The 55,922-nt window shown below is 70.1% G+C and carries 54 protein-coding genes, 2 tRNA genes and 1 pseudogene (2 of these 57 cut by a window edge); 20 read left to right on the forward strand and 37 right to left on the reverse strand.

Annotated features, from left to right (window positions below; translation table 11 throughout):
• Positions 1 to 685 carry the final stretch of an FHA domain-containing protein gene (locus tag ACIPRD_RS26605; RefSeq protein ID WP_401566556.1) on the forward strand. The gene continues 887 nt to the left of window position 1, outside the view, so only the last 685 of its 1,572 coding nucleotides appear in the window; the start codon falls outside the window, past its left edge; the stop codon is at positions 683 to 685.
• Between the two features lie 42 nt (positions 686 to 727).
• On the opposite strand, the gene ACIPRD_RS26610 is transcribed toward ACIPRD_RS26605, so the two are convergent.
• Entirely contained in the window at positions 728 to 1,705 is a 978-nt protein-coding gene (locus ACIPRD_RS26610) for a methyltransferase domain-containing protein (RefSeq protein ID WP_356397236.1), read from the reverse strand.
• A 176-nt stretch (positions 1,706 to 1,881) separates the two neighbouring features.
• Between ACIPRD_RS26610 and ACIPRD_RS26615 the strand changes: the two genes are divergently transcribed.
• The 4 genes from ACIPRD_RS26615 (at position 1,882) to ACIPRD_RS26630 (ending at position 9,601) form a co-directional block, all read left to right on the forward strand.
• Positions 1,882 to 2,286 carry a globin gene (locus ACIPRD_RS26615; RefSeq protein WP_356397233.1) on the forward strand — a complete coding sequence of 135 codons (405 nt, stop codon included), beginning with the start codon at positions 1,882 to 1,884 and terminating at the stop codon, positions 2,284 to 2,286.
• 209 nt (positions 2,287 to 2,495) lie between these two features.
• Complete coding sequence (locus tag ACIPRD_RS26620; RefSeq protein WP_401566560.1) at positions 2,496 to 5,831, forward strand: FtsX-like permease family protein; 3,336 nt, start codon at positions 2,496 to 2,498, stop codon at positions 5,829 to 5,831.
• Between the two features lies 1 nt (position 5,832).
• The gene (locus ACIPRD_RS26625; protein WP_401566563.1) at positions 5,833 to 8,568 is read left to right on the forward strand and encodes an FtsX-like permease family protein; all 2,736 of its coding nucleotides are present in this window, start codon (positions 5,833 to 5,835) and stop codon (positions 8,566 to 8,568) included.
• A 70-nt stretch (positions 8,569 to 8,638) separates the two neighbouring features.
• On the forward strand, positions 8,639 to 9,601 hold the full coding sequence (locus tag ACIPRD_RS26630) for an ABC transporter ATP-binding protein (protein WP_401566566.1): 963 nt from the start codon (positions 8,639 to 8,641) through the stop codon (positions 9,599 to 9,601).
• Between the two features lie 162 nt (positions 9,602 to 9,763).
• Here the strand turns inward: ACIPRD_RS26630 and ACIPRD_RS26635 are convergent, their stop codons facing one another.
• The 8 genes and pseudogenes from ACIPRD_RS26635 to ACIPRD_RS26670 all read right to left on the reverse strand — a co-directional run bounded on the left by ACIPRD_RS26635 (position 9,764) and on the right by ACIPRD_RS26670 (position 19,935).
• Positions 9,764 to 10,450, reverse strand: a complete 687-nt coding sequence (locus ACIPRD_RS26635) for a hypothetical protein (protein ID WP_401566569.1) — start codon at positions 10,448 to 10,450, stop codon at positions 9,764 to 9,766.
• Positions 10,447 to 10,863, reverse strand: coding sequence for an acyl-CoA thioesterase (locus ACIPRD_RS26640; RefSeq protein ID WP_401566572.1), 417 nt, complete (start codon positions 10,861 to 10,863; stop codon positions 10,447 to 10,449). Before ACIPRD_RS26640 ends, ACIPRD_RS26635 begins: the two co-directional genes overlap by 4 nt.
• 7 nt (positions 10,864 to 10,870) lie before the next feature.
• Positions 10,871 to 12,535 carry an energy-dependent translational throttle protein EttA gene (gene ettA, locus ACIPRD_RS26645; protein WP_356397215.1) on the reverse strand — a complete coding sequence of 555 codons (1,665 nt, stop codon included), beginning with the start codon at positions 12,533 to 12,535 and terminating at the stop codon, positions 10,871 to 10,873.
• Positions 12,536 to 12,730: 195 nt separating this feature from the next.
• Entirely contained in the window at positions 12,731 to 13,003 is a 273-nt protein-coding gene (locus ACIPRD_RS26650) for a hypothetical protein (RefSeq protein ID WP_356397212.1), read from the reverse strand.
• Positions 13,004 to 13,264: 261 nt separating this feature from the next.
• A complete protein-coding gene (locus ACIPRD_RS26655) occupies positions 13,265 to 14,674 on the reverse strand; it encodes a TQXA domain-containing protein (RefSeq protein WP_401566575.1) in 1,410 nt (469 codons plus the stop codon).
• A gap of 492 nt (positions 14,675 to 15,166) precedes the next feature.
• Positions 15,167 to 15,646, reverse strand: a pseudogene (locus ACIPRD_RS26660) (single-stranded DNA-binding protein); the annotation flags it as partial.
• A gap of 332 nt (positions 15,647 to 15,978) precedes the next feature.
• Positions 15,979 to 18,126, reverse strand: coding sequence for a YfjP family GTPase (locus tag ACIPRD_RS26665; RefSeq protein ID WP_401567029.1), 2,148 nt, complete (start codon positions 18,124 to 18,126; stop codon positions 15,979 to 15,981).
• A 201-nt stretch (positions 18,127 to 18,327) separates the two neighbouring features.
• On the reverse strand, positions 18,328 to 19,935 hold the full coding sequence (locus ACIPRD_RS26670) for a dynamin family protein (protein ID WP_401566578.1): 1,608 nt from the start codon (positions 19,933 to 19,935) through the stop codon (positions 18,328 to 18,330).
• 271 nt (positions 19,936 to 20,206) lie between these two features.
• Between ACIPRD_RS26670 and ACIPRD_RS26675 the strand changes: the two genes are divergently transcribed.
• Positions 20,207 to 20,282, forward strand: a tRNA-Arg gene (locus ACIPRD_RS26675).
• Between the two features lie 176 nt (positions 20,283 to 20,458).
• Here the strand turns inward: ACIPRD_RS26675 and ACIPRD_RS26680 are convergent.
• The 11 genes from ACIPRD_RS26680 to ACIPRD_RS26730 form a co-directional block, all read right to left on the reverse strand.
• A complete protein-coding gene (locus ACIPRD_RS26680; RefSeq protein WP_401566581.1) occupies positions 20,459 to 21,853 on the reverse strand; it encodes a tyrosine-type recombinase/integrase in 1,395 nt (464 codons plus the stop codon).
• A complete protein-coding gene (locus ACIPRD_RS26685; RefSeq protein WP_235460008.1) occupies positions 21,853 to 22,053 on the reverse strand; it encodes an AlpA family transcriptional regulator in 201 nt (66 codons plus the stop codon). Before ACIPRD_RS26685 ends, ACIPRD_RS26680 begins: the two co-directional genes overlap by 1 nt.
• Entirely contained in the window at positions 22,050 to 23,456 is a 1,407-nt protein-coding gene (gene repSA, locus ACIPRD_RS26690; RefSeq protein WP_401566584.1) for a replication initiator protein RepSA, read from the reverse strand. Before repSA ends, ACIPRD_RS26685 begins: the two co-directional genes overlap by 4 nt.
• Before the next feature lie 88 nt (positions 23,457 to 23,544).
• On the reverse strand, positions 23,545 to 23,862 hold the full coding sequence (locus ACIPRD_RS26695; protein WP_401566587.1) for a SpdD-like protein: 318 nt from the start codon (positions 23,860 to 23,862) through the stop codon (positions 23,545 to 23,547).
• A gap of 24 nt (positions 23,863 to 23,886) precedes the next feature.
• Positions 23,887 to 24,042, reverse strand: a complete 156-nt coding sequence (locus ACIPRD_RS26700) for a hypothetical protein (protein WP_401566589.1) — start codon at positions 24,040 to 24,042, stop codon at positions 23,887 to 23,889.
• A 13-nt stretch (positions 24,043 to 24,055) separates the two neighbouring features.
• A complete protein-coding gene (locus tag ACIPRD_RS26705; protein WP_401566591.1) occupies positions 24,056 to 24,247 on the reverse strand; it encodes a mobile element transfer protein in 192 nt (63 codons plus the stop codon).
• Between the two features lie 18 nt (positions 24,248 to 24,265).
• Positions 24,266 to 24,922, reverse strand: a complete 657-nt coding sequence (locus ACIPRD_RS26710; RefSeq protein WP_401566594.1) for a DUF2637 domain-containing protein — start codon at positions 24,920 to 24,922, stop codon at positions 24,266 to 24,268.
• The gene (locus ACIPRD_RS26715; RefSeq protein ID WP_401566597.1) at positions 24,922 to 25,128 is read right to left on the reverse strand and encodes a hypothetical protein; all 207 of its coding nucleotides are present in this window, start codon (positions 25,126 to 25,128) and stop codon (positions 24,922 to 24,924) included. The genes ACIPRD_RS26710 and ACIPRD_RS26715 overlap by 1 nt, the downstream gene beginning before the upstream one ends.
• Before the next feature lie 90 nt (positions 25,129 to 25,218).
• The gene (locus ACIPRD_RS26720; protein WP_401566600.1) at positions 25,219 to 26,571 is read right to left on the reverse strand and encodes an FtsK/SpoIIIE domain-containing protein; all 1,353 of its coding nucleotides are present in this window, start codon (positions 26,569 to 26,571) and stop codon (positions 25,219 to 25,221) included.
• Positions 26,572 to 26,573: 2 nt separating this feature from the next.
• Entirely contained in the window at positions 26,574 to 26,933 is a 360-nt protein-coding gene (locus tag ACIPRD_RS26725) for a hypothetical protein (RefSeq protein ID WP_401566603.1), read from the reverse strand.
• 138 nt (positions 26,934 to 27,071) lie between these two features.
• Entirely contained in the window at positions 27,072 to 27,851 is a 780-nt protein-coding gene (locus ACIPRD_RS26730) for a GntR family transcriptional regulator (protein ID WP_401566605.1), read from the reverse strand.
• Between the two features lie 30 nt (positions 27,852 to 27,881).
• On the opposite strand from ACIPRD_RS26730, the gene ACIPRD_RS26735 reads away from it, so the two are divergent.
• The 5 genes from ACIPRD_RS26735 to ACIPRD_RS26755 all read left to right on the forward strand — a co-directional run bounded on the left by ACIPRD_RS26735 (position 27,882) and on the right by ACIPRD_RS26755 (position 33,194).
• Positions 27,882 to 28,337 carry an NUDIX hydrolase gene (locus ACIPRD_RS26735; RefSeq protein ID WP_401566607.1) on the forward strand — a complete coding sequence of 152 codons (456 nt, stop codon included), beginning with the start codon at positions 27,882 to 27,884 and terminating at the stop codon, positions 28,335 to 28,337.
• A complete protein-coding gene (locus ACIPRD_RS26740) occupies positions 28,334 to 28,621 on the forward strand; it encodes a hypothetical protein (protein ID WP_401566609.1) in 288 nt (95 codons plus the stop codon). The genes ACIPRD_RS26735 and ACIPRD_RS26740 overlap by 4 nt, the downstream gene beginning before the upstream one ends.
• 939 nt (positions 28,622 to 29,560) lie before the next feature.
• Positions 29,561 to 30,739 (forward strand): DUF262 domain-containing protein, encoded by a 1,179-nt coding sequence (locus ACIPRD_RS26745; RefSeq protein ID WP_401566611.1) that lies wholly within the window; start codon positions 29,561 to 29,563, stop codon positions 30,737 to 30,739.
• On the forward strand, positions 30,736 to 31,284 hold the full coding sequence (locus ACIPRD_RS26750; protein WP_401566613.1) for a HEPN domain-containing protein: 549 nt from the start codon (positions 30,736 to 30,738) through the stop codon (positions 31,282 to 31,284). Before ACIPRD_RS26745 ends, ACIPRD_RS26750 begins: the two co-directional genes overlap by 4 nt.
• A 383-nt stretch (positions 31,285 to 31,667) precedes the next feature.
• Positions 31,668 to 33,194 (forward strand): hypothetical protein, encoded by a 1,527-nt coding sequence (locus ACIPRD_RS26755; protein WP_401566616.1) that lies wholly within the window; start codon positions 31,668 to 31,670, stop codon positions 33,192 to 33,194.
• 314 nt (positions 33,195 to 33,508) lie between these two features.
• On the opposite strand, the gene ACIPRD_RS26760 is transcribed toward ACIPRD_RS26755, so the two are convergent.
• The 3 genes from ACIPRD_RS26760 to ACIPRD_RS26770 all read right to left on the reverse strand — a co-directional run bounded on the left by ACIPRD_RS26760 (position 33,509) and on the right by ACIPRD_RS26770 (position 37,090).
• Positions 33,509 to 34,459, reverse strand: coding sequence for a NaeI family type II restriction endonuclease (locus ACIPRD_RS26760; RefSeq protein WP_401566619.1), 951 nt, complete (start codon positions 34,457 to 34,459; stop codon positions 33,509 to 33,511).
• 274 nt (positions 34,460 to 34,733) lie between these two features.
• Entirely contained in the window at positions 34,734 to 35,099 is a 366-nt protein-coding gene (locus ACIPRD_RS26765; protein ID WP_401566621.1) for a hypothetical protein, read from the reverse strand.
• Complete coding sequence (locus ACIPRD_RS26770) at positions 35,099 to 37,090, reverse strand: hypothetical protein (protein WP_401566623.1); 1,992 nt, start codon at positions 37,088 to 37,090, stop codon at positions 35,099 to 35,101. The genes ACIPRD_RS26765 and ACIPRD_RS26770 overlap by 1 nt, the downstream gene beginning before the upstream one ends.
• Before the next feature lie 481 nt (positions 37,091 to 37,571).
• On the opposite strand from ACIPRD_RS26770, the gene ACIPRD_RS26775 reads away from it, so the two are divergent.
• Both ACIPRD_RS26775 and ACIPRD_RS26780 read left to right on the forward strand, forming a co-directional pair.
• On the forward strand, positions 37,572 to 37,973 hold the full coding sequence (locus ACIPRD_RS26775) for a hypothetical protein (protein WP_401566625.1): 402 nt from the start codon (positions 37,572 to 37,574) through the stop codon (positions 37,971 to 37,973).
• A gap of 139 nt (positions 37,974 to 38,112) precedes the next feature.
• Positions 38,113 to 39,321: a restriction endonuclease gene (locus ACIPRD_RS26780; RefSeq protein WP_401566628.1), complete on the forward strand. Its 1,209-nt coding sequence runs from the start codon at positions 38,113 to 38,115 to the stop codon at positions 39,319 to 39,321.
• A gap of 242 nt (positions 39,322 to 39,563) precedes the next feature.
• Here the strand turns inward: ACIPRD_RS26780 and ACIPRD_RS26785 are convergent, their stop codons facing one another.
• From ACIPRD_RS26785 to ACIPRD_RS26805, 5 genes are all read right to left on the reverse strand, one after another.
• Entirely contained in the window at positions 39,564 to 39,857 is a 294-nt protein-coding gene (locus tag ACIPRD_RS26785) for a hypothetical protein (protein WP_401566631.1), read from the reverse strand.
• On the reverse strand, positions 39,854 to 40,585 hold the full coding sequence (locus ACIPRD_RS26790; protein ID WP_401567032.1) for a GntR family transcriptional regulator: 732 nt from the start codon (positions 40,583 to 40,585) through the stop codon (positions 39,854 to 39,856). The genes ACIPRD_RS26785 and ACIPRD_RS26790 overlap by 4 nt, the downstream gene beginning before the upstream one ends.
• Positions 40,586 to 40,593: 8 nt before the next feature.
• Positions 40,594 to 40,818, reverse strand: a complete 225-nt coding sequence (locus ACIPRD_RS26795; protein ID WP_401566634.1) for a hypothetical protein — start codon at positions 40,816 to 40,818, stop codon at positions 40,594 to 40,596.
• The gene (locus ACIPRD_RS26800) at positions 40,815 to 40,982 is read right to left on the reverse strand and encodes a hypothetical protein (protein ID WP_401566637.1); all 168 of its coding nucleotides are present in this window, start codon (positions 40,980 to 40,982) and stop codon (positions 40,815 to 40,817) included. The genes ACIPRD_RS26795 and ACIPRD_RS26800 overlap by 4 nt, the downstream gene beginning before the upstream one ends.
• A 347-nt stretch (positions 40,983 to 41,329) precedes the next feature.
• Complete coding sequence (locus ACIPRD_RS26805) at positions 41,330 to 41,608, reverse strand: hypothetical protein (RefSeq protein ID WP_401566639.1); 279 nt, start codon at positions 41,606 to 41,608, stop codon at positions 41,330 to 41,332.
• Between the two features lie 77 nt (positions 41,609 to 41,685).
• Between ACIPRD_RS26805 and ACIPRD_RS26810 the strand changes: the two genes are divergently transcribed.
• Entirely contained in the window at positions 41,686 to 42,441 is a 756-nt protein-coding gene (locus ACIPRD_RS26810; protein WP_401566642.1) for a GntR family transcriptional regulator, read from the forward strand.
• 124 nt (positions 42,442 to 42,565) lie between these two features.
• Positions 42,566 to 42,670, forward strand: a tRNA-Ser gene (locus ACIPRD_RS26815).
• Positions 42,671 to 43,160: 490 nt separating this feature from the next.
• Here ACIPRD_RS26815 and ACIPRD_RS26820 read toward each other — a convergent pair.
• Positions 43,161 to 43,481 (reverse strand): hypothetical protein, encoded by a 321-nt coding sequence (locus ACIPRD_RS26820; RefSeq protein ID WP_356397200.1) that lies wholly within the window; start codon positions 43,479 to 43,481, stop codon positions 43,161 to 43,163.
• Positions 43,482 to 43,888: 407 nt separating this feature from the next.
• Here ACIPRD_RS26820 and ACIPRD_RS26825 point away from each other — a divergent pair, with 407 nt between their 5' ends.
• Positions 43,889 to 44,395: a hypothetical protein gene (locus ACIPRD_RS26825; protein WP_401566644.1), complete on the forward strand. Its 507-nt coding sequence runs from the start codon at positions 43,889 to 43,891 to the stop codon at positions 44,393 to 44,395.
• 285 nt (positions 44,396 to 44,680) lie between these two features.
• Here the strand turns inward: ACIPRD_RS26825 and ACIPRD_RS26830 are convergent, their stop codons facing one another.
• The 3 genes from ACIPRD_RS26830 to ACIPRD_RS26840 all read right to left on the reverse strand — a co-directional run bounded on the left by ACIPRD_RS26830 (position 44,681) and on the right by ACIPRD_RS26840 (position 46,835).
• Entirely contained in the window at positions 44,681 to 45,532 is an 852-nt protein-coding gene (locus ACIPRD_RS26830) for a putative RNA methyltransferase (protein WP_401566647.1), read from the reverse strand.
• Positions 45,533 to 45,736: 204 nt separating this feature from the next.
• Positions 45,737 to 46,252, reverse strand: coding sequence for a DUF4240 domain-containing protein (locus ACIPRD_RS26835; RefSeq protein ID WP_356397191.1), 516 nt, complete (start codon positions 46,250 to 46,252; stop codon positions 45,737 to 45,739).
• Positions 46,253 to 46,352: 100 nt separating this feature from the next.
• The gene (locus ACIPRD_RS26840; protein WP_401566650.1) at positions 46,353 to 46,835 is read right to left on the reverse strand and encodes a hypothetical protein; all 483 of its coding nucleotides are present in this window, start codon (positions 46,833 to 46,835) and stop codon (positions 46,353 to 46,355) included.
• Between the two features lie 110 nt (positions 46,836 to 46,945).
• Between ACIPRD_RS26840 and ACIPRD_RS26845 the strand changes: the two genes are divergently transcribed.
• Together ACIPRD_RS26845 and ACIPRD_RS26850 are read left to right on the forward strand one after the other, a co-directional pair.
• Positions 46,946 to 47,170: a cold-shock protein gene (locus tag ACIPRD_RS26845; RefSeq protein ID WP_401567034.1), complete on the forward strand. Its 225-nt coding sequence runs from the start codon at positions 46,946 to 46,948 to the stop codon at positions 47,168 to 47,170.
• Between the two features lie 126 nt (positions 47,171 to 47,296).
• Complete coding sequence (locus tag ACIPRD_RS26850) at positions 47,297 to 48,034, forward strand: serine/arginine repetitive matrix protein 2 (RefSeq protein ID WP_401566653.1); 738 nt, start codon at positions 47,297 to 47,299, stop codon at positions 48,032 to 48,034.
• Positions 48,035 to 48,216: 182 nt separating this feature from the next.
• Here ACIPRD_RS26850 and ACIPRD_RS26855 read toward each other — a convergent pair whose 3' ends face one another.
• Positions 48,217 to 49,785 carry an adenosine deaminase gene (locus ACIPRD_RS26855; protein WP_401567036.1) on the reverse strand — a complete coding sequence of 523 codons (1,569 nt, stop codon included), beginning with the start codon at positions 49,783 to 49,785 and terminating at the stop codon, positions 48,217 to 48,219.
• Positions 49,786 to 50,098: 313 nt separating this feature from the next.
• A complete protein-coding gene (locus ACIPRD_RS26860) occupies positions 50,099 to 52,108 on the reverse strand; it encodes a hypothetical protein (protein ID WP_401566656.1) in 2,010 nt (669 codons plus the stop codon).
• 196 nt (positions 52,109 to 52,304) lie between these two features.
• On the opposite strand from ACIPRD_RS26860, the gene ACIPRD_RS26865 reads away from it, so the two are divergent.
• A complete protein-coding gene (locus ACIPRD_RS26865; RefSeq protein WP_356397177.1) occupies positions 52,305 to 53,264 on the forward strand; it encodes a D-2-hydroxyacid dehydrogenase family protein in 960 nt (319 codons plus the stop codon).
• Positions 53,265 to 53,557: 293 nt separating this feature from the next.
• Positions 53,558 to 53,872, forward strand: a complete 315-nt coding sequence (locus tag ACIPRD_RS26870) for a chaplin (protein ID WP_401566659.1) — start codon at positions 53,558 to 53,560, stop codon at positions 53,870 to 53,872.
• Positions 53,873 to 54,027: 155 nt separating this feature from the next.
• Here the strand turns inward: ACIPRD_RS26870 and ACIPRD_RS26875 are convergent, their stop codons facing one another.
• The 3 genes from ACIPRD_RS26875 to ACIPRD_RS26885 all read right to left on the reverse strand — a co-directional run.
• The gene (locus tag ACIPRD_RS26875) at positions 54,028 to 54,894 is read right to left on the reverse strand and encodes a tyrosinase family protein (protein WP_356397174.1); all 867 of its coding nucleotides are present in this window, start codon (positions 54,892 to 54,894) and stop codon (positions 54,028 to 54,030) included.
• Complete coding sequence (locus ACIPRD_RS26880) at positions 54,878 to 55,399, reverse strand: tyrosinase family oxidase copper chaperone (protein WP_356397171.1); 522 nt, start codon at positions 55,397 to 55,399, stop codon at positions 54,878 to 54,880. The genes ACIPRD_RS26875 and ACIPRD_RS26880 overlap by 17 nt, the downstream gene beginning before the upstream one ends.
• Before the next feature lie 181 nt (positions 55,400 to 55,580).
• Positions 55,581 to 55,922, reverse strand: the 3' portion of a protein-coding gene (locus ACIPRD_RS26885; protein ID WP_356397168.1) for a hypothetical protein. The gene runs 174 nt beyond the window's last position; 342 of the gene's 516 nt are visible here — the last part of the coding sequence; its start codon lies beyond the right edge, outside the window; the stop codon is at positions 55,581 to 55,583.

Consider the following 55,922-nt stretch of genomic DNA (forward strand, 5'->3'; position numbering starts at 1 on the left):
CCCCGGCGGTCCCGGCGGCCAGGGCGGTCCCGGCGGTGCCCCGCAGGCGTTCCAGCCCGGTCCGCCCGCGCCGCCCGCGTTCCCGCAGGAGACCGGCCGGCCGTCCGCCGGCGGTCCGGGTCCCGGCGGCGCCGAGGACGACTGGGTGATCTCCCCGCCGTCCGGCGGCCCCGGCGGCGCGCCCGGCGGTTACGGCTACCCGCAGCCCGGCGGTCCGGGCGGCGGCCAGGCTCCGTCCGGTCCCGGTTTCCCGCAGGCTCCGCGGACGCCGCAGGGTCCCACCACCTGGATCGCGACCATCGGCCCCGACCGCGAGTACTTCATGGCGATGATGCAGCGCTCGGGCCCCGAGGCGGCGGGGCTGAACCTGCCCGCCTACTCGCCCGAGCAGCAGCGCACGCTGTCCGGGAACCAGGTCACCATCGGCCGCCGCCGGCACTCCACCGGCGACACCCCCGACATCGACCTGGCGGTGCCCCCGGAGGACCCGGGCGTCTCGCACCAGCACGCGGTCCTGGTCCAGCAGCCGGACGGCGGCTGGGCGGTCGTCGACCAGAACTCGACGAACGGCACCACGGTCAACGGCTCGGACGAGCCGATCCAGCCGTTCGTGCCGGTGCCGCTCGAGGACGGCGACCAGGTGCACGTCGGCGCCTGGACGACCATCACCGTCCGCCGGGGCTGAGCCCGCGGGCACCCGGCGCGGGCACCGTCCGCGCCGGGACGCTCAGGGCAGCGGCCACACGGCCGGGCCCCGCGGATCGTCCAGCCACACCCGGGCACCGTCGCGGCCGACCGTGACGCCGTACCGTTCCCGGCCGGGCATGCCCGCGCGTTCCCACAGCGCGTAAGCCTCCGGCGGGTCGAGGCCGTCCCGGACCAGATCCAGCAGGAAGCGGAACGACTCCTGCTCATAGGCGCCCGGCGGCAGCCCGCCCGGGAACGCCGGCTCCGGACGCGGCCGGATCTCCCCGCGCAGCGGTACGAAGCGGACGGCCGTGGGCAGGAACCGCCCCTCGGCGTGTCCGGCGTCCCTGACGGTCAGCGCCAGCAGGCCGGTGGCCAGCGGGGTCAGCACCCGGGCACCCGGACGGCACTGGGCGAGCCAGGCGCGCGGCACCGTGGGCAGCGAGCAGGTGGCGATGATCCGGTCGTACGGCGCGCGTTCGGGCACCCCGCGCGCGCCGTCCCCGGTGACGACCGCCGGGCGGTATCCGGCCGCGGCCAGGTGCCCGCGGGCCGACTCGGCGATCTCCGGCTCCAGGTCGACCGTGGTGACCAGGTCGTCGTCGCCGAGGCGGTGGGCGAGCAGGGCCGCGTTGTAGCCGGTGCCGGCGCCCACCTCGAGGACCCGGTCCCCGTCGTCCACCTCCAGCGCGACCAGCATCCGCGCCATCAGCGAGGGCTGGCTGCTGGAGGAGAGCAGCTCGCCGTCGCGCAGCCGGGTGGCCAGCGGGCCGTCGTCGTAGGCGCCGCGCGCCCAGCGCTCCCGGACCACCGGGTCCGGGCTCTCGCCCCACAGGCGTTCCCAGCCGTCCTCGCCGTTCACGTAGTAGTACGGCACGAACAGGTGCCGGGGCACCTCGGCGAACGCCTCCCGCCACACGGGGTCCGCCGCCCAGGCCCCGTCGGCGTCGATCAGCCGCACCAGCGCGGCCCGCGCCGCCGCCGCGGCCCCGGTGATCCCCGAGTCGTAGGCGCCCATGCGCCCACAGTAGGCGGAATACGGCCTCCCGGCCCCGGAGGAGGACCGCCGCGCGGCACCGCGGGCGATCCGCGGAGGGCCGGAAAGAACAGGAGACGGCAGAAGAGGACAAGGGGATGACAGGGGGAGGACCTAAGCCCTCCGTCCTCGGTCACCCGGTCTGAGACGATGGACGCGTGAATGAGATTCGGCGCGGCACGCTTCAGGAGCAGACCTTCTACGAGCAGGTCGGCGGTGAGGACACCTTCCGCCGGCTCGTCCACCGTTTCTACGAGGGCGTCGCCGGGGACCCGATCCTCAAGCCGATGTACCCGGAGGAGGACCTCGGCCCGGCGGAGGAGCGGCTGGCGCTGTTCCTCATGCAGTACTGGGGCGGCCCCACGACCTACAGCGACAACCGCGGCCACCCCCGTCTGCGCATGCGGCACGCTCCCTTCACCGTCGACCAGGCCGCGCACGACGCGTGGCTGAAGCACATGCGGGCGGCGGTCGACGAGCTGGGGCTGTCCGAGGAGCACGAGCGGACGCTGTGGAACTACCTGACGTACGCGGCCCGCTCGATGGTGAACACCGAGGGCTGACCGGGCCCGGCCCGGATTCCGGCCGGAACACCCGTTTCCGCAGGCCGCGCGGGGCACCGGCATCCGGTCGCGTGTCGTCCGCATCCGGTCACGATCCGGTATAGACCTGTCGCCGACCGCTTACCGGCCCCCGCCCCCGTCTGCCAGCATCGCCCGGAGATCGAAAAGGTACGGGCAGGTCCGGCCGGTACGGACGACACGGGGGCAGGATGACGGGGTTCGTCGTCTCACGCGCGCGGGCACATCGCCTGCTGCTCGGCGCGGCGTTGCTGACGGTGGTGCTGACCACCGCGGTGCTGGCGACGTTCACCGCGTACTCGGGGGCGCTCGGGGACGCGGCGCTGCGCCATGTGCTGGGCGAGCCGCGCTACGCGGCCGACACCGCGCTGATCGTCAAGGCCGACACCCAGCCCGCGGGCGAACGGGCCGCGGCCGACGCCGCCGTACGCGAAGGCGCCCGCAAGACCTTCGACGGGCTGCCGGTGACCGTGCGGACGCTGCGCCGCTCGGGCCCGTACGCCCTGCCCCGCTCGCTCCGGCCGGCCGGCCACCGCTCGAACGACCCGGAGCTGACGCACTTCGCCGCGCTGGACCTCGGCCAGGTGCGGCTGACCGCCGGCCGGTTCCCGGCGACGGCCCCGGGCGACGTCGAGGCGGCCCTCCCGGAGACGGCCGCGCGGGCGCTCCGTCTGAAGCCCGGCGCCCGCCTCACCCTGGCCGACCGGCTGGGCGGACGGCCGGTCCGGGTACGCATCACGGGCCTGTACCGTCCGGTCACCGTGACCGCGCCGTACTGGAAGCTGGACGACCTGCTCGGACGCGGGGTGAAGGAGGTCGGCTTCACCACCTACGGGCCGCTGCTCGCCGCCCCCGCGACCGTCACCGGCGGCCGGGTGAGCGGCGGTCCGCAGGCCTGGCTGGCGTCGGCCGACTTCTCCACGGTGACGACCGGGCGCATCGGGGCGCTGCACGAGGCGGCGGCCAAGGGCAGCGTGGCGCTGCGCACCTCCGGCCCGCCCGGCACCACGATGTCGGTGACCTCGCTGCCGGACGTCCTGGACCGGATCGAACGCTCGCTGCTGGTCTCCCGCTCCACGCTGACGGTCGTCGCACTCCAGCTCGTCCTGCTCGCCGGGTACGCGCTGCTGCTGGTGGCACGGCTGCTGGCGGCCGAACGCGCCGCCGAGACCGCGCTGCTGCGGGCCCGCGGCGCCTCCCGCGCCCGGATCGTGGGCCTCGCCGCCACCGAGGCGCTGCTGCTCGCCGTACCCGCCGCGCTCGTCGCCCCGCTGCTCGCCGGCCCGCTCACCACACTGCTCGCCGGGCACGGCCCGCTGGCCCGGATCGGCCTGCGTCTGGCCGTCCCCGCCGCCGGCGGCCCCGCCGTGTGGCTGACGGCGGCCGGGGTCGCCCTGGGCTGCGCGCTGACGGCGACCCTGCCGGCCCCGGGCGGCGCCAAGGGCACCCGGACGCGGGCCGCGGGGGCGCGGCGCACCGCGCGCTCCCTCCTCCGGCCGGGCCGCGCCGCCTCCGCCGGCCCCGCACGCACCCGTACCCGGCGCGACCTGCTCCCGTCCGCCGGGCGCGCCGGTGCCGACCTCGGGCTGCTGGTCGTGGCCGGGGTGGCCTACTGGCAGCTGGACCGGCAGAGCACCGGGGCCGTGTCCGCCGACCGGTCGGGGGCGCTCGGCATCGATCCGCTGCTGGTCGCCGCGCCCGCGCTGGCCCTGCTCGCCGGAACCGTGCTGACGCTGCGGCTGCTGCCGCCGGTGGCGCGGCTCGCGGAGCGCTGGGCGGCGGCGGGGCGGGGGCTGCCCGCGGCGCTGGCCGGCTGGCAGTTCAGCCGCCGTACGGCGCGCGGCGCCGGGCCGGTGCTGCTCCTCGTGCTCGCGGTGGCGCTCGGCATGCTGGCCGTCGGACAGGCCGCGTCCTGGAAGGGCTCGCAGAACGACCAGGCCGACTTCCGCGCAGGGGTGCCGGTCCGGGTGACCGACGGGGGAACGGGCGGCCCCGGCCGCAGCGACCTGTACGCGACGGTCCCCGGGGTGCGCGAGGCCGCGCCCGCCGTCCGCACCGGGCAGTCGCTGTCCGGCGACCGTACGGCGACCGCGCTGGCGCTGGACACCGGGCACGTGGCGGACGCGCTGCTGATACGCCGGGACCTGACGGACGTTCCGGCGCCGAAACTGCTCGCCGGGCTCGCGTCCGGCGGCGCGGCGGCCGGGACCGCGGTGCCGTCGGGCACCGCCGAGCTGCGGCTGTCGGCGGTCCTGCGCGACTCCGTGCCGTCCGGGACCGCCCCCGACGTGACCGTCTCGTTCGAGGACCGGTTCGGGGTGCCGTTCCAGCTGCCGGCGGACCGGCTGGTCCCCGACGGCCGCCCGCACACCCTGACCGTCGCCCTCCCCTCGCCGCTGGGCCGGGTCACCCTCACCGGGTTCAAGCTGTACCTGTCCCAGCCGCACGGATCCGGCGAGGAACACCGCCTGACCCTGCGCGAACTGACCGCCGTCACGGCGGGCGGCCAGGCGCGCCGGCTGGCGCTGCCGGTCCGCTGGACGACGGCCGTGGACACCGACGGCAACGGCTTCCCCGGCCCGCGGACCAGCCCCACCCGGCCGAAGGCGGCCACCGGCACCACGCCCTCCTTCACCTACCGCACCGGGTACATCCCCGGTGACGACCGGTGGAGCGCCGCGAGCCTCACCTACCGCTTCCAGGTGCCGCAGCCCGTGCCGCACGAGGTGGCGGCCGTGGCGACCGACCGCTACCTGGACTCCGTCGGCGCACACACCGGACAGCGCGTGGAAGTGGTGTTCGGCGGCCAGAACCTGCCGGTGCGTCTGGTCCGGTCGGTGCGGGCGCTGCCCACCACCGTCGACCCGGCGCTGTCCGGCGACCACGACGGAGGAGCCGTGCTGTTCGATCTGCGCGCCGCGAACCAGGTGCTCCAGGCCCGGTACGGGGAGGGCGCGGCCCCCACCGAGTGGTGGCTGGACACCGCGCCGGGCCGGGCGGCCGCGGTGGCCGCCTCCCTGCGGGCCCTGCCGGACGTGGATCCGGGGCAGGTGGTGGTGCGGGACGAGATCGCGGCCGAGCTGCGCGACGACCCCTTCGGCGCCGGTCCCACGGCCGCCTTCACCGCGGCGGCCGTGGTGGCCGCCGTGCTCGCCGCGGTCGGTTTCGCGGTGGGAGCGGCCGGTTCGCTGCGGGCGCGGGAGGCGGAGTTCGCGGTGCTGCGCGCGCTCGGCGCCCCGCGCCGCCGGCTGGCCCGGTCGATCGCCGCCGAACAGGCCGTCCTGGTGGGCCTGGCGCTGGCGGTGGGGGTCGCGCTGGGCGCCGTACTGGCCCGCAGCGTCCTGCCGTTGATCGTGCTGACCGGCGAGGCCACCCGGCCCGTGCCGGAACTGGTCGTCCGGCTTCCGTACGGACAGGTGGCGGTGCTGCTCGTGGCGGTCGCCGTGCCGCCGCTCGCCGTCACCGCAGTGCTGTCGGCGCGCCGCGCGAACCCCGCGCGGTCGCTGCGTGAACAGGGAGGTGAATGAGGTGGGTCAGGCACCTCGCGCGGTCGCACCCTGGGTGCGCACCCGGCTGCGGACCGCACCCGGCGCCGCGCCGGCCCTCGCGCTGCTGGTCGCGCTGACCGCCGCCCTGGCGGCCGCGCTGCCGCTCGCGGTCGACCGGTACGAGGACGCGGGGCTGGTGCACGCCGTCCGCGCGGCCCGCCCCGACCGCACCACCGTACGGGTGACCGCCCCGCTGGTCGGCCCGGACGCCGAGTCCACCGACCCGGACAAGCCCGTCGACACCGCCCGGCTGCGGCAGCAGTACGGCAAGGTGCTGGGCGTCGCCGGGGGGCTGCTGCCGGTGGACCGGGACCAGTCGTCGTACGGCGTCATGACCGACGTCGATCTGCCGGTGCCCGACGCCTGGCTCCCGGCCCCGTCCGGGGCGCCCGCCCACGTGTCGCTGATGGCGCCCGACGGCCTGGGCGCGCACGCGCGGGTGCGCTCCGGCCGGCTGCCGCGCACCACCGCGCCGGTGGACCCCGAGTCCCCCCGGATCGAGGCCGCCGTCACCGCGGAGACCGCGAAGCGCATGCACATCGAGGTGGGTTCGGTCGTGCACCTCCCCGCCGTCGGCCGGCCCCCGGTCGCGGCCGAGGTCACCGGCATCCTCACCCCGCGCGACCCGGACGGCGCCTACTGGTCGACCGTTCCGCTGATGCAGACCCCCTCGCTGGTCCCGATACCGGACTCCGTGCCGGTGGCGAAGTACTGGCTGGGCACCCTGCTGATCCCGCAGAAGGCCACGCCCGCCCTGCTGAGCACCCGGTTCCACCCGTCCCGCTACTGGTTCGTCGCACCCCGGCTCACCGGGCTGCGCGCCCGCGGACTGGACGGCCTGCGCCACGGCGTCGCCTCGCTGGAGAACGGTCCCGGCCTCAGCCGCACCCGCGCCGCCACCGGCTCGGAGGCCGATGTGGACAGCGACCTGGACAACTTCCTCAACTCGTTCGCCGGTCTGCGTTCCACCGTCTCCCCGCTGGTCTCGGTGGCCGCCGCCGGCGCCGCGACGGTCGCCGCGGTCGTCCTGTGCATGGCGGGCGGGCTGGCCGCCGACCGGCGGCGCGCCGAACTCGCCCTGCTCCGGGCGCGCGGCGCGTCCCTGCCGGGGCTCGCCGGCCGGCTGCTGGCCGAGACCGCCGTGGCCGCCGTACCGGCGGGCGCGCTCGGCCTGGCCGCCGCGCTCCTGCTGCTGCCCGCGCACCACACCCTGTACGCCTTCGCCGCCGCGGCCGCCGTCACCCTGACCGCCTGCGCCGCGCTCCCGCTGGCCGCCGTCCTCGCCCACCGCAGGGTGCGGGCGACGGTCCCGCGCGCGGACGCGGCGAGCGTACGGCCCTCCCGGCGGCGGCTGGTCCTGGAGCTGACCCTGCTGGTGCCGGCCGCCGGCGCGGTCGAGGCGCTCCGGCGCCGCGGCACCACCGGCGACCAGCTGATCTCGCTGGCCCCGGTGCTGATCGCCGTGATCGCCACCTTGCTGCTGCTCCGCCTCCAGCCGCCGCTGCTGCGCCTCGCGGGGCGTCCCGCCGGGCGGCTGCGCGGCGCGGTCGCCCTGCTGTCCCTGGCCCGCGCGGGCCGCACGTCCGGCTCCGGCGCGCTGCCCCTGCTGGCGCTGCTGACGGCACTGACCACGGCGGCGTTCGGCGGCTCGGTGCTGTCGGGCGTGGCCGCGGCCCGCGACCGTGCCGCGCTGCTCACCGTCGGCGCCGACGCCCGCGTGGAGTACGGCTCCCCGCTGCCGTCCGGCCTGGCCGCACGGGTGCGCTCCCTGCCCGGGGTCCACGAGGTCGCGGCCGCGAGCATCACCTACGAGGCGACCCTGGGCACGACGGCCTACAAGGTGCCGGTGGCGGGCGTGGACCCGGGCACCTACAGCGCGCTGGCGGCCCGCACCGGCCTCGGCGCCTTCCCCGAGCGGGTGCTGAACGGGAAGGGCCCGCACGCGGGAAGCGGCACCGCGCCGCTCCCCGCCCTGGCCTCCCCCGGCGTCGCCAGGGACTACGGCACCGATCCGCTCAAGCTGTGGCTGCCGGACGGCAGCACCGTCACCGTGCGGATCACCACCGTGCGGGACCGCACCCCGGCCGTGCCCGGCTCCGAGTTCCTCGTCGTGGACCGTGCGGGGCTGCCCGGCAACGCCGCCCGGCCGACCTCGCTGCTGCTGACCGGGACCCCGCGCGACGCGGGCGCGCTGCGCCGGACGGCCGGCTCCTCGGCGGGCGTCCACACCCTCACCGAGGAGCGCGCCCGGTACGCCGACTCACCCCTGCAGACCGGCGCCGTGCACGTGTACACGGCGGCCGTCGCCGCGGGTGCCGGCCTCGCCGTCCTCGCCCTGCTGCTCGCGCTGCTGCGCGCGGCCCCCGAACGCGCCGCCCTTCTCGCCCGGCTGCGGACCATGGGGCTGACCCGCGCCCAGGGCCGGCGCCTGCTGATCCTGGAGTCGCTCCCCCAGGCCCTGCTCGCCGCCGCCGGGGGCGCCCTCACCGGGTGGACGGCCGTCCAGGTGCTGTCCCCCGGTGTCGATCTCCTCGTCCTGGCCATGCCCTCGGCCGGAGCCGCCACGGACCGGGCGGTCCTGGTCCCGGACCTCTGGTCGCTGGCCGTCCCGACGCTGACGGTCGTGGTGGTCGCGGTGGGCGTCGCGGCCCTGCAGGCGTGGTGGACGGGCAGACGCGGATCGGTGACGGAGCTGCGGGCGGGGGACGCCCGGTGAGGCCGTGCCGGGCGGTGCCCGGAGGCAGCGGGACACGGGGATGCCCGACGAAGCGGTTCAGGAGGACCTCATGACGACCGACCCGACCCTCACCGAGCTGGCCGACCGGGTGACCGAGGCCCGCGACCGTCCCGCCTACGGCCACGACGCGCTGATCACCTGCGACCGGCTGGTCCGGGTCTTCTCCGCCGACGGGGTGGAGGTGCAGGCGCTCCAGGGCCTCGATCTCCTGGTCCGCGAGGGCGAGCTGATGGCTCTCGTCGGCGCCTCGGGCAGCGGCAAGTCCACGCTGATGAACATCCTCGCCGGCCTCGACACCCCGACCGCGGGTGCGGCCCGGGTCGCCGGCCGGGACCTGCTCACCATGACCGCGAAGGACCGCCTGTCCTACCGCCGCGAGACCGTCGGCTTCGTCTGGCAGCAGACCTCCCGCAACCTGCTGCCGTACCTCACCGCGGCCCAGAACGTCGTCCTCCCGCTCCAGCTCGCCGGCACCCCGGGCCGCCGCTCCCGGGCCGCCCGCACCGCGCGCGCCCTGGAGCTCCTGGACCTGCTCCAGGTGGCCGACTGCCGGGACCGCCGCCCGCACGAGATGTCGGGCGGCCAGCAGCAGCGCGTCGCCATCGCGGTGGCCCTCTCGGGCGCCCCCGCGGTGCTGCTCGCCGACGAACCCACCGGTGAACTCGACTCGGGCACCGCCGCGCAGATCTTCGAGGCGTTCCGCACGGCGAACGAGACCCTCGGCACGACCGTCGTCATCGTCACCCACGACCAGGCGGTGGCCGACGAGGTCCGCCGCACGGTCGCGATCCGCGACGGCCGCACCTCCACCGAGGTGCTGCGGCGCAGCGAGGTCGACGTCACCACGGGCCACGAGACGGTGGTCGCCCGCGAGTACGCCATGCTCGACCGCGCCGGACGCCTCCAGCTGCCCGCGGAGTACACCCGGGCCCTGAACATGCGCGACCGCGTGGCCCTGGAACTGGAACCGGACCACATCGGGGTGTGGCCGGACGACAGCCGGGAGGACTGACCGACGGAAAGCGCCGGTCACCACGGCCTGGAGGACCGGACGGCGGGAAGCGCCGGTGTTCCGGCGGGGAGGGCCGACCGGCGGGAGCGCCGCCGGACGCCGGCGTGCGGGGCCGGCGTGCGGGGCCGACGTGCGGGGCCGACGTGCGGGATGCGCCGGGACTCAGCGCACGCTGACGCCGAGGGTGCCGAGGGCCCCGAGGCCGGCGCGGCGGACCGCGACGGAGCCGTACGGGGTGCGCAGCCTGAGCCACGCGCCCGAGGAGAACAGCGCGGTGTGCTCCGCGGGCGTCCCGGGCCGCAGGAAGCCGAGGGACTGGGCCGCGTGCACGACCCGTACCGGAAGCGGGGTCTGCCCGACCTCGCGGGACCAGATCTCCCGCCCTATCCGGTCCAGTTCACCGCGCGTACGCCGCTCGGGCGTCAACTCCTCCGTGCGGGAACGGAATTCGGCGACCGACCGGGCCACGGTCGAACGCAGCGCCTCCGGGGCCGGCAGTCCCGGCTCGGGACGCCAGTCACCGCGCGGCGGCAGCACCCCGGCCCACGGGGGGCCGGTGACCGCGGCCGGCACGGCGGCCGTGGCCGCCCGCTCGTCCACGGACTCCAGCAGCTCCCCCGCGGAGACGGTCGTGTCGAGGGTGACGTCGAGCCCGTTCTCGTACGGCTTGGCGAGCCGTACCGCGCGGACCGCGAGGACCTCGAAGGACGGCGGCCGGCCGAACACGGCGAGCGCGGTACCGGCCGCCTGGAGGCGCACCGCGGCCCCGCGGTCGTAGCGGAGCAGCCGGGAGAGGAAGGCGGCGAGGTCCGTCGCCTCCGTCTCGTCGGCGAGGTGGAGGACCGTCATGCGGCGACGGCCTCCTCCCCGGCGGCGTCGTCCCGGTACTCGCCGAGGAACTCCCGCTCCTCGGCGGTGATCCGGCGCGGCCGCTGGGCCTCGAAGTCGAACGGCACGATGACCGTCGAGGCCCGTACGTAGACCACGTCGTCGTCCTTCACCTCGTAGGCGAGGGTGAAGGACGCGGCGCGGACCTCGGTGACCCACAGCTCGATGTCCACCGGGTGGTGCCGGTGGACGAGCTGCCGCTTGTAGTCGATCTCGTGACGCGCCACGACCGACCCCTGCTGGAAGTCCTTGTCCGGGCGGAAGAGGAAGTCGATACGGGCCTCCTCCAGGTAGCGCAGGAACACCACGTTGTTCACGTGGCCGTACGCGTCCATGTCCGCCCAGCGCAGCGGGCAGCGGTAGATGTGGCGCACGAGTCGATCAGCCCCGGGTCAGCTTCTTGTAGGTGGCACGGTGCGGACGGGCGGCGTCGGCACCGAGCCGCTCGATCTTGTTCTTCTCGTACGACTCGAAGTTGCCCTCGAACCAGAACCACTTCGACTCACCCTCGTAGGCGAGGATGTGCGTGGCGACCCGGTCCAGGAACCAGCGGTCGTGGGAGACGACCACGGCCGCGCCCGGGAACTCGAGCAGCGCGTTCTCCAGGGAGGACAGCGTCTCGACGTCGAGGTCGTTGGTGGGCTCGTCGAGGAGCAGCAGGTTGCCGCCCTGCTTGAGGGTCAGCGCCAGGTTGAGGCGGTTGCGCTCACCACCGGAGAGGACGCCGGCCGGCTTCTGCTGGTCCGGGCCCTTGAAGCCGAACGCGGAGACGTAGGCGCGGGACGGCATCTCGACCTGGCCGACGTTGATGTAGTCCAGCTCGTCGGAGACGACGGCCCACAGCGTCTTCTTGGGGTCGATGTTCGCGCGGCTCTGGTCGACGTACGAGATCTTGACGGTCTCGCCGACCTTGATGGAGCCGGAGTCCGGCGTCTCCAGGCCCTGGATCATCTTGAACAGGGTGGTCTTGCCGGCGCCGTTGGGGCCGATGACACCCACGATGCCGTTGCGCGGCAGCGTGAAGGACAGGTCGTCGATGAGGACCTTCTCGCCGAACGCCTTGGAGAGGTTGTTCACCTCGACGACGATGCTGCCCAGACGCGGGCCCGGCGGGATCTGGATCTCCTCGAAGTCCAGCTTCCGCATCTTGTCGGCCTCGGCCGCCATCTCCTCGTAACGCGCGAGGCGGGCCTTGGACTTGGCCTGGCGCCCCTTGGCGTTCGACCGCACCCACTCCAGCTCTTCCTTGAGCCGCTTGGCGCGCTTGGCGTCCTTCTGGCCCTCGACCTTCAGACGGGTCTGCTTGGTCTCCAGGTAGGTGGAGTAGTTGCCCTCGTACGGGTAGGCGCGGCCGCGGTCGAGCTCCAGGATCCACTCGGCGACGTTGTCCAGGAAGTACCGGTCGTGGGTGATCGCCACGACGGTGCCCGGGTACTTGGCCAGGTGCTGCTCCAGCCAGTTCACCGACTCGGCGTCGAGGTGGTTGGTGGGCTCGTCGAGGAGCAGCAGGTCGGGCTGCTCCAGCAGCAGCTTGCAGAGCGCGACGCGGCGCTTCTCGCCACCGGAGAGGTTGACGACCGCCCAGTCGCCGGGCGGGCAGCCGAGCGCGTCCATGGCCTGCTCGAGCTGGGCGTCGAGGTCCCACGCGTTGGCGTGGTCCAGCTCCTCCTGGAGCTTGCCCATCTCGTCGAGCAGCGCGTCGGAGTAGTCGGTCGCCATCAGTTCGGCGATCTCGTTGAACCGGTCGAGCTTGCCCTTGATCCCGGCGACACCGTCCTGGACGTTCTCCAGGACGGTCTTCGCCTCGTCCAGCTTGGGCTCCTGCATCAGGATGCCCACGCTGTAGCCCGGGGAGAGGAACGCGTCACCGTTCGACGGCTGCTGGAGGCCCGCCATGATCTGCAGGACGGTCGACTTACCGGCACCGTTGGGGCCGACGACGCCGATCTTCGCGCCGGGCAGGAAGCTCAGGGTGACGTCATCGAGGATCACCTTGTCGCCGTGCGCCTTGCGCGCCTTGCGCATGGTGTAAATGTACTCAGCCAAGAGAAACCGTCCGGACGCTTGAAATCGGCAGTGGGCAGATACACCCCATCTTGCCTGACCGCCACCCCTGGATGGAAACTCGTCCGCCCGCCGGACGCCGACCTGGGCTTTCGGCGGGACGCCTGTGACCGGACGGTCACTCGCCGCTGCCTGCCGTCACCGTGGACGCCGCGGGGCGCCCGGGACGGCGGGGTGTCAGGGCGGGTTGGCCGCCATGCGGCAGGCGCCGTTCGCGGCGCCGCCCGGCACGCCTGCCTGGGTCAGGCCTTGCACACAGCCCTGGAGGTCCCGGTGCACTCCCTGGGTGCACGCCGTGGTGACGGCGTCCGTGACCTCCACACCGGTCTGCCGGACCATGCCGGCGCAGGCCGGGATGTCGGCGTGGGCGGCCGGGGCGACGAGGACCACGCCGCCGAGCACGAGGACCGAGCCGGTCAGGACGCGGGCGATACGGGCCGGCATACGCATGGGGAACACCTGCTCTCCGTCGGTCGGAGGCCTCTGCGCCGACGGGCGGACCGATCTCCGCCGCCGGCCGGGAGTCGCGGACACGGTGCGCCGAGCGGCCGCACGACACGGCACTACACGGCGCGGACCCGGGCCGGCGGAGGTCCGTGGACGCGAGGGCCCCGCACCCGTCGGCCCGGCGGGGCCGCCCCCGCATCCGACGCTAGAACAGCCCGCCACCGCACGCACCCCGGCCACGCGGCACCGGCCGGCGGGTCGGAGTCACTCCCCGAGCTGCATCTCCCGCTTGCGCAGGTAGACCAGGACGGCGCCGCCGATCACCACGAAGCCGATGGCCACGCCGGCGATCATCGGGGTGACCGCGGAGGAACCGGTCGCGGCGAGGTCGGTGCCGGTCTCGGCGGGGACGGAGACCGCGGGGCCGGGCTCGCTGAGCGTCCGGGTGGTCTGCATGGTGACGACACCCTGGGTCTTGCAGTCGAGGACCCCGGTGAAGTGCCGGCTGAAGCCGTCGGCCGAGGTGAGCGTGACGTCGTACGGCTGGTCCTCCTGCAGCGGGACCGTGACCGTGCCGGCGGCTCCGGGCGCGAGCGTGTGCTCGGTGCCCATCAGCGTGAACGTGAAGGGGAGGTCGCCCTTGTCCGCCGCCGTGATGTCCACGCCGCCCTTGGCGCAGTTCTTCCGCTCCGACACCGCCGGTACGGCGCCCTTGGCCGCCCAGGTGGCGTCCGCCTCGGCGGAGACGGTGGACTCGCTGGAGCCGGCCAGGATCTGGGTGGGGCTGCGGGACTCGGAGGCGAAGGCGCGGCCCACCGGCACGGTGGTGGAGGCCATCACGCTCAGCTGGTCCGCACCGTCCGCCGCGTCCTCGGGTATGTCGAAGTACAGCCGGCTGCCGTCCGTCGCCGAGGTGATGACGTCACCGTTCTTGTCGATGATCCGCACGCCGTCACCGGCCGCGTCCGCCGCCGGGGACACCGTCACGCTGCGGGCGTTGGTGTGCACGGTCACCGGTCCGAGCACGTCACCGGGGTGGCCGGAGACCGCGGGCGGGTCCAGGGTCAGCGATGCCTGCGGCTCGGCGGTGTCGCGGGCGCTCCGGTACAGATAGGCGGCGAGCTTCTCCGCCCGCGGGTCGACGGCGTCGACCTTCGCGCCGTCCGAGTAGCGCCAGATGGCCACCTGGGTGCCGGCCGCCGCGTCCTCCTCGGTCAGACCGCTCGCGCCGGCCCTGCGGGCGAGGGCGGCGAGGTCGTTGACCTGGGGGTAGGAGTTCTGCAGGATCCAGCGGATCCGGCCGGCGTTCTTGTTGGTGCCCAGCGACGTGCCGCTCCAGGGCGTCTCCTGGTACTGGGCGTCTCCCTGGACGGGGTTGTGCAGGTCGACGCCGTACGTCTGGAGGGTGCCGCCGTCGTTCACGGACATCTCGAAGAGGCCCGCGGCCATCGGCTGGTCGGTGCCGTTCTCGTGGACCACCGCCTCGCCGTAGATCTTGAGGCCGTTGATCGTGGCTCTCGCCCCGCCCTGAGTGGACGAAGTGCCGTCGTCGGCGGCGAGAGCCGCACCGGCGCCGGACAGCACGCCCGTCAGCGCCAGGCCGGAGACCAGCGTGACGGCGCCGGCCCGGACGACGCCGGCGGACCGGGTGAGGCCATGGAAGGCAGCAAGCACAGAATTCCCCTTCGAGCAGGACCCGTTGGACGTGGGGGAAGGTCCCACCAGCAGAATCGGCAGCCCCGAGGGGCACGTCCGGCATCCTATGAATCAACCTGGACCGCGCTCGCCGGTCAGATGGCCGGACGGGTGATCCGATCCGTAATCGTTATCGCGGACACCGCCCGCGAGCTGCGGACCCGGCGGCAAATGCGCTGCTGCGCGGGGGTGTTCGGAGCGTATTCGCCGACAATCCGGGGTTCTGTCGGGGTGGCGACGACTGGGTCACGGGGTGCAGGGCGTCGCTCCAGGGGCCCCCGCGACGGCATCCGTCTGACGTCACGTCACCAGTGCTGGTTCGCGCCGGGGTCGGGAACTCCTCGCCTTCGCGGGGGCCTTCGCGTCTGTCTTCGAGGGAGCCTTCCCTTCCGCCTTCACCTCCGTCATCGCGTTCGTCATCACGTTCACCTTCACGTCCGCTTTCGCAGCGGCCCTCGCGGGCGCCTCGGCGACTGCGGGGGTCTCCGCCTCCGGGGCCGCCTGCGGCGGCGGTGTCTCCCATGCCGGTTCCGGACCCGTGTCCGCCTGCCGTGTCTCCGCCCGGGGCGTCACCGACGGCGGCGCCTCGGGCCGAGGTGTGCGCCGGAACGCTGCCGTACCCCGTGCCAGATCGTGGCCGATCGTCACCGCGTCGATGTCCGCAGACGCCCACTGCTGCTGCCCCGCGCCCGTCTCCATGCGCACCTTCAGCCGCCCCTGCACGACGACGGGCTGGCCCACCTCCACCGACGCCATCACGTTCCCCGCGAGCTGGCGATTGGCCCACACCGTGAAGAAGTTGGTGTGGCCGTCCGTCCAGACGTTCCGCTCCCGGTCCCAGAAGCGCGCGGTCACCGCCAGCCGGAACCTCGCCGACGTCCCCGACGGCAGCTCCCGGTACACCGGCGCCGTCGCCACGTTGCCGACCACGCAGACCACGGTCTCGTTCATCCTGAACCCCTCCCTGCACCGGCCTCCACGGCCGGGCGGACTCCCGTACGAGCCCCTCCCGTACGGTCACGGCCGCGTCCTCGCCCGCCGTACCCCGCGGGCACTCCCGTGCCGCGGCGTCTGCCGGCCGTGGCACGCGATCGCCGTGGAACCAGGCTGCCCCCGCCGGGCCGTATCCGCTGAGCGCTGTGGAGGGCGGCGCTCCTGTGGACAACCCCGGCACCCGCACGGGTGACAGACCCTCAAAAACGCAGGCGCCACCGGCTTCTCGGAAACCGGTGGCGCCTGTACGCCCTCGCCCGGCCGGACCTCTTCGGTCACGGCGGGCGCGTTCACCCCACTCCGGCCCGCACCACCCGCCCGTACTGCTCCCGGACCTCGCGGTACCGCAGCAGCTCCGCCGCCAGCGGGTCCAGCACCCGGGCCCGTCCACAGCCCGCGGCGGCCTCCCGCAGCCGTCTCTCCGCGTCCAGGCCGTACCGCCGCGCGGGCCCCCGGGCCGCCATCCGGCAGCCCCACTCCACCAGCGGGCCTCCGACGATCCCGCACAGCATCATCAGGACGGGAACCCCCAGGTCAGGGGCCATGACACCGGCGATCTGGCCGACCAGCCACAGGCCGCCGGCGATCTGGAGCAGCGTCATCGCCGCCTGGACCATGACGGCCACGGGCCACCACCCGGGGCGGGGCGGCCGGCCCGACGGCGTTCCGGCGCGGGCCGCCAGCTCGTCCAGCGCCTCGGACAGCCCCTGGGAGCCGCGCACGGCCGACTCGCGCACCGCCTGCGCCCAGGGGGCCGGCAGGCCCGCGGAGGCGTGGTCGGACACCGTACGGACCGCCTGTTCCACGCGCTGGCGTGCCGTGGCCTCCTCGTCGGCCTGCCCGCGCACCGGCAGGATGCCCGTGGCGGGGCCGCCACGGGCCTGGTACCAGCGCCACAGCCGCAGCCAGGGTGTGCCGCAGGCGCGGTTGGCGTTGCGCAGCCAGGCACGCTCGGCGGCCTCACCGGCCGCGTGGGCACCGACGGCGTCCGCGAGCTGGGCGGAGAACTCCTCCCGCGCCTCCTCGCCGAGACCGCTGTGCCGCCCGGTGGCGTACACGGGCCGCAGTCCGGCCGCGGCGGCGTCCACGTCCGCGGACACCCGGCGGGCCGCCGCGTCACGCGCCGAGACGAACTGGCCGAGCGAGTCGCGCAGTTCGCCCAGGCCCTTGCCGGTGAGCGCGGACAGGGCGAGCACGGTGGCGCCCGGTTCGCCGTGTTCGCCGAGGGCGACGCCGTCCTCGTCGAGCAGCCGGCGCAGGTCGTCCAGGACCTGGTCGGCGGCTTCGCCGGGCAGCCGGTCGACCTGGTTGAGCACGACGAACATGATCTCGGCGTGGCCCGCCATGGGCCGCAGATAGCGCTCGTGCAGGACGGCGTCGGCGTACTTCTCGGGGTCGACGACCCAGATGACCGCGTCCACGAGCTTCAGGATCCGGTCGACGTGTTCACGGTGCTGCAGGGCCGCGGAGTCGTGGTCGGGCAGGTCGATCAGGACCAGCCCGCGCAACTGCGCCTCGGCCTCAGGGCTCTGCAGGGGGCGGCGGCGCAGCCGGCCGGGGATGCCGAGCCGGTCGATGAGGGTCGCGGCGCCGTCGCTCCAGCTGCACGCGATGGGGGACGCGGTGGTCGGGCGGCGTACCCCGGTGTCCGAGATCGCCACGCCGGCGAGGGCGTTGAACAGCTGGGACTTGCCGCTGCCGGTGGCGCCCGCGATGGCGACGACGGTGTGCTGCCCGGAGAGCCTGCGCCGGGCGGTCGCCTCGTCGAGCACCCGGCCCGCCTCGGCGAGGGTGTCGCTGTCCAGGCGGGCCCGGGACAGTCCGACCAGCTCGCGCAGGGCGTCCAGACGGGAGCGCAGCGGGCCGTCGTACGCCAGCGGTTCCGGGCTGACGGCGCCGCCGCTGCCGCCTCCGCGGGCCGCCTTTTCGAGGGCGCCGGCGTGCTCGGCGGCGATCGCGGCGGCCGTGCTCTCGGTGGCGCGGCGGGCGATGAGGCCGTCGTCCCAGACCTCGGCGGTGTCGGCGGCGGGGCCGCTGTCCTTCACGCGCGCGTGCGTCGCGGCGGCGGCGCGGTCGTCCTCGGTGTCGCCGTGGGGTTCCGCGTCCGGGTACGCGTCCGCGTCGGTGCCGGCTTCCGCGTCCATGTCGGCGTCGGCGTCGATGTCGATGTCGGCGTCGATGTCGGCATCGGCTTCCGCGGACGCGGTGTCGTGCTCGCCGTCGTGTCCGCCTGCGGCCCGGTCGGCGTGTGCGTTCGCGGCGGCCTGCCTGAAGTCACCCGTACGGCTCAGGTCGTCCGAGCGCGTCGGGGAGCCGTCGAGGTGGTCGGGCCGGTCCGGACGGCCGGTCCGGCCCGCGGGCCCGGCATGATCCGTGCGATCGGTGCGATCCGTGCGATCGGCACGGTCGGAGCGGTCCGCCTGGACCACGCCGTCCATGCGGTCCACGCGGTCGGTCCGGGCCCGGTGATCCGTGTGATCCAGGTGACCTGCGTGATCCAAGTGGCCTGCGTGATCCAAGTGCTCCAGGTGGTGCAGGTGATCCGTGTGATCTCTGTGTCCGGTGCGATCCCCGTGGTCCATGCGATCCCTCTGGTCCGTGTGGTCCGTGTGGTCCTGGTCAGTGACGGCGGCCACCGGTCACCTCTCCTTCTGCAGTACGGACAGCGCGGCGATGAGTTCGGCCTGGGGCTCGGCGTGGACGTCCAGGGCGTCGAGCGGGGCGAGGCGGCGCTCGCGTTCGACGTGTACGACACGGTCGACGTGCTCGGTCAGCAGGTGCCCGGCGCGGTCCCGCAGCCGCAGCGCGCCGTGGGCGCCGAGGCGCTCGGCGAGCCGCTCGCCCGAGGCGCGTGCCCGGCGCCCGCCGAGGAGCGCGGTGGCGACGAGGGCGGCGACGGCCTCGGGATCGGGCGCGTTGCCGCGTTCGAGCTGGCGTACCTCCTCCTCGGCGTACTCCTCCAGCTCGCGCCGCCAGCGCCGTACGGCGAGCCCGATGCGGTGCTCGGCGCTCTCCAGGGCGGGGTCGCGGTCGCCCAGCTCGGGGGCGCGGGAGGCGGGCTCGCGCCGCCAGGCGTCGTCGATCCGTTCGTCGGCGGCGGTGACGGCGCACAGCAGGAGCGAGCCGAGGCTCTCCACGAGGGCGTCGAGCAGTTCGCCGGCGGTGCAGTCCAGGGGGAAGGCGCGCCAGCGCTTGAGGGCGTCCCCGGCGAGCACGGCCCCGGACTGGAGCCGGCCCCTGACGCGCGCGAGCTCGTTGTCGTAGGCGCCTTCGACGGCGGAGGTGAGGCGGAGGGCGGCCGCGTACTGGGCGGCGGCGGCGCCGGCCAGCTCGGGCATGCGGGACTTCAGCGAGTCGAGGAGCCCGTACGCCGTACGGGCCATGATGTCCTGCCGGGCCGCGGGGTCCTGGGCGTGGTCCACGAGCCAGGTCCGCAGGGGTGCCACGGCGGAGGCCGGCAGCAGGCCGCCACCCCAGGCGGACTCGGGCAGCTCGGGCACGGTGAACCGGGGCACGTCACCGAGTCCGGCCTTGGTGAGCAGGGCGCCGTACTGGCGGGAGACCTCCGAGACGACCTGGTGGGGAACCCGGTCGAGGACGGTCACCAGGGTGGCCTTGTACTCCTTGGCGGTGCGCAGCAGGTGCCAGGGGACGGCGTCGGCGTAGCGGGCGGCGGTGGTGACCATGACCCAGATGTCGGCGGCGCAGAGCAGCTCCGCGGCGAGCACGCGGTTGCCGGCGATCAGGGAGTCGATGTCGGGGGCGTCGAGCAGGGAGAGCCCGCGCGGGAGGGTGTCGGCGGTCTCGATGCGCAGGACGCGGGCGGGGTTCTCGCCGGGGAGGAGGAGGTCGTCGGCGGGGTCCTTGTGGGGCACCCAGACGCGGGTGAGGTCGGGGAGCACCCGCATGCCGCTGAACCAGTGATGATCCTCCGGATGGCAGACGAGCACCGGGGTGCGGGTCGTGGGTCTGAGCACCCCCGCCTCGCTCACGCGCCGGCCCACGAGGGAGTTGACCAGGGTCGACTTCCCGGCACCGGTGGAGCCGCCGATGACGGCCAGCAGCGGGGCCTCGGGGGACCGCAGTCTGGGCACCAGGTAGTCGTCTAGCTGCGCGAGGAGTTCGTCGCGGTTGGCACGCGCGCGTGGGGCCCCCTTGAGGGGAAGCGGAAAGCGTGCGGCGGCGACACGGTCGCGCAGCGCGGAGAGTGTGTCGAGCAGCTGAGGCCGTACGTCCAAGGTCACCACATGCGAAGAATGCCCAATTTTAGGGGAATTCTGAAGCATATGGACATGCCTGCGTGCCGACGGGACAGATCGGGCGGAAGGGGTGACTGGGACATCGGCATAGTCCAGGCATAACGAGTGCACAACACCCGGCGCGCCGGGCGTCAAAAGCGGTGCATGATTCGTACCTGCCTGCGATTATCAGGACCGCTTCACCGAACCTCCACATCGAGCCGCGGAGGCGAAGCGACAGGGTCGGGGAACGAGGAGCTTTATCCTTGTCCCGCACCGAGCCCCCGTAGCTCAGTGGATAGAGCAGGCGCCTTCTAAGCGCTTGGCCGCAGGTTCGAGTCCTGCCGGGGGCGCCAGTCTCCGCCCTCCCGCCCGGGAGGGCTTTTTGCTGGTCAGAGCATCTTTCACTCGACACGGCGAAGCCCCGGGCACTCCCCCGACGATCAAGGGAAGGCTCCGGGGCTGTCCGGCTGTCACCGGGTTTTCGCGGGTGGCCGTGTCGAATACGTGTCGAAGTTCTCGGCCGGATGAGTCAACGGGCGTCCGGCAGCTCCGGGAGATCCCCCGCGGCTTCGAGCCGCCTCTTGAGATCAGGAAGCTGCCCCTCGACACACCGGGCGTAGGTGGCCAGCAGCACGGGCACGCTGTTGCCGGCCCAGTCGGCCACCTGAGCGGGTGGGATCCCGTCGTTGAGCCACTTCGTCAGGCGCGTGTGCCGGTTGTCGTACACGCGCTTACCGGTGGGCGACTCGAAGATGTGAGGAGGCAGCACCGCCTCGCGCGCACCACGCCAGGCCCTGCGGATCACGGAGCCCGCGAGGATGCCGCCCGTCTCCCCCTGGAACAGCAGGTCGCCCGGCTCAAGCGCTTCGTCCTCGATGTGCTGCCGCAGGATGCGCGTGAGAGCGGGATGCCCCGGCACGGTGCGCGTCTCCCCCTCGGCACGCCCCTTCAGATCACGTTCTTCGTGAATCCTGCCCGTGTCGGTCCACTGCTTGCCGACCTCCGGCGTCGCCGTGTGGATCAACAGTTCACACCATTGGTCGTCGGTGTCCGGGGCAGGCAACGTCACGTCTCCCACCCGCATAGCCACGGCTTCCTCAGGGCGCGGACCGCAGTAGTACAACGTGGCGAAGAAGGCATGCAGACGCTTGCCTCCGCGTGGCCGGCGCCGGATCCAGTCCAGGAGAGCCGCGGCCTGGTCCGGGTTCATCAGGGACCGCTTGTCCACGGCGTTCGTGGTCTTGGTCGCGGTCGTCGTCTCCTTCCCCTTGGGGAGCGGGTTGGTCCGCAGGATGCGCCGCCGTATCGCGTACTTCATGGCGACGTTGAGGATCCGACGGTGCCGCTTGCGGGACCACGCGGCGGCCTGCCTGCCGTCGAGAAGCGTGTCGATGGCTCGAAGGATCTCGTCGGCCTTGTCCGGGTCCTCCCAGACCGAGACGGGAAGCGAGTTCCGCTCTACCCACTTGAGGATGGCCTCCACGTCACGGGGAGCCGCACCTCGTCGGTTCTTGTTGAACGCCCATTCGCGCAGGGCAGTACGAACCGCTGCCGGTTCGAATTGGGTGGGCTTGGCTCGAAGGAGTGCGACGGTGGTCGCGGTCAGGGTCTTGGCAAGGTTCTTCCGGCTGTTGCCGCCGAGTTGGGCCCAGCGCGCGTCCACGTACTCGACGGCGAACTTGTACCAGCTCATGGCGGCCGACTTGGAGCGGTGCGACACCGGCAAGCCGGTCGCGATGACGAACGCCTCCCCCTTGCCGGTCGCCGAGATGAGTTCGGAGCGGAAGCCCTCCGCGAGCGCGACGGTGCCGAACGGCTCACGCCAGCGCTTGCCCGCCACCACCCAGCGCACCGTGTGGGTGGTCTTTCGGGCGCCCTTGTAGGTGAGGATCTTGTAGATCTTGACGTCGTAGGTCGTCTCCATCAGGCGGCGTCCTCACGGTCGTCGAGCCAGTGATCGAGGTCGCTTCGCCGGATACGGAGGTCACCGTTGGGGAGCTTGATGCACCGCGGGGCGCGGCGTTTGGCACGCCAGTCGTAGAAGGTCGAGCGGGAGACCGCCAGCTCCTCACAGACCTCCGCGAGGGTGAGCATGGTCCGTCGTGACCGGATGGCCGTGGTCATGTCGTGCTCCCTTCGTTCAGGAGGGCTTCGCGGGCGGTCTCGCGGTTTGTCTGGAGGTCCCGGGCGATGGTCGCTGCGAGCGCGGCTTCACCCGGTGTGTGGCCGTGGCCGGCGTACTGCCAGTCCGTTAGGACGAGGACGGTGTCCGGCTCGCGGTCGTCGAGGCCCTGGGCGGAGGCATCCTGAGCGGCTCGGTAGTCGGCGCGTTCCTGGCGAAGGGCCCCAAGGGTGGTCGAGTACGTGCGCGACTTGGACGAAAAATGCCCGCGAAAGCCGAGCATGTGGGCCCAGGCCCAGAGGCGCCGATCCGGATACAGGCCGTCCAGGTCGCGGCATGCGGTGATCAGCCGCCGGGTGTGGTCGGGGACCTGGTGGCGGTCGAGTTCGGCGAGTTCACCGATTCGGCGGTCGAGGGTCCCGGTGTTCTCGGCGGCCTTCGTGGCGTACTTCGCCACGTACGAGGCGACGGCCTGTTCGGTGATGTCGGAGCCGTCGCCGAAGGCTTTCACCGGGCGGACGTCGAACTGTCGTCCCCAGCGGAAGGTACGGGCGGGGTGGTCCTCGACCGCCGGTACCGACACCGAGGTGTAGGAGTGCGCTGCGGCGGCCCGTAGCGCGTCCATGAGGAGGTCGACCGTGGCCCAGGCGGGCGGGGGCGTCCCGGGCCCCTCCGGGCCGTCGAGGCGTACGACGGCATGGAAGTGCAGGGCACCGCGCTTCTGGAACTCGGCGACCTTGCCGTACGAGACACGGAGGTGGTCGGAGAGCTCCCGGCGGGACAGGCCGACACGGCCGGCGATCTCGCGGCGGAGCCGTGTGGTGAACCGCTGCCACAGCTGTCCGGCGTGGTTGTTGAACAGCACGGCGCCCGCGTAGTCGTAGGTGTCCGGGTCGAGGGCGGTGCCCAACTCCGGCGCGTCGGCCGTGTGCTGTGTGCCGCAGCGGCAGGCGCCGTGGTCGGGACGGTTGTGGACCGGGCCGAACGAGGGCGCCGTGAGGGTGGCGAAGACGCGCGGGTGTTCGCGGACCGTGGCGGGGATGTCCCGTCGGTCGTCCCCGGCCAGGCCCGCGCGGATGAGGTGGTAGGTGTCGCCCGCGTAGGTCCAGGCGCAGGACGGGCAGCGGGAGGCGCGACGGTTGCCGCAGGCGAGGCGAAGGCGCCCACCAGGCTCGTCCGCAGTGGAGTAGTGGTGCAGCGGTTCGCCGGTGGTCTTGTCCTTGTGGAGGACCCAGCCGGTGAGGTGGATCGGGTCGGAGCAGCCTCCGGTGCGACGGATCTGGTCTTCCCATCGGGCGTAGTCGGAGGCGGACGCCACCCGGAGCAGGTCGCCGAGCGTGATGGGGTCGAGGAATGTGGCGGGCGCGGGCGCACTCGGTGTCGAAGCTGAGGCGCGGTGGGCCATGCTGGTGGTTCCTTCCGGTTGCGAGATCGGACAGGGACGGCGCCCGGGCGGCGGATGCTTGGCGGTATCGAGGCCGCCCGGGGGCCGGTCAGCGCCGACGGGTCTCAGAGGTGATCAGCGAGCGGACGACGAGGGCGCAGACGGCGACCGAGGCTCCGGTGACGGCGACCGCCAGGAGCATGGAGACCAGGACGGCGCCGACGACCAGGACCACGGCCGTGCCGTCACCGACCAGGGCGAGCGCGGTGCCCGGGGTGAGCTGGACGACCGGCCGGGTCGACGCGGGAGCAGCGGGGGCGGACGGCGCGGTCTGCGCCGGTGGGATGACCGCGGTCGACTCGACGAGGGCGGCCGGCGTCACACGCCCGGTCGGGACGGGCATGGTCGGGATCTTCGGACGGAACATCGGTGGACTCCCTTCAGAGCCGGACTACTTGACCAGGCTGTTGATGGCGGGCGCGAGCACGCTGTCGGCGAGGAGGAAGCCGCCGAGAAGCAGGACGCCGACGAGCCAGACGGGCGGACGGATGAGCCTGACGCCGAGGTAGCCGACGACGAGCAAGGCGAACCAGAGCGGTACCTGCATGGCGAGCGGTCTCCTAGCGGACGCGGCAGCGGTGGGTGCGGGCGGCGAGCTGTGCGGCGGACTGGCTGGAGTAGTCGGCGGACCAGCCGCAGCGGTCGGCGGTACAGACGGCGGCGTACACGGTCCGGCCGTTGCGGTCGCGGTGGGTGCCGATCTGCACGGGACCGATCCGCATCAGGGAGTGGAAGTTGTCGCGGGCAGGCATCGGGACGTGTCCTTCCTGTCAGGCGAGGTGAGCGGCGATGGCGTCGGCGAGATGGGGCGGGACGCCGAGGCGGGAACGCAGGGTGTCTGTGTCGATCGGGGCCCCAGTGCGGGCGCGGTACTCGTCGGCGACCTTGCGGGCGTGGTCGACGAGGACAGCGGGGACGGCCGGCGGAGGCACCGGGGCAGGTCTCTCGGCCTCGACTGGAGCCGGGTCCGCGTGCGGCTCAGGCACCAGTGCTTCCGCGAGTCGAGGTTCGGTGTTCGGCGTGTCCGGCACAGGCACCGGCACAGCAGACTCCGGCTCCGCACCGGCCGAGTGGGCGAGGAGCGTTCCACCGAGGAAGGCGAGCGCGGGCCATCCGGCGACGCCGAGGCGGAGCAGGGCGGGCGGGTCGGTCAGGTCGAGGAACCCGGCGGTGGCGATGTTGGCGCCGAGCGAGGCGAACAGGGCGATCACGAACCAGCACCAGGCCAGCCGGGAGGGCCCCTCACTGTGCAGCCGCCGCCAGGCCGCGACCAGGAGCAGGTCGACGCTGACCGGGTAGGCCCACGCCTTCCAACCGTCCTGTCCGGCCGCGGAGGCCAGGTCGTGCAGGTGGGCGAAGGACAGGGCACCGGCGATGACGGCCTGGACCAGCACGGCGTCGACACGGAGGCCGCGACGGGCGCCCATCAGGATCGCTCATCCGGGGAGGCGGGGCCGTCCTCGGGGTCGTAGCCGGACGAGAGCATGCCGGGCGGCGGCTCGGGCAGCGAGACGGCGAGGGACGAGCTGACCGCCTCCACGAAGTCGAGGTCGGCGCCGGTCATGTCGCCGTACAGGGCGAGTTGGCCGAGGAGGAGCACGGTCCGGGCGAAGTCCTCGCAGTTCGGGCACATGCCGAGTTCTCCCTTCATCAGGCATGGCAGGGGTAGGGACTCGGCGCGAAGGCGGTCGCGCCGGCCGTTGGGGTGCTGTGGTGCGAGCGATCAGGCGGTGACCGGCGCGGGCTTGACCGAGGGCGCGGAAGCGGCGAGGCCGGTGAGAGCGGGCCGGAACGGCTCCAGCTCGAGCAGGTCCGGGGTGCGGTCGGCGTACCGGTTGCAGAGGTTCACGGCCTGGCGGAGCGAGGTGTGCGGGGCACGGATGCGGTGCCAGCCGCCGGTGGAGTCGCCCGCAATGGCGATCCCCCGCATCTCGGCAGGGATCTGGATGGCGGCGAGGACGGCGTCCGGAGAGATGTCACCGAAGGCCATGTTCGCGGAGGTCTCGTCGTTGACGCGGTGGGCGGTACGGCCGGTGAGCTGGGCGCGGAGCATCGTGATGCCCTTGCCGAGTTCGGAGCCGAAGCGCTGTCCGCAGATTTCGAGGTAGATGCCGGCAGCGCGCCCGAGTTGGGCGAGGCGAACCAGCGCGGTGATGATGCGGTCCCGGCGCTTCTCCTCCTCCTTGCTAGCGAAGAGGGCGAGTTCGGCGACCTCATCGACCAGGAGGACGACCGGGGTCGGACGTAGCCCGTCGGGCAGGTCCCAGATGTCGGCGGCGATCTCGGCGTCCGGCACGTCAGCGGTGATGCGCTGCTGAGCGCGGATGAGTTGATAGACGTCCGTCATCCGGGCCACAAGCGCGTCGAGCAGTTCAGCGGCGGCATCAGGAGTGTCGGCGAGGGCGGAGAACCTGCGGGCCAGAGGGAACAGCTCCACCCCTTGCTTGCAGTCGATGCCGACGAGGGCGACGTTCATCGGGGCGAGGCCGACGACCAGGTTCCGTTGGTAGACGGACTTGCCGGACTCAGTGGCGCCGAGGGTGAGGGCGTGAGGTATGGCTCGGTAGTCGCGGTAGTGGACCGTGCCGTCCTCGCGCAAGGCGACGGGAACCCGCATGGGCCGCGTCTCGGTCGCGGCGGGCATCTGTACCCGCTTGAGTACGTCGTAGCCGGTCATCCGCACCTCGACGACACCGGAGCGCACCTCACGGGAGTTGACGCCGTACATCGAGAACGAGTGCCGGAGCCGGTCCGAGGCGGCCGTGACGTCGAACGCGTCCTGACCGGGCCGGAGTTTGAGCCGCAGGACCAGACCCGTGCGAGTCGGCCGCAGCCGCAGAATGCGCGGCGGACGAGACTCCGGAATGGGCCGGTTGGTGGCCCGTGCCAGGGCGAGTCGCCACCGCGAGGGCGGGACGGTCAGGCCGCACGCGTCCATGACCGTGCCGTACCGCACCAGGACCCGTAACGCGGCCAGCGTGACTCCGAAGGCCAACCAGTACCAGGCGGGGCGCCGCCACCGCAGGAGACCCGCGACGGCGACGACCATCACCAGAGCGACCGTGAAGCCGGTCATGATCAGGCGGCCTTCGACCCTGCGGCGGCGCCCTCGGCGAGCGAAGTGACCGCGACCGCGCGGAAGGCGATCCCGTGCCGCTTCTGGCCGTTGAAGTCGTTCTCCCAGGGCCGGGCGACGAGGCCGGTGAGCGCGACCGGCGTCCCCATGGCCAGCTCGCCGGTGATCCCGGGCTCCGGGACAGTGATGGACAGGATCTCCACTTCCTCGTTCGCCGCGAACATCACGTCGACCGTCATGAGCTTCGCTCCGGTCTCGGTGTCGGTGGCGATCTCTCCGGTACGCCGGTCACGCACCTTGATCTGCGGGGTCTTGGCGACCATGACGATGGCGGTGGAGGTGTCGACTGGAATCTGACGCACGGCGGGCACTCCTCTATAGATGCTGAACTCCGTCACTCATGTACATGAGTCACATGAAGAAGAGTGTCCCACTCCTATACATGAGTCAACCCGCCGCGAGGAGAAACTCGCGGCGGGCTGCGGGAAGTTGAGGAGCCGTCAGTCGTCGGCAGGGATGCGGTACTCGAAAACGAACTGGTCAGCGGCCATGAGGGTGTCGCACACCTCGACCACGAGGCCCGCGGTCGTACGGGCTTCCCGGACGAGGTGAACCACGGCCGCACCCGGGCTCAGCGCCAACTCCGAAGCCTCCGCCTTCGAGGCCGGCCGCGCCTGGAGCGTCTCGACGAACTCCGCGAACTCATGCCCGTGGTCTTCGAGTCGGGCGTAGATGCCACCGCCGCCGGGGTTTTCGGCGAACAGCTCGGGGATGTCCTTCACGATGTCCCAGGGGAGGTACGAGGTAGCGACCTCGACCGGGGTGCCGTTGCGGAAGTAGAGGCGCCGCCGGGCCAGCACCTGTGCGCCGGCCGGGATGCCCAAGCGTTGGGCGGTCTCCTCGGGTGCGTCCATCGGCCCGATGTAGAGAACGCTGACCTTGGCGGTGGCGCCGGACTGGGCGGACTCCGCGAGGTAGGCCGCGTGGCCACCCTGCCGAAGCGAGCGCCGGAAGCGGTCGGAGGAACGGTGCCGCACCGGGGGTCGGTCCTTCACGATCGAGCCCTTGCCGTGCCGGGTCTCGACCAGCCCGCTCGCCCGCACCTCGACCATGGCCTTACGGATCGTGCCACCGGAGACGCCGTAGCGGTCCACCAGCTCGGATTCGCTCGGCACCATGTCACCGGGCTTCATGATCCCCGCCCGGATCTGCTGCACGATCTCTTCCGCGATCTGCACGTACCGAGGCCCGGAAGCGCCCCCTCCAGCAGCAGTTCCCATAGTCCTTCTCTGCCTCCTAAGCTCCTCTACATGAGTCAACCACAGGAAGCGACAGCGCCTCCCCTGCACTCCGTTTCCGTCGCCGGAGTAGTGGTGCGCGAGGACGGCCGCCTCCTGGCCATCCGCCGAGCCGACAACGGCAACTGGGAGCTCCCCGGCGGCATCCTCGAACTCGACGAGACCCCAGAGGCCGGCGTCGCCCGCGAGGTTCTGGAAGAGACGGGCATCCACGTCGAGGTGGACGAACTCACTGGCGTCTACAAGAATATGACCCGCGGAGTCGTCGCCCTGGTCTTCCGCTGCAAGCCGTCGGGTGGGACTGAGCGCACGTCGGGCGAGTCGACGGCGGTCTCATGGCTAACGCCGGATGAGGTGAGCGAGCGCATGTCGGAGGCGTTCGCGGTAAGACTCTTGGACGCGTTGGACGGCAATGGGCCCCATGTGCGGAGCCACGACGGGCAGCGACTGCTCGACAGGCACGCATGAAGACCTCGCTGCCCGTGGAGAACGCAGGCGACACGGACATCTGCCTGTTCATCGAGCCGTACGGCGAAGACTTCTGGATGAAGCCCGGCGACGCCTTCGAGGTCGTGCCGCTGAGCGACGCCAACGTGCACTTCTCAGTGGTCGTCGCCAACGACGTGTTCACGGTCTGGCTCTACCAAGACGGCGACCCCTACAACATTTTGCTCGACTACAAGGTGACAGGCGTCCACGGCGAGGAGCTCACGTGCGGTCACCAGCGACCGGCTGACTCTGCTGACAAGTGAGCCTCAAGACCCCCAGCCGGCCGGACGCGCTCATCGCACCCTCGCCTCAGCGGGATAAGACTTTCCCTACTTCATCAAGGCTCGCTGCGCTCGCTGGTTCGGCGGCTAAGGGCGCTCATCGATCACCACGCCGCATGCACCAGCCAGACGCATCAACGCCCCCTGGCCCGCTTGCCACCGCCACCACGATCCGGCCTCAGGGACGGAAAAGATCAACAACCACTAGACCCCAACGCCCTCGTCCCAGGGCCACCACCCACCCCCTTCCACCCGGTTGCCTACAGAAGTAGGTCGGATCCAACAGAGGGCCACGCCAAGCGCGGCGGCGACGGGCGGTCGCCGCCGCGCTTGCCTCCATGTCTTCGCCACCGGCCGCACGTCGCCGCCCGCCCGTCGCCGCACGCAGCGGCCAAAGTCCAACACGGCACGGGTCGGATGTGATCCCCAACGATGCAGGTCAAAGAGGCTTTGCACTACCGAAAGAGGCCGGATCGTGGTGGCGGTGGCATGCGGGCCGACGCCGTCAGATCCGCGGGCATTCATACGGCGCGATGATCCCGCACCGCGCCACCACGCAGACGGCAAGTGCGGCCATGAGAAGGGGGGAAACCCGCTGTGGCTGAGGCGGTCGGCTTCACGACTTTAGCCAGCCACTTTGGCGCGAGCCTCGAAGATCATGGCCCCTAGTCGTGCTTTAACGGGCAGGTCCACGGACTGCCCGACGCGCCGGAAGCTTACGGGGCCATGATCACTCGCGCCAAAGCAGCTCCCGGCCAAAGTCGCTACACCGACCTCCACGTGACGCCTCGATGTAGTTGAATCAACCCCAGACGCACTGGGTATCAACCATGTCACGCTCCGCGGGCCCTAGTTAGGGAAGGAGCCCTGCCGTACCACTACGGACCGGGGCGCGACAAGAAGACAAGGGGACCGAAAATCATGCCAGCCAAGCCCGAAGTCAAGATCGACGACGCAGACTTCGAAGAGGAAGTGGAAACCCAGGTAACCGAGTACGATATCGTATCTGCCCCAAATGACTTCAATACGCTGACAATCAACAGCTTCATTGAGCAGGGGGCTATTCAGACGCCCGGCTTCCAGCGCAACTACGTATGGGATATCAAGAGAGCATCCAAGCTGATTGAGTCACTTATCTTGGGTCTCCCAGTTCCTCAGGTCTTCCTTTACGAGGAGAATCGGAACCGTTTTCTGATCATTGACGGCCAGCAGAGGCTGCTTACAGTCTTCTTCTTCATGAAGGGCCGATTCCCCCGGAAGGAAAAGCGCGGCGAATTGCGGCAAATCATGAACTCTTCAGGCGGGCTATCGCCTGAGGTGCTCGCGAACGATAGTTACTTTACTCCGTTTAGGCTCCAACTGGCCAAGCTGCCCAACGGGGACGCAAATAGGTTTTCACGCCTCACCTACGCCACCCTTGGCGACCACCAAACGCAGTTTAACCTGCGCCCTATTCGCAATGTCATCGTAAAGCAAGTCAGCCCCCAGAACGACGACTCATCAGTTTTCGAAATGTTCAACCGGCTTAACACCGGCGGCGTGAATCTCAACACTCAGGAAATTCGCGCGTGCCTATATCACTCTGACTTTTTCGAGAACCTGTTCGCCCTGAATGAGAACCCCAAGTGGCGTGACCTGCTTGACACTCCCGATCCTGACTTTCGCATGCGCGACATTGAGATGATTCTCCGGACACTCTCTCTCCGCGAGGGAACTAGTAATTACGGGGGATCGATGACAAGTTTCATTAATTCCTTCTGCAAGACCTCCCAAAGCAAGAGCGATGCAGAAATTCAGAACGTGACTAATGAGTGGAACTGGTTCCTCGAGCTAGCAGAATCATGGGACGAATGGACGTTCTGGCCATCAGGGTCTAAGTTCAGCATTCTCCTGTTCGAGGCCGTCTACAGCGCCGCACAGAGGCTCCGAGCGGAGGGATACGATCTAAGTGCCATTGAAGACGCGAAAATTACCGAATACGGAAAGAGTGATGAATTTGCGGCTTGGTCTCAAGAAGGATCCACCAAGACAACGAAAGTGAATGGTCGGTTGGACGAGACCTACAACCTGCTCAAGAACCTCGCGGTAATCGCGTCATGAGCACCGCGAACCGGCCTGTGGAGTTGCTGTACCGAGACCAGAAACAAATGCTCGACGAGCTACAGCTTCGCGAGCCATCGTTTCATGCCACGCTCCAATCAATGCTGCCCAAGGTCTTGATGCTGGCCGCTGCGAGCGAATTCGAGCACTTCGTTTGCTCACACATACGGGATTATGTTGCCGAGTCGTCATCCGGAGATCGGATCTCCTTCCTCGTCGAACGCAAGGCTATTAACCGTCAGTACCACACCTACTTTGACTGGCCGAAACAAAAGGCTGGAACGTTTTGGGCCCTATTCGGTCCAGACTTCAAGAAGGCGGCAGAGGCAAGGGTCTCCGGGCAGGAAGAACTTTCCGCTGGCCTCAAAGCTTTCCTGGAGGTCGGATCCGTTCGAAATAACCTAGTGCACAACAATTATGCGGACGTAACCATAAGTTACACGCTTGACGAGGTGCACCAGCTGTACACGGTGGGATGCAAATTCGTGGACTCCTTGCCATCTCTCCTTAGGATCGAGGTAGAGACAGCCCAGTCAGATTCATGAGGACCGATGGCGTCTTGGCGTTCACTGCAGTTAGCCCCGCCGACTTCCTCAACATGCACATTTGAAATCTCGGCATATGAGGCATTCCAGGCACGCTTCCCAAGCGTGATCTGGTCCCTTACCGGTCCCGGCAGCCAGGCATGACCGCCGAAGCCGGCACCAGCTCCCTGATCGCCCAGAGACTCACAGACCTTGTTGCCCGTCGTTCACATCGGGGCAGCTAGATGAAGGGCTACACAGGAGCCGCCGTTACCAGCCCATGGACGGCGGCTCGCCTGCTTACCTGGCCATTGAGACTCCGCCGACCCTCGGGTTGACGAAGCACCCTACCCAACCAACACCAGCAGTGGCACACTGATCACTCTAGGCAATGGGAGGGAACTGTGCGCTTCAGCGAAGTCTTCGGTGTGCCCATCACTAGCGATGATGACTGGTTCGACGCCTTTCTACCAGCCGACACTAACCTGTTCATCGACCCGTTCTTGATCTGGGAAGAGAAGGCTGGCGACTGGGCCGGCGCACACGACCATCTCATTGAATTCTTTGAGATGGTATTCGACCTGGTAAAAGAATCAGGCGGGAACGGGGACAGCCTCTCATGGAAGCAGGCTCAAAAACTTCTCCTCTTTCCTGAGCCATATGAATTTTGCCTCGGCGTCGCCGAAGGAACCCCCCTAGGGTCCGGCTCCGGCCGAGGCCTGCAAACAGAAATGCTCGAAGGCGTAAGGGTAGCCACCGGTCTCGGCATGAACCGCATTGCGCACATGGAAATGTTGACCCTATTCCAGGGCGGTATGGGAGTAGACCGGCTCAGCGACATGACGTGCAATATCCTCAAAAGCTACTTCATCTCGTATACGCAAGAGATCGCACGTCGACACAACATCCCAATGCAGCGAGTAAAAGTCACCAATGCTACCTGGGACAAGGAGTTCTGCCGCTGGAAGGAGGGGATCGTAGAACTTCCAATCAATCCATACATTGGTAAACCTGTAATCCTGACTCCAGAGAGATTCCTCAAGGATATTCCTGTAGTCACACCGGATGGACTGTGGAGCTACGCCTGGTCAACGGCCTCAGATCAGCTTCGGGGCGACTTGACATTCGACATCGCCCGCAACGTCGGCAGGCGCGAGAAAGCTAAGCTGGCACGGCAGAACCCTGACGTCGTAGCTCTCTATCTCAAGCACCTTGAGGAAGAGGAAAAGAAGCCGTATCCCGTTGCTGAAGACCCTCGCATGCGAGTCAGGTGGTACGAGCTGGGCTCGGAGTTCGCCGAACGATCCAACTTGAGCTTCATCCCTCAGGCTCCAGAAGAATTCGAGAGATTCATTGAGACGGTAATCGAGAGTTACCGGCACAACATTGAAGAGCAGGATGGCTGGCAGCTCCTATGGCATAAAGGCCTTTCGCGCGAGGAGCGTACGGCGCAAAACCTGTTTCGCAGCACAGTGATCCACTACTGTCGAGCAAACGACATCGATCTCACTGGAGAGTCCAACGCTGGACGAGGTCCGGTCGACTTCAAATTCTCCCAGGGCTGGTCTCGCCGGGCTCTCGTTGAGATGAAGCTCGTTCGAAACTCTAAATTTTGGGATGGTGTCCTAGCCCAGCAGCCTCAATATCAAGTGTCCGAAGAGGTCAGCGTTGGATTTTTCGTAGCCATTGGATATAAGGATGCTGAGTGCCATCCTGAAGTCAAGCGGAAGATTGAGAAAGCGGCTGCTCTCATTTCCCAGCACACCGGAAGGAAGATCAAGGGAATCTTGATTGATGCTCGTCCAAAGGAGTCCGCCTCAAAGCTGCACGACTCCGACCTGTCGGACGCACTGAACCATGAGGGTTCTGCGCCGTCCGCCGAGCACCAGCCTGTGGAGTCTCCTGATGAAGGCAGCTCGGAGCAACCGTAGGCCGGTTGCGAGGCGGCCGACGCAATGACTTCGGCTCGTAGTTCACGTCTAGAGTCTCGTGGATTATCCGTGGACAAGCGGCGGTCAATCTCCCAGCAGTAGTAGAGGTGACCTGCGCACACCCTTCGGACGGAAGCGCCCTCCGGTACCGGGAATCACCTGGTTTGCTTTTCCGCTTCTCCTGTCAGTTTAGTAATCAGGGCTCGGCGCAACTCCCTCAGCGACAAGCACTAGTAGGATCACAGTTGGGCAGGGCCGGAAGCAAGCGTTTCAGCGCCTGCTTCCGGCCGACCGCTCTTCGGGGATTCAGACCGTTACCGCTCCGGCAGCATGGGCGCTACAACCCTTGGGTCGCCGTCCCGTGCTATGACCCACTTGCGGCCCTCGAGCTCCACCCACGGCTCGTCCGCACGCGCCGGAGCCCATGCCGTCAGGCGTACGCTGACGGACTCACCCGGGCCGGGCACCGGCAACCCCAGAGCCTCGGCCACGGTCTGGTGATTTCCGTACTGCCCGAGAATTACTATCCCTTCCGGCCGAAGGGCTGATCGGGAGCCGCCGTTGTAGCGCACGCGCTTCATGTAGTCGTCCTGCTGCGCCACAGTAGCTACAACGCTGCGGGAAACAACACGGCCCTGCGTTCGACGGAACAACTCGTGCACCCGCTGGGTCCCGTACGTGGGAGCGAATATCGCATCGATGTCATCTTGCGAGAGGCGTAGCAGGATGTTGTCCTGGAGCGGTTCATTCCTAAAGAGCCATCGAACTGCGGTTTCGCGGGCAGCCGCAGTCAGAGACCGCTTGCCGTCACGGTTGCTTTTCGCAGTCAGCACTGCCTCAGTGACCCTGAAGAGTCCCGCCGACCAGATTCCGGCCTTGTCGTTTGCCCAGACACCCAGGCAGAGGTGCCCCATGGCCTCCGGTGGAATCATCCACTTCCCAATGTCCTGTGAGTACTTGCAGTCAACATCGATTCCCTCGATCGAGTAGTCCATCTTGTCGCCGTCGCCGAAATTGAAGGCGCGCTGGATGTTGATCTCGACAAGGGTGCCGGCGTGAGTCTTCTCTGTCTTGTGTAGCTGTTCCCAGCGAAAGCGGCCTGTGTGTTGGCCGTCAAGGAGCATGTCAAAGGTGCGACGCAGGGCGGCACCGAGCTTCTCGCCACGCGGGTCATCAGCCAGGATGGCTGCTCTGACCTCCTCCAGCTGAGGGTCGAGCGAATCGTCGGGAGCGCTGGGAAACAGAGGTGGCTGGGATGCCGGCATGACAGAAAATACCTTTCTAGAAAAAGAACAAGGGCGTGTGCAGGTGGTGCACCTTTCGGTGCTGAGATTAGGCCTTCAGCAACAGTCCGAATTGGCGTTCATACTGCCGAACCTCGGTCGGCGCCCCTCCGGAAGGGCAGGGCATGCCCTGGGCAGCTCACAGGTCATCACCGCCACTCGGTCGACCCTCTGAATCGGTCTGCGCTATGTAAGGATTCGAGCGACCCGTGAGTGGCCGCGGGATTCTCCCGCGGCCACCCGGCATTCCGCTTCTCTAGCCAGCTTGCGGCCAGCGTTCACGGTCATACGGCAGGAGCCATCCGGCGATGTCCCCTCCGATGCGCCGTACTTCGGGCTCGGGTGTGTCAGGCCTGAGTGGGAGGACGTACACCCCATCCCACTTTTCCGTCTTCGGCAGATCAGCCAGGTACTCAGCGACGTGGCTGCCGAGCCCTTGTACGTCGCGGGGCCTGCACACGGAGCCGACGTAGCACACGGCGCCGCGCTCGTCGACCGCTACGTACACGGCGCACTCGGCCGACGGCATAGCCTCCGGGTCAGGCACCAGCCGTTCCGGCATCGGGCTCAGCAGGTGGGGCCCGCACAGATCTGCGAGCGCCGCGTAAGTGCCCTTCTTCATCAGGCGGCCTCCTTCTCGCCTTCCTCGCTGTCCTCGTCCTCAGCGGTGGTGGACGACGATGTAGTGCTCTGGGCCTCCACGGCCTTCTCCCACCAGTCCTGGGCTTCTGCAGCGAGGTTTTGCAGCTTGTCCATGAGGAGCCGGGCGTGGGACTTGCCTTCTCGCTCGATCAGGGGCACGCCGTCGTCGTCCACCAGGCCGGAAAGGTTGCGCATCTCTGCCTCCAGGCTGCGGAGGGCATCCTTGGTGGCGAGCACGCCGCGCTTGTAGTGCTCGTGCACGGCCTTGTCAGGACTGAGGGGCGGAGGAGTCTGTCCGCCCTTGGGCGCGAGTTTGGTGCGAAGGAAGTCGTTGTCGATGGGGAGGTCGTTGCCCTCGCCATCCTTGCGCGGCTGGCCCTGGTCATCGACCTGGCGGGGCGCGAGCCCGGCCCTGTCGTCTTCGATCACCTGGCGCAGGTGACGAAGTCCTTGCTCTGTGTCGGCCAGGGCCTCCATGACGGCGCCGGCCCGACGACGGTCACCACCAGCCCCCACGTCGTGGCGCGGCCCACTGATGGCGTTGTTCTTAGCGAGGACGTAGGCGGCGCGCACCCACAGTTCGATGCCGGCAGGCCGCTCGTCCTTAACTTCGTCGATCTCCTTGAGAGCGGCCTGATAGAGCTGCTCAGGGGAGCGCTTGGTCGGACGCCACGGCGTCTTCTGCAGGTCGGCGGGAAGAGCCTCAGTGAGCACCTTGCGGAAGCGGTCAAGCTCGCCGTCAGACGAGGCGCCCCTCTTTTCTCTGACGATGAGCTCAACGGCGAGGGGCAGCTTGGTCTTGGTGGTGACGCGGGTGCGCTTCCGGCCAGTCGGTTCATTGGTGAGGACCAGGGCGATCGGCTGGCGGACGGCGTTGTGGATCTGCTTGTCATCGGTGGTGAACAGGTGAACCGCACGGGCCGCGCGGTCGTCTCCAAACGCGACGATCTTGCGTGCCTCAGCCTCCTTGGGAGTGAGGCGACCACCCAGCCAGTCTGCCTCCGCATCGCTGGAAATGACTCCTGCGGCGCGGGCAGAGAGCAGACACTCTTCGGCAAGGGCGGTGTGCTTGGCGGCGTCAGTCCAGGGCTCCTTCGTGTTGAGGTGGTCCTGGGCCACGCGGGCCTTAATGGCCTGAGACAAGTCGACCGCTCCGGCCACGTCCGGCACCACGCCGATGATGAGCTCGAAGTCCGTGACGGCGCAGCGGATCGCGCCCTTCTCCGTTGCGGAGATGTCCTCAACAGGCTTGCTGACGTAGCTGTTGATCTTGTCGATGTGGGCCTGCATTGAGCTGGCGTTACGAGGAAGGGAGAAGAGGACCTCGTCAGCGGTCACGCCCACGTTGTACAGGCCATGGCTGGTCCGGCTGGAGCCCTCGCGGACGAAGATATGCGTCGTCGCTGTCTCGTCCGTGTCGTCGTAGAACACGGTCGTAGCCACGCCGATCGGCGGGTCCATAATGCCCTGCTCAGCAATGTCCGGCTGCGGACTGTTGCGGTTGCGGGTCGTCTCAATCGCCCAGTCAACCTGGTCCACAAGCGCGTCGCGGCTCTCGACACGGATAGCCAGCTCGCCCTCTCCCTCCTGCACGGCCGGCACCAGGGTGGCCGGTGGCGCGCCCTTGGCCTGGGCGAGCGCGAACTGCACATGGTCCAGGTTGCGCGGGTTAAGGGGATCGGGCACAAGCCGCGACGTGTACACCGAACCCGAAATCACGAGCAGGTACGCACCCGGGATCCGGCGGCGCTGGGGGTTATCCACCTGGGGCAGCACTGCAGCCGGATCGGTCCAGATCGTCGAGATGGCGCCGGCCACGCGATCCGCCAGCCCCCGCTTCTTCAGCGCGGCACGCAGGTCCTTGTGCAGAGCGGAGTCAGGAATGGGAGGAACGCGACGGAGAGGCTTGGACAGCTCGGTTCGTTCGCCGTTGACGGTCGGCTCACCGCTGGTTGAGGGGTTGGGCGCCATGAGAGGCCTCCTTGCGGGCTCCCTGCACCGCGAGAGCCGTTCTCCCGCGGTGTCACTGCACACGGGAGCCGGGAACGCCGAACACCAGCCCTCGCACCCACGTCCGCGGATCCGGCCCGCCTCGGTGGGAGCGTCACGAAACACATCCAGACTGCGCTAGTCCGGCCTCGGCGCTCGCGGGCGAGCGGTGGGGGTGGGCCTCGCATGCACTCCACAGAAGTCGGCGCTTCGCAGGAGGGCGCAGTCACGCGTGTCCCGCGTCACTTCGCAGCAGTCTCGCCCGATGTGAAGATGGTATGCAAGTCAAATCGCAATTTTCACAAGGCACTTGACATAACATCAGGTGTGGCGTTACGAGTCCGCACCCCATCCCTGGGTGTTCGTACGGCTTACGGCGAGCTGAGTCCGATCGAAGCCGCTCCGTCGTGTCAGCACGATCGGCATACTCGAGCGCCTGGACCACAAGTGCAGGGGGGTAGCGATGTACGGCCGAAGCGACGATGCGTGGGAGCAGTTGACCGACGTCGGCTTGAAGTTCCTCATCGAGCGGGCGCGGCTCCGCAAGGTCACGACCTACACGGAGGTGAACTCTGTGCTGGTCCGACGGACCGGGCTTCCAGGCTTCGATTTCGAGCATGCGGACGAGCGTGCAGCTATGGGCTACCTCCTGGGACTGATAGTGGATCAGGACTATCCAAAGAGCGGGCTCATGATCTCTGCGTTGGTTCACTACCTTGGGGCGAACGACGCCGGGCCCGGCTTCTACACCCTCGCGCAGCGGCGCGACCTGCTCCCCAAGGGCGCTTCCGCAACGGCAAGACTCAAGTTCTGGGTTGACCAGGTCAATTCACTCCACGAGCTTCACTCTGCTCCTGGCCGATAGACCTGCGTGCGCCGTCTATCGACAAGGTGTCGAGGATGTCGAGATCTCACACGGGAGCGCGTCTCGCCCGTTCTAGGTGGTGGGTCCATGGCCCCTAGGCGGCTCCGGGTTGTCAGTATCGGCTGGTAGATCTTGGAGTATGACTCTTCCTGCCGCTACCGAACCGCATGTGGCGTTCTCAGACCTGGAAACCGCAGACCTCATCGTCGATGCGCTCTACGCGGGCGGCACGAGCGGCAACAAGGGAGACGATCCGATCTCCAAGCTCATAAAGGGGGTTGGAAACCAGGGAGGCTTTCGGTACGCCGGCTGGCCGCCCAAGGGCAACGTGAAGCTCGCCGTGCTCTACACCAGCGGAGGTGAGGTGGACTGGCCTGACCACCTGGATGTCGAGACCGGCACGTTCACGTACTACGGCGACAACAAGAAACCGGGTCAGAGCCTTCATGGCACCCCCCGTGCAGGAAACGTCCTGCTGCGAGACGTCTTCGCTGCCTCCCATGGGACCTCGGCCGAGCGGTCCAAGGTTCCTCCGTTCTTCCTGTTCGAGAAGGCCGGGGCATCGGGCCATTCCGTCCTGTTCCGCGGTTTGTTGGCCCCAGGTGGCCCGACCCTCACGCAGGACGATGAACTTGCCGCCATCTGGCGGGCCACCGCGGGCCTACGGTTCCAGAACTACCGGTCACACTTCACCGTGCTCGACCACGACCTGATCCCTCGCAGCTGGATTCAGCACCTGCTCGCTGGCGGTGATCCTCTCGGTGGCGGTTGCCCGGACGTCTGGCAGACCTGGGTGCAGGGCCGCGTATACCGCCCCTTGCTGGCGCCAGTGACGACTGCCATCCGTTCCAAGGCCGATCAGCTCCCAGATGACGCCGCGGGAACAGACGTACTCGAAGTGATCCGGGAGTACTTCCGAGGACGCGAGCACGACTTCGAGGCCTGCGCGGTGGCTATCTGGCGGTTGATCGCACGTAACACGGGACCGGTAGACATCACGCGACGCAGCCGAGACGGGGGACGTGACGCCATCGGCACGTACGGTCTCGGGCCGACCTCCAGCCGCATCGCAATCGACTTCGCCCTCGAAGCAAAGTGCTACGGGGCAGGCAACTCCGTCGGGGTGCGCGAGGTCTCACGGCTGATCTCCAGGATCAGGCACCGGAACTTTGGTGTCCTGGTCACCACGTCGTACTTCCACAAGCAAGTCCAGGAGGAAGTCTTCGAGGACGGCCATCCGATCGTGCTGCTCTCTGGCCGCGACATCGTCGACGCATTGCGCCAGGATGGCCGCACGAGCGTTGGCACCGTCCGGCAGTGGTTGGAGCAGAGCTTTCCGAAGCCGTAACCGCCCTACACAGCCCGCGGCCTATTCGTGGACTGGCGTGGCCATAGAAGGAGCGCATGGGCCCCTGACCTGCTGATACGAGCGCGGCGCACGGGCCCTCCGGAGCCGTGTGCTATTCCGCCTGGCCGTGCGAGGCGTTCAGCATCAGCGCCGATACAGGCGATGGGGTGGGGAACTCGGGCGGCGCAGCCCGGGTTCCCCACCCCATCTGAAACGTCAGCTATGAGCAGGTCCGCTCCCGTTTACGTTTCCCTCGCCGCCAAGAGGCCGCCGCGGCTGGCCGCGACTCGGAGGACGTCCCGAAGCGAGCCGGCCAATGCGTGGGCCAGCTGCCGCATCTCGGCCAGGTCTGCGTCTCGGGTGTCGAGCGTCTCGCATGCCCGCTCCAGCAGCTCTGCGGCAGAGCCGAGCTGAACGGATTCGATGTTGTCGGCCAGGCGTGACATGTAGCCGTCCCGGTCGCCGGTGCTCAGGTAGCAGGGCTTGCCTTCCGGGCCCTGCCAAGGGAGGAGTCGCAGTACGTTCGGTGCCGTCATCCTTGCGTCTTCCTCTCGTCGATCATGTGCTGCGTGGTGAAGACCGCGTCGACTCGGCCCGCGGGGAACGTCAGGAGCGCTGCTTCCACGACTCGGCCGGCGGAGTCGGTCGAGACGCGGGTGACCGTGAGGACGGGCGAGGCTGGACCGATCCGGAGAGCGGCGGCTTCGTCCGACGTCGGTGGGCGGGCGCACACCGTTTCTCGGATGACGGCCAGCGGGGGACCGAGGACGGCGAAGCGGTCGAGCGCCTGTCGGTGGGCGGATGCGTCGTCGAGTACGTCGACTGGGGCCAGGTCATGCGGCATGTAGATGCGGGCCAGGCCGTACGGCGTCTCCCCTTCGAGGCTGAGGCAGGAGAACTCGGCGAGGAGACTGCCGGTCGGCACCTTCAGGAGGGTCGTCAGGTTGGCGCGAGCCTGCACCGTGCTACTGCGGACGGTGACGCGCAACGCAGGTTGAGCAGCCGTCCACGGGTAGAGCGTGCCCCATCCGCCGACGTACATGATCTTGCGGAAGGGGCGGCGGACGAAGTTGCCCTTGCCGTGGATCTTCTCGACGAGTCCTTCGTCCTGGAGTGCCGCGAGGGCGCGTCGCAGCGTGACCGTGCTGACCGCGTACCGCTCGGCCAGGACGGTTTCGGACGGCAGGCGTTCGCCGGGTTGAATGCGACCGGTCGTGATCTGCTGCCGGAGATCGTCGGCGATGTCGTGGTGGCGGGACGGCATGGATACGGTCACCGCCTTCTCAGCGTTCGCAGGACGACGAGGCGGGTGCGCGTGTGTATGGTCAACAACTCGCCTGAGTCGAAGATGAGTTGCTTCGCACCCTGGGAGAGCTGGATGAGGTCTCGCACTCGGCAGGCGCAGCCGCCGAGTTGGATGATGTCACCGCGCTGCACGGTGTTCGCGGTGACCTCGATGTTCGAGACCAGCGCGCCGCCGGGGGCCCGATCGATCACCCTGCCACCTCCTCGGGCGTGAGCTGGTCGCGCTTCAGATGACACGGGCAGCCGCACGCCTCGTAGATCACTGGCACGTCGACCGGCGCCAGTGCCGGAGAGGACTCCACGCAGACGAGATGCGTGCCGATGGAGCAGGCGGCGGAACGGTAAGGGGCGGCCAAGTTGTCTGTGCGGTACGGCGGTTGTCGGCGAGGAGGCATCAGTTGACCCCCACGAGGGCCGACCATGCGTCGGCCGGCAGACGGGGAGGGACGACCACCGGCCGTGTCCGCAGCCGTGCCTCCCAGGCCAGGACGTAGGGGCGGACGAGGGCGACGTCTTCGCCCCTGAGCGGGTGTGTGTGGTCCGCGGCGGAGGGGGCCCGGCCCGGAGCTCCGGCCGGCGCGTCAGCAGCCGCATGCGGGATGGAAGTGGGCGGTAAGGGCCGGCGGTGCCGGCCCTTCGGGATGGGCCGCGCCCTGGTGAGGGCGAGGGCGCGGCGGATACGGTCGAGCACGCTGGTCAGCTCCTAACGCTGATGGCCCGGTCCCCCGACAGCGCCCGTCGTGGGGACCGTTTTGCGTACGGCCGCCCAGAGGGTGCGGCCGTTCAAGCTGGTGGCGAGGAGGCCGAATCGATCGGCCGCAGCCACCACGTCCAGGACCTCCCGCCACGTCTCGGCGGAGAGTGCGTCCGGCAGATCTGCCTCCACCGTCACGTGCCGGGGGTGTTCCTCCACTCGCGTGACGAGTCCGACGGCGGACAGTCGGGCGGCGATGGTCGCCGCGCTAACTCCCGAAGCGGGCACAGGCAGCCTCCGTCACCAGCGATCACTTTGAGTGAAGCTAGTTAACTAGATTAGAGCTAGTGGACTAGATTTTCCATATGTCTGAGCAGCCGCCCTATCTCCGCATCGCCGACGAACTCCGGCGCCGGATCGCGGAGCACGTCTGGGAGCCGGGCGACCGCCTGCCCTCCCGCGCCCAGATCGGCCAGGAGTGCGGCGTGGGCGAGAACGTGGTCCGTCGCGCGCAGGAGTTGCTGATCTCCCACGGCGTGCTGGAAGGTCGCGCCGGGTCGGGCACCTACGTCGCCGAGCCCCGGCAGCGAGTGCGCGTCGTGCGGTCGTCGACACGGGAGCACCCCGGCGAGTCGCCCTTCCGGACTGACATGAGGGCCGTGGGCAGGCAGGGCGATTGGGAGAGCCGGACAGATGCCAAGGTGCCGGCGCCTGCTGACATCGCGGCGCGGCTCGGGATCGACGAGGGCGAGCTGTGCGTCCGGACGACGTACGAGTTCCTGGTGGACGGCAAGCCGGTTCAACTCTCGACGAGTTGGGAGCCGTACGACCTCACCGCGGGATCGCTCGTCGTCCTCCCCGAAGGGGGCCCGCACGCCGGGGCCGGTGTCGTGAATCGCATGGCCGCGATCGGCGTCACGGTCGGCCATGCCGTCGAGCAGCCGGAGCCGCGGACGGCGACCGCTGAGGAAGCGTCGCTACTCGGCATCCAGAAGGCCGCACTCGTGACGCACATCCGGCGGACGTACTACAGCGACCAGGGGCGCCCCGTGGAGACGGCGGACATCGTCATTCCCGCCGCTCACTGCGAGATCGTCTACGAGGTCCCCGTCAACCGTTAGCCGACCGCTCCGCAGCGAACTCACGACACTGGCCCCGCCGGTGCCGGCCGCTCGGCCTACCGGCAGCCGTAGAGAACCATCCGGCCGGGCCGTGTCGAATGCGTGTCGAGGGTTGTCGGACGCGGCACCCGAAGCGGTCAAAGGGCCAGGTCAGAGCAGGCATCCCATGTGACACGCCAAGCGCCTTCTAAGCGCTTGGCCGCAGGTTCGAGTCCTGCCGGGGGCGCCAGTCTCCGCCCTCCCGCCCGGGAGGGCTTTTTGCTGGTCGGGGTGGGTTTCGGTCGACCGCGAGGAAGCCTGGGGCACTCCCCCGATGATCTGGGCGAGACTCCGAGGCGGTCCGGCCGTCAGCGGCTCGCGGGCGGCCAATCGAATACGCGCCCCGAAGCCTCTCGGTGTCCGCGAGGCCGGTTGGTGCCGCGGTCGGCGCCGGAAGATCACCGGCCTCTTCAGGTCTCCGCTTTCGGGTCCGGCAGCCGCCCCTCGACGCAGAGGACGCGGGCCGGCGGAAGCACAGCGGCTCGCATGCGGTCAGCAGCGGCAGCCGACTCCCAGGGCAGCGGAGCCCCGGAACCTTGAGCCTGCCCAGCCCCCAATCACGGCCACCACACCGTTGCCCCAACGGGAGCCGGGCGACCATCTCCCTCCACTACGGAGCGGGTGAGGACATGGTTCGCCGGGCGCAGGAGCTTTTGATCTCTCACCGAGTGCTGGAGGACCTACACCGGGGTCACCTTGACGACTTCCGGTACCGCATGGGCACCGGGCGGAATCTTGATCCAGATCCGTCCGACACGAAAGTCCCCGTACTGCCCGGGCGACCGAGTCGACGCGTTCACCGTGAACTCCATGATCTCGCCACCACCATCGAGCCTCGCGCTCCTGACCGAGGTGGGGTGGATCTCGACCTCCTGCGCAGCTCCGTCGAGTTGCAGATCGATGATCACCCGCTGGTGAAGGTAGGGAACCTTGCCAGGTTCCATGAATGCGCGCTCGAAGTCCCAGGGTGTGTGCCAGTAGCCGTAGTCGGGTTCGGTCATTGCCTCATCCCCCACTCTGCGTCAGCCGCGACCCGAAGGGCCCGGAGGGCCTCCGTAAGCCCAGCGTCGCGGCGCGGGAACTCCCGGACGGCCCATTCGGCAATTCTGGCCACCCCCCCCGGGCGCGGGCCAGCCCCGAACACCGACCAGTACTTTCGCTGTGTCCCGAGTCCTGACTCCGACGCCTGTCGAATGCGTGTCGAAGGCCGGTCGGTGAGACACGGAGCAAAGCCGGAGAGCCAGGTCAATCGGGCCCGCCGCTCGTCGCGCCAAGCACCTTCCAAGCGCTGGGCTGACCGTCGGGACCTGCGAGCAACCGCTGGAGTTTGCCACCTTTTGACACCCCTTACCGTCGGAGAGACGCTGGAAAGCAGGGGTGAGGGGGCGAGCCACCTAGGAGCCTTCCCATGAACGGTCGACGTGTACGCCTGGCGGTGCTGGCGCCCCTGGTGGTGTCGACGTTGGCAGCGGGGGCCGTGGGGCTTGCCGTCTCACCGGCTGCCGCGGCGGCGTCGCCGAGCTGCGGTGTCTCGCGGGCCGACGGTCGGGCGGGCCTGAAGGTCGTCGGCGAGGACTTCGAGTCGGACAAGGCCGTGTTCATCGAGTCCGCGCACGGCGCCCAGGGCACCGTGCGGACGGACGGCGACGGAAGCTTCTCCGCGACGATCAACCATGCCCGCGGCACCATCACCGCCCGGCAGGTCGGCGGACCCGAGGTCAGGTGCGGCACGGCCGAGCAAGGGGGACGCAAGAGTGCCCAGGAGCAGTACGCCGCCGGCTACAAGGCGGGTTACGCGGCCATGAGGAGCGACTGCGACGTGCAGCGGCTGAAGGGCGTCACGGTCAACAAGAACTTCCGGGACGGATTCAGGGACGGCGCGGCTGCGGCGGAGAAGAAGTTCTGCGGGGATTAGGCCGTGTCTCTCAACTTCGTAACCAGGTAATTACCGCTGCTGACACAGCTGCAGAGCGACAGACGATCGCAAGTTTGTCGTAACGGGTGGCCAGGCCGAGTCCTGTTCGTGGCGTGCTGGTGAGCCCGGTTGATCGTCGAGTCGGCCGAGACCGTCCAGTCGATCCCGTCGATGATGCGACGGTGATCGGCGAACGGGCGCCCTGCCTTCCCGATGTCGTGAGGAAGCCAGGGCGCCAGGCGTGCCCACTGCTCGTCGGTCAGCGGCGCATGCGCCCGCTCGTGGTCACCGAGGCGTGTAGGCGGTGACCAGTACAGAGACCGTGACCCGGTCTGGCAATAGGCCGCCATCGTCCAACTCTGCGCGGCTCAAGTGACGTGCGCTCGGCGTCATCCCCACCAGATCCAGGGCCTCCGACCCCATCAGGGCCATGGAGTACTCCACGCGTTCGGTAACGACGGCCTCGAAGCAGGGGTCCAGTGCCCGGTGCAGGCGCTGCTCCTTCGTCGGGTCGACGGTAACCATGGCAGGCACCCGGCCGCGCAGTTCGGCCAGGTGCCGCCCAGTAGGACGGACCACGATCAGCCGGCCCGCCGGGTGGAGTACTCGGCAGAACTCTGCTGGATTGCGCGGGGCGAACACGTCCAACACCACGTCGGCCACCTCGTCAGCCATCGGGAAAGGACGGAAGACATCCCAGGTCGCCGCAGCGGCTCGCTCATGGGCTCGGGCTGCCAAGCGCAACGCACGCACCGACGTGTCCAGGCCGAGCCCCCGGGCACCAGGCAGACGGTCGAGAACGCCGGCCAGGTAGTAGCCCGTGCCGCATCCGACGTCCACGACCGTTCCCCGCCGAGGGGCTGAGTTGGCCGCCAGGAGGGCCACGGCCTGGCGGATGGGCGTGTACCTGCCGGCGGCCAGGAAGCGGTCCCGAGCCTGGACCATGGGCGCGTCGTCGCCGCTGGTAGCGCGGTTGCCCGTCAGGAGGCCGACGTAGCCGTGGCGGGCGATATCGAAGGTATGGCCCGCCGGGCAGCGTAGTGAGCCGCGGTCGGGGTGCAAGCGGCGCGTGCGGCACGTCGGGCAGCGCAGCACGTCGAGGGACCGTTCGAGGGCAGGGGGAAGCAACACGGGCACGAGGCACTCCTGGCAAGGCTGAAGGGAAGAGACCGTGCCTGCGCACACAGAAGGTCACTGCCTCAGGAAGGAACGGGCAATGCCAGGAAGGTGATTCGCACCGCAGGCACACCAAGGAGGGAGATGCCGTCCGACATCGCCCTCAACGCCTTCCGATCACAGGAAGCAGCAGTGCGGGGTGCTCATGAATGCCACGCCATGAGTTTACGGGTCGCGAGGAAACCCCTCATGCCCGCCGAGGTCGAGAGACACGGCCTGGTCCGGCCATCCGTCCCTGTTGCTGTAGCTCTCGCAGCTGTACCGCGTCGCGTGGTTCCATGCTCGCCCGGTGGCGAGTTCGTAGGCCTGGTCCGGCACATACAGCAGCCACTCTCCGTCGCATTCTGCGGAGGTGTAGGGGGCGAACCTGTCGACGTCGAAGAAGACACCCTCCCATACGGCTTGTCCTGCGGCGACGACAGCGCAACGGGCGTACAGGAACACATCGGCGGACTGCGGGAAGGGCCTGCCGTCTCGAGTCGTCATGTCGGCGACGGGCAGCGTCCCGAACTTCTCCTGATCCAGACGATGGAGAGCTTCGGCATGCCGCTCGGCGAAGCCGATGATGTCGGCGACGGGACGGCGGCTCAGCTCCTCGGCCAGACGCCGGCAGTTCGCCTCTGTGGCTTCGCCGTTCAGGGTGGCTATCAGCGACCAGAAGGCGCCCCATGTCGTTCTCACGGACGCAGGGTGTCAGAGCCCTCTGACAATCCCTGGCGCCACTGAAGCGAAGCGGCGATGGCGACTTGGGCGAGCGCGCTTCCTCAGCCGAAGGGCCCGGTCAGTCTTCTCCGACCTGGAGCAGCGCCACGAGAAGCCCGTTGCCCGTGCCTACGGCCACTCCGTCGAAGGAGAACCGAGAGACCGGGTTCCAGCCAAGGCCCTTGGCGGAAAGTTCGATGTTGGTCCACCACTTGGAGTCGGGTCCCAGCAGCTTCGCCACCCGCTGCACCGCTCGATGGGCGTGCTCCCGATCACGGCGCAGTCGGCCGGGAGAGATCAAGTCACCTGCAGACAGGTAGGTCATGACGGTTTCCGCCTCTTCCCTGTCGACGGCCGTCAAGGCATCGGCGATGTCGGCGGGGCCGGCCGGCTCCCAGGAACCCTCGATCGCATAGGGCGCCCAGGCTGTCTGTGCTTCCAGGACCAGGCCGTACACCTGCTCGTCGACGGAGCCGGCGTCCCCGCTCTCGACCCGGCCGAAGACACCGTCCTCCTCGGCCAGCGAATCAAGCATCAGCCGCAGTTCGGCGGTAGTCTCCACGCTCGCATACTGCCATGTGGCGGCAGCAGCGGAGGATCCAGTTCCGGCGGGACGGCTGGAGGGGGGAGAGACGGATGGGCCGTCGCAGAGGGAGCGGCAAGAGCGCTGCGATCGTGACCGCGACCGTGCGGGAGTGGAGTGACGAGGAGGGGTGGGGTGTTCTCGACTCGCCTCGGACTCCTGGAGGGTGCTTCGGGCACTACTCCGACATCCAGGCCCCCGGTTCTCACACGCTGTCGCCAGGACAGCGGGTCGAACTGGTCTGGGAGGCACCCGGGTTCAAGCAGGACGGGTACGACTACCGCGCGGTGAGCATCGTCCCCAAGCACGTCTGACGTCCGGCGCCTGAGATCGACGGCCACGAACACCCCGGTGCCTAAGCACCTTTGAGGAATCGCCCTTCTGCGGTCGCCGTCGGCGTACGGTGCCGCGCTCCGTCGGGGGGATTACGATGCGACGCTGTGGCGATACAGAATCCGTACCCGGTGGGGCCCCCGTTCGGTGGGCCGAGGCCCGTCGTTGCCGCGAAGGATCTACGGCCCCGGCGCGTCTGGTACTTGGTGGCCGCGCTGCTCGGGGTCGTGCTGGCCGGTGTCGGGGTCGCCCTCGTCGTCGTGACGGTGAAGGACACGCTGGGGTCGATCGACACCGCCCGCAGCTTCTCCAGCGGTGCGTCGCGGAGGTTCGGCTTCACCCAGGGCGAGACCAAGGCGATCTACGTCTCCCAGACCGGGCGGGGCCGGGTCGAGTGCCGGATCCCGGGGATGCGGCCCGGGGCGATCACCCGGCCGAACGGCACCTTCCGTATCTCCCTCGGCTCCCGCAGCTGGGATCGCGTCCTTGAGGTGAAGCCCAGCGGCAGCGGTGAGTTCACCCTCACCTGCACCTCGGAGCTGCCCGCCGAGTTCGCGCTGGGGGACAACCCCCGGGTGGGGGCCACGGTCGGCAACATCGGCGGGGCGATCGGCTGCTTCCTCGCCGCCTTCTTCTCGGCCGCGGCCATCATCGCCGTGACCGCCGTCCGCCGCAGCAGCCACCGCCGACGGCTCACCGCCGCCTCGGCCGTACCCCCGCAGTGGAATCCGGCAGCGCCACAGTGGGGCCCGGCGCCCCCGCAGTGGAACCCGGCGCCGCCGCAGCAGCAGGGGCCGTCGTCCTCCGGTCCCCCGCCGGGCCCCCAGCCCGGCCCGCCGGCCTAGGAGTTCAGCGGCTCAGGAGTCCAGCAGCTCAGGAGTCCAGCGACTCAGGAGTTCGGCAGCTCAAGAGTTCGGCAGCTCAGGAGTTGACCGGGGCCGCGGCAGCGCGGACGGTCCGGTCAGGGACCGTCCGGCTCTGCGGCCGACGGCCGGCCCTCATGCGGCCGGCGGTCGATGCCCAGCGCTCAGCGGTTCGTCCGCACCATGTTCTCGAACTGCCGGAACGCCGTCTCCTGGCGCCACTCCGCCGCCGCCTTGGGGCTCGTCGCGAGGAGGAGGCGGCAGGACGGGGTGGGGTCGGTGATGCCGAGGTGGGCACCGCGGCAGGCGGCGACCGGACGGTAGCCGTCGCGGGTGGGGTTGCCCTGCCACAGGCTCTTGCCGGGGAGGAAGGCGTACCGCAGGGAGGCGCGGGCGAGGTCCTTCAGCACCGGGTAGGAGAGGTTGTAGGTCTCGGCGGCGTACTGGTACTCGTGGCTGATGTCGATCCGGGAGACACCGGGGTCGTCGGTGGCCAGGACGACCGGGACGCCGTAGGCGCGGTAGGTGTTGAACGGGTGCTCCGCGCCGCGTACGCCGAGGATCTGGGCGTTGCTGGTGAAGGGCACCTCGACCGCGACCTGGCGGGCGGCCATCGTGCGGGCGGTGCGCTGCCAGTCGTCCTCGTGGACGAGGTCGACACCGTGTCCGACGCGGTCGGTGCCGGCGACGTCGACCGCCTCCCTGATGTGGAACTTCAGGTCCTCGGGCTTGACCAGGCCCGGCCAGAGCTCCCCGGCGTGCAGGGTGACATGGGCCTGCGGGTAGACCCCGCGCAGGTAGCGCAGCATCCGCATCTGGAGGCTGTAGTCGCGCAGCGAGCTGTCCCAGTCCTCGGGCTGTACGAGGTTGACGGCGACGAAGCGCGGGTCGCGCTCGGCCAGGCGCATGCCGAGGGCCATCTGCGTGAAGACGCGCTCGGGCGCGCTGCCCCGGGACACCTGGGAGATCCAGCGCACCGGCAGGCGGCACCCGGGGTGGGCGGCGGCGGTGCCGCAGCCGGCCGCCTTGTGGAACTCGCGGTCCGCGTCGTCGGCCTCGGTGCGCGCCTCGGCGACCACCTTGTCCAGCTTGCCGCCCGCGACCAGCTTGTCGTGCAGTGCCGCGAAGTCGGGGTCCCAGCCGACCTGCGCGGCGAGCTGCTTGGCGCTGTCCGAGGCCGGGGAGACCATGGTCTCCAGGTAGAACTGGTTCTGCCGTACGACCGTGTCGGCGACGTCGGTGAGCAGCTTGCCGCGGTGCCGCCAGGTCACCTCGCCGAACTTGTTGAACGTGTCGAAGAAGTGGTCGTGGCCGCTCTGGTCCGGCGGGAAGTCCTGCATGGACCAGGCCCGCACGATCGCGTCGTGGAAGGCCCGGTCGGTGCGGGCGTCGGCGGCCGGGCGGGTGCCGGGTCCGCAGGGCGGTTCGACCGCGGTCAGCGTCGTGGTGTCGACGCACAGGCCGTCCTGGGCGGCGAGCTCGATCAGGTAGTCCGTGGACACCGCGCCGGAGAGGTGGTTGTGCAGGTCGCCGCCCTTGGGCAGACGGGTGAAGAAGGCGCGCAGGCGGGCCGGCTTGCCGCGGACCGACGTCAGGTAGGCGTTCGTGGCCGCCTCGGCCGCGGTCGTCGGGCGGGGCGCGTACGCCGGGGCCGACGCCGCACGGGCGGTGGCGGCGTGCGCGGGCAGGACCGCCGTCGTCAGCAGGGCCGCGGCACCGAGCCCCGCCGCCAGTACGACGGGCCGGCGCAGGGGGTGCGCAGAGAAGGTGTAGTCGCTCACGCTGGCATGATCGGCAAGGCCGGTCCGGCCGTCTCACCGGCACGCGGGCCCCGGCCGACGGCCACCCTCGCGAGTGACCGCCCGTCCGCGCGGATGACGGACCACCCGCGCAACGCGTGCCCCCGCTCCCGCATCCAGGGCCGAGAGACCTCAGGACCGAGAGACACCTCAGGTCCGAGTGAGCTCAGGTCCGAGAGACCACAGGCCTCAGGCCCGAGAAGCCTCAGCCCCGACCCCTCGCTCCCCCTCCTTCACTCCCCCTCCCTCACGCCGCCAACTCCGTCCGCGCGTCGACCTGTTCCGCCGCCGCCTTCGCCGCCAGCGCGGCCGCGGCCGTGTCGAAGCGCTCCATGGAGCTGGGGGTGTCCGGGCCGAGGACGTACTCCTTGAGGGTGCGGCGGTCCGGGGCCATGGGGTCGGTGCGGGCGCCCCGGACGGAGTCCAGGATCCCCGTGAGGCGGGTGCAGTCGCGGTCCAGGAGGTAGGCGCCGCCGGCGGTGGTGTAGGCGGCCCGGAACTCGTCGTCGGGCAGGTCGCGGGCGTTGGTGAGGACGTACGGCTTGAGGCTGGCGACGAAGTCGGCGACGACCGAGGAGACGTCGCTGATCAGGATGTCCGCCTGGTTGAAGCACTCGTAGAGGGTGGGCAGCGGCCTGACGACGACGGTGTGGCGGACGGGGCCGTGCGCCTCCCGGAAGAGGCGGTGCCATTCGTCGCGGAGGTCCTGCCACTCGGCGGCGCCGGTGCGGTCGGCCGGCCGGGAGGCCCGCAGCTGCTCCGCGTCGTCGCCGTCGTGGCGGCCCGCGAGTTCGTCCAGACGGGTCTGGATCTCCTTGAGGCGGGGCCGGACGGCGGCGAGGGCGGCCTCGGCGTCGGCGGCGCCACGCCGTTCGTTGTCGGCGCGCAGCAGGGCGCGGATGGTCCGGTCGGCCTCCGCGGCCTCGGCCGAGCGCTTGCCGGTGAGCGGGTGGGGCTTGTAGACGACGCGGACGTCCTCCGTGAGGAGCCGCTCGACCAGGGTGACGCCCATCGGGATGAGCGAGGTGTGGCAGTCGTCGTCGCTCCAGCCCTCCCAGGTCGGCGCGTACAGGACGACCGGGACCGGACCGGGGACGTGCTCGGCGTGAGTGCGGATCGGGGACAGCTGCGGGCGGCCCACCTCGACGATGGAGCTGTCGCTGATGGCGTGCCGCACCCGCTGGTACCGGTCGCGTCCGGCGCGGCCGGCCACCCATATCTCGTCGTACACCTTGCTGACCCGGTTGCTGCTGGCCAGCTTGTCGCTGTCGCCGTGTCCGATGAAGACGTGCTTGGCCTCGGCGACGCGCAGCATGTGCACGTTCTTGCCCGCGTTGCCGGGGTACAGCACCACGCGCACGCCGGACAGGTCGAGTTCGGCCAGGTCGTCGGCCTTGGGGACGCAGACGACGGGGATCCAGGTGCGGCTGAGGTACCGGAACGAGGCACGCTCCCGCAGGATGATCACCGGGCGCCGGCCGAGCTGCTCCAGGGTCTCGATCCACATGTTGACCTGGTACATGAAGTCGCGGGAGACGGACGCGAAGCTGAAGTACAGCGCCACTTCGGGCCGCAGTGCGGCGAGTTGGCGGTTGACCTCGGCGAACACCTCGTCGCGCACCGGCATCCGGCGTGCCCTGCGGTACTGCGCGAGCAGGGCGAGCAGGGCCGCCGCGGAGACGCCCGCGGTGAGCGCGAGGCCCGCCCAGGCCGCCGCCCAGGTGCCGGTGGCGAGCGCGGCGAGGAGGCCGAGGTGGGCCGGGAGGTCGAGGTGGAGGAGCTTGCGCAGGGAGCGCCGGTACAGCAGGGCCGGCGGCCGCTCCGGCACGGGCAGGGCGCTCATGTCGATGTTGCGCACGACGAGCGGCAGCACGCGGCGCCGCCGGATCGCGATGTGCACCGCCATGTACAGCGTCATCAGCGCGAAGTGGGCGCTGAAGACGGCGAGGGCGGCGACCAGCACGGTGTCCGGGGCGTCCAGCCGGGTGGCCAGCGCGAGGAGCATCACGGTGCGGACGGCGAACCGCAGGGTGCGGGTCAGCTGGAGCGTGGCCAGCCGGCGTACGAAGCCGGGGGCCCTGGAGTGCAGCGCCTCGTCGGCCGCGTAGGTGACCGCCGAGGCCGCGGCGAAGCCCCACAGACCGGGCAGGAGCGCGAGCACGGGCAGCGCGGCGAAGCCGGTGCCGAGCAGCAGCGCGAGGAGCAGGTCCGCCGCTCCGCGCACGCGCAGGGCACCGCACAACCGTCGGATCGTCATGGGTGGGTTCCTCTTCCGAAAAGGCGCGTGCGGGGAGCGAAACGCCGCTGTTCACCCGTTCGACGGAGGATGGGGACGAAGAGTTGTACACGTGAACGAAAGAGATAGTTCACGTTCCGTTTCTATGGAGGACAGCATTCCGCTTCGGCCGCCGTCGGCACCGCCGGATACGGTCACCCCGGGAGGGAGAGACGACATGCGTCTTCGCTGTGCGGTGCTGGACGACTTCCAGGGGGTGGCCACCGAGGTGGCCGACTGGTCGGTGCTCGGGGAGCGGGTGGAGGTGGTCGCGCTGCGCGAGCACCTCGACGGCGAGGACGCCCTCGCCGCGGCGCTCGCCGACCACGACATCGTCGTCACCCTGCGCGAACGCGTCGCGTTCCCGGGCTCGTTGATCGCCCGGCTCCCCCGGCTGAAGCTGCTGATCGCCTCCGGGATGCGCAACAGCGTCATCGACTACGCGGCGGCGCGGGCGCACGGGGTCACCGTGTGCGGTACGGCGAGTTCACCGGCCCCGCCGGTGGAGCTGACCTGGGCGCTGCTGCTGGGCCTGGCCCGGGGGATCGTCGAGGAGAGCGGCGCGCTGCGCTCCGGCGGCCCCTGGCAGTCCACCGTCGGCGCCGACCTGCACGGGAGCCGTCTCGGTCTGCTCGGGCTGGGGAAGATCGGCGGCCGGGTGGCGGCGGTGGGGCAGGCCTTCGGGATGCGGGTGAGTGCCTGGAGCGCGAATCTGACCGAGGAGCGGGCACGGGAAGCAGGCGTGGAACTGGCCCCTTCCAAGGAGGAGTTGCTCGCCGGGAGCGACTTCGTCTCGGTCCATCTGGCCCTCGGCGACCGCACCCGGGGCCTCGTCGGCGCCCGCGAACTCGCCTTGATGAAGCCGTCCGCCTACCTGGTCAACACCTCCCGCGCGGCGATCGTGGACCAGGACGCCCTGCTGGCCGCGCTGCGCGAGGGCCGGATCGCCGGGGCGGGCGTCGACGTCTTCGACACCGAGCCGCTGCCCGCCGGGCACCCGATGCGCACGGCGCCGCGACTGCTCGCCACCCCGCACCTCGGGTACGTCTCACGGGCCAACTACGCGACGTACTACGGCCAGGCGGTCGAGAACATCCAGGCCTATCTGGACGGTTCACCGATACGACGGCTGTCCTGACCCCGACCTCCGCCCCCCGCCCCCCCGCACCCTGGCCCCCGGCTCTCCGGCTCTCCGCGCCCCGGCCCCGGCCCCGGCCCCGGGCCCTCCGGCCCTCGCCCCCGGCTCCTCCTCGCTCCCAGCCCCCGGCACCGGGTCCGCGGGCGCGTCTACGGCGGGTGTCCGCTCCTCCCGCCGTTGAAAGAGTGATCCCCGCACGATCACCGTGACCCGCCCCACGCCGGGCCGTTGAACGGGAAGTGCGGCGGCTGGTCCTGCCGACCGCGCTTTTCGAGAAACCAGAGGAGAACGTGATGTCTCGCATCGCGAAGGCGGCCGTCGTCGCCCTCGGCACCGGCGCCGTGATGGTCGGCGGGGCCGGCCTGGCCATGGCCGACGCCGGCGCCCAGGGCGCGGCCGCCGGCTCGCCCGGTGTGCTGTCCGGCAATGTGATCCAGGTCCCGGTCAACATCCCCGTGAACGTCTGCGGGAACACCATCGACGTCATCGGCCTGCTGAACCCGGCCTTCGGCAACACCTGCGCCAACGTGGGCGACCAGGCCGTCGACAGCCCGCTCACCCCCCGCAGCCCCGGTGCCCCCGGCGGCGAGACGGGCTACGGCAACTGACCGCAGCGGCACGCACACCGCACGGCCGAAGAGCCCCGGCACCTCGAGCGCCGGGGCTCTTCGGCCGTCCGTGACGGCGTCGGCGGGGGCGTCCACGGGGAAACCGGCCCGCGGCGGTCACCCCCCGTCGCCTCAGCGGCGTCCGCGTACGCCGCTCAGGCGTACCGGTAGATCCCGCTCACGTCCTCCAGCGAGTCCGGGGTGACGTTCCACGGGGGCAGCTTCTCGCCGCGGGCGACGACGCGCCCGTGCTGCTTGTCGCCGACCGGGAGCTGCTTCGCGGGCAGGTAGCGGTGCTCCCGGTGCGCGCGCTGCCACTTCTGCCACTGCAGGTCGAGGAAGGCGTGGTGCAGCCAGAACACCGGGTCGTTCACGGAGGCGCCGCCGAGCATCGCGCCGCCGACCCAGCGGTGCACCCGGTTGTGGTTGCGCCAGGAGACGCTGCCGCTGCCGGTGCCCCAGCCCTCCAGCTTGTTGCGGAAGCCCCGGGTGACCGTGGAGTTCCAGGGTGAGACGTCGTAGACCGGGTCGTCGAGGGCCCACTTCAGCTCGGCGGGCGTGGGCAGTTCGATGGGGGCGGCGGCGCGGCCCAGGTCCCGGCTGAGGAACCGGCCGTCCGTGATCCCCTCCTTGATGGTCCAGTGCCCGGCCGTGTAGGCGAAGGGCCCCGTGGTCACCTGCCGGTCGGAGCGCCGCCCGTTGCCGCCGAGCAGGTCCTTCGTCCAGGGCACCGAAGTCGTCGTACGGTCCCGGGTCCAGTCCCAGTACGGCACCGTCACCGAGGAGTCCACCCGCCGCAGCGCCCGTTCCAGCTCCAGCACGAACCGGCGGTGCCAGGGCAGGAAGGAGGGCGTCATGTGGGCGCTGCGCAGACCGTCCTCGCCGTCGGCGGTGTAGTAGTCGATGTGCATGCGCACGAACTCGTCGTACTCGCCGCGCCGTTTCAGCTCCAGCAGGGCGTTCACGAACCGCCGGCGTTCGGCCGGCGTGAGCGCGCCCGCGTTCTTACGCACGTACGCCATGGCCGTCCCCCCTGTCTCCCGTATCCCCCATACGTTCCATGGTTCCCATGTGGCCCGCGTGTCCGCCGCCCATCGGGCCGGGGGCGAGGTCGCGCAGCTGCTGGCTCGGGCCCAGCTCGTCGACGGCCGCCCGGGTCGCCTCCAGCGGGGTCCGGTACGACGTGTAGTGGTCGACCATGCTCATCCAGGTGCCGTCGGCTCGGCGCATCAGATGCAGCGGGCGGCCGTCGACGGTGATCCGCCACTCGTCCCCGGTCGCCCGCCGCGCCGCGCCCGGCACCAGATGCCCCTGGATGCGACGCCCGCGGTAGGTCTCGTCGAAGGAGTCGCTCCCCGCGCCCTCCGACGTGGGCAGGGGGCGGGACGCGGCGACCACCGGGGCCAGCGTCAGGGCGGCGACGGCGGCCAGCAGCCCCCGTGCCGCCTCTCTGCGCGACGGTCTCGCCACGGCCGCTCTGCCCCGCTGCTCCGCTCCCACCGCCACACCGCCGGCACCGACGACCATCGCTCACTCCTCGTCCTGGTTCCGCTTCTGCGTACGTGTAACCGACGGCGGGCGCGAGGAGTCACCGCCCAAGGCCCATCCGGTACCCGCGGGACGGGAGGAGTGCGGCCGTTCGGGCGGCGGGCGCGGGGCGGAAGTACTACGACAGTTCCAGGGGGTGTCCGCCTAGGGGGTGTCCCCCCTAGAAACCGGGGCCCATGCCGAGGTCGGCGACCGGGACCGTCTGGAGGGCCGGGGCGAGGACGCCAAGTTGGGGGAGCTTGGGGGCGGGCAGGCCGAAGTTGCGGGCGTCGGGCGCGGTCAGCGGGGCGTCGACGGCCAGTCCGGGTGCGAGCGTGCGCAGGTCGGAGGCCTGGGCGTCGACGCCGGCGTGGTCGAAGTCGTCGCCGAGGAGGTGCGGCAGGGGCGCCTGGAGGTGCGCGCCGGGCAGCGCGCCGGACAGCGGCACCTGGGGCAGCGTCCGGTCGGGCAGCAGCCGGCCGGTGACGTAGCGGGGCCCTTCGGGGGCGCCCGGCGTCAGCAG

The sequence above is a fragment of the Streptomyces sp. NPDC090108 genome, from assembly GCF_044747185.1.
GTDB lineage: Bacteria > Actinomycetota > Actinomycetes > Streptomycetales > Streptomycetaceae > Streptomyces.

Coding starts and splice junctions, on each gene's coding strand:
- ACIPRD_RS26680 (WP_401566581.1), bottom strand. CDS start 21,853: ATGGAGACGACCTACGACGTCAAGATCTACAAGATCCTCACCTACAAG.
- ACIPRD_RS26630 (WP_401566566.1), top strand. CDS start 8,639: ATGACGACCGACCCGACCCTCACCGAGCTGGCCGACCGGGTGACCGAG.
- ACIPRD_RS26860 (WP_401566656.1), bottom strand. CDS start 52,108: ATGACGATCCGACGGTTGTGCGGTGCCCTGCGCGTGCGCGGAGCGGCG.
- ACIPRD_RS26720 (WP_401566600.1), bottom strand. CDS start 26,571: ATGACCGGCTTCACGGTCGCTCTGGTGATGGTCGTCGCCGTCGCGGGT.
- ACIPRD_RS26870 (WP_401566659.1), top strand. CDS start 53,558: ATGTCTCGCATCGCGAAGGCGGCCGTCGTCGCCCTCGGCACCGGCGCC.
- ACIPRD_RS26705 (WP_401566591.1), bottom strand. CDS start 24,247: ATGCCTGCCCGCGACAACTTCCACTCCCTGATGCGGATCGGTCCCGTG.
- ACIPRD_RS26760 (WP_401566619.1), bottom strand. CDS start 34,459: ATGCCGGCATCCCAGCCACCTCTGTTTCCCAGCGCTCCCGACGATTCG.
- ACIPRD_RS26620 (WP_401566560.1), top strand. CDS start 2,496: ATGACGGGGTTCGTCGTCTCACGCGCGCGGGCACATCGCCTGCTGCTC.
- ACIPRD_RS26735 (WP_401566607.1), top strand. CDS start 27,882: ATGAGTCAACCACAGGAAGCGACAGCGCCTCCCCTGCACTCCGTTTCC.
- ACIPRD_RS26710 (WP_401566594.1), bottom strand. CDS start 24,922: ATGGGCGCCCGTCGCGGCCTCCGTGTCGACGCCGTGCTGGTCCAGGCC.
- ACIPRD_RS26880 (WP_356397171.1), bottom strand. CDS start 55,399: ATGGTCGTCGGTGCCGGCGGTGTGGCGGTGGGAGCGGAGCAGCGGGGC.
- ACIPRD_RS26665 (WP_401567029.1), bottom strand. CDS start 18,126: ATGGACGGCGTGGTCCAGGCGGACCGCTCCGACCGTGCCGATCGCACG.
- ACIPRD_RS26875 (WP_356397174.1), bottom strand. CDS start 54,894: ATGGCGTACGTGCGTAAGAACGCGGGCGCGCTCACGCCGGCCGAACGC.
- ACIPRD_RS26810 (WP_401566642.1), top strand. CDS start 41,686: ATGTCTGAGCAGCCGCCCTATCTCCGCATCGCCGACGAACTCCGGCGC.
- ACIPRD_RS26745 (WP_401566611.1), top strand. CDS start 29,561: ATGCCAGCCAAGCCCGAAGTCAAGATCGACGACGCAGACTTCGAAGAG.
- ACIPRD_RS26650 (WP_356397212.1), bottom strand. CDS start 13,003: ATGCGTATGCCGGCCCGTATCGCCCGCGTCCTGACCGGCTCGGTCCTC.
- ACIPRD_RS26790 (WP_401567032.1), bottom strand. CDS start 40,585: ATGCCGTCCCGCCACCACGACATCGCCGACGATCTCCGGCAGCAGATC.
- ACIPRD_RS26865 (WP_356397177.1), top strand. CDS start 52,305: ATGCGTCTTCGCTGTGCGGTGCTGGACGACTTCCAGGGGGTGGCCACC.
- ACIPRD_RS26820 (WP_356397200.1), bottom strand. CDS start 43,481: ATGACCGAACCCGACTACGGCTACTGGCACACACCCTGGGACTTCGAG.
- ACIPRD_RS26775 (WP_401566625.1), top strand. CDS start 37,572: ATGTACGGCCGAAGCGACGATGCGTGGGAGCAGTTGACCGACGTCGGC.
- ACIPRD_RS26770 (WP_401566623.1), bottom strand. CDS start 37,090: ATGGCGCCCAACCCCTCAACCAGCGGTGAGCCGACCGTCAACGGCGAA.
- ACIPRD_RS26610 (WP_356397236.1), bottom strand. CDS start 1,705: ATGGGCGCCTACGACTCGGGGATCACCGGGGCCGCGGCGGCGGCGCGG.
- ACIPRD_RS26825 (WP_401566644.1), top strand. CDS start 43,889: ATGAACGGTCGACGTGTACGCCTGGCGGTGCTGGCGCCCCTGGTGGTG.
- ACIPRD_RS26695 (WP_401566587.1), bottom strand. CDS start 23,862: ATGTTCCGTCCGAAGATCCCGACCATGCCCGTCCCGACCGGGCGTGTG.
- ACIPRD_RS26750 (WP_401566613.1), top strand. CDS start 30,736: ATGAGCACCGCGAACCGGCCTGTGGAGTTGCTGTACCGAGACCAGAAA.
- repSA (WP_401566584.1), bottom strand. CDS start 23,456: ATGGCCCACCGCGCCTCAGCTTCGACACCGAGTGCGCCCGCGCCCGCC.
- ACIPRD_RS26765 (WP_401566621.1), bottom strand. CDS start 35,099: ATGAAGAAGGGCACTTACGCGGCGCTCGCAGATCTGTGCGGGCCCCAC.
- ACIPRD_RS26740 (WP_401566609.1), top strand. CDS start 28,334: ATGAAGACCTCGCTGCCCGTGGAGAACGCAGGCGACACGGACATCTGC.
- ACIPRD_RS26685 (WP_235460008.1), bottom strand. CDS start 22,053: ATGACCACGGCCATCCGGTCACGACGGACCATGCTCACCCTCGCGGAG.
- ACIPRD_RS26635 (WP_401566569.1), bottom strand. CDS start 10,450: ATGACGGTCCTCCACCTCGCCGACGAGACGGAGGCGACGGACCTCGCC.
- ACIPRD_RS26785 (WP_401566631.1), bottom strand. CDS start 39,857: ATGACGGCACCGAACGTACTGCGACTCCTCCCTTGGCAGGGCCCGGAA.
- ACIPRD_RS26730 (WP_401566605.1), bottom strand. CDS start 27,851: ATGGGAACTGCTGCTGGAGGGGGCGCTTCCGGGCCTCGGTACGTGCAG.
- ACIPRD_RS26780 (WP_401566628.1), top strand. CDS start 38,113: ATGACTCTTCCTGCCGCTACCGAACCGCATGTGGCGTTCTCAGACCTG.
- ACIPRD_RS26700 (WP_401566589.1), bottom strand. CDS start 24,042: ATGCAGGTACCGCTCTGGTTCGCCTTGCTCGTCGTCGGCTACCTCGGC.
- ACIPRD_RS26715 (WP_401566597.1), bottom strand. CDS start 25,128: ATGTGCCCGAACTGCGAGGACTTCGCCCGGACCGTGCTCCTCCTCGGC.